The 46,033-nt window shown below is 70.7% G+C and carries 35 protein-coding genes and 3 pseudogenes; 21 read left to right on the plus strand and 17 right to left on the minus strand.

Annotated elements, in window-relative coordinates; translation table 11 throughout:
• A partial coding sequence (locus EST92_RS11855; protein WP_216849092.1) for an ALF repeat-containing protein occupies positions 1 to 2,428 on the minus strand: 2,428 nt, incomplete at its 3' end.
• Positions 2,429 to 2,980: 552 nt separating this feature from the next.
• On the opposite strand from EST92_RS11855, the gene EST92_RS11860 reads away from it, so the two are divergent.
• Both EST92_RS11860 and EST92_RS11865 read left to right on the plus strand, forming a co-directional pair.
• Positions 2,981 to 3,469 (plus strand): hypothetical protein, encoded by a 489-nt coding sequence (locus tag EST92_RS11860; protein WP_174243987.1) that lies wholly within the window; start codon positions 2,981 to 2,983, stop codon positions 3,467 to 3,469.
• Between the two features lie 93 nt (positions 3,470 to 3,562).
• Positions 3,563 to 5,167, plus strand: a complete 1,605-nt coding sequence (locus EST92_RS11865; RefSeq protein ID WP_129280909.1) for a trypsin-like serine protease — start codon at positions 3,563 to 3,565, stop codon at positions 5,165 to 5,167.
• Between the two features lie 740 nt (positions 5,168 to 5,907).
• Here EST92_RS11865 and EST92_RS11870 read toward each other — a convergent pair.
• Complete coding sequence (locus tag EST92_RS11870; RefSeq protein WP_254068778.1) at positions 5,908 to 6,189, minus strand: hypothetical protein; 282 nt, start codon at positions 6,187 to 6,189, stop codon at positions 5,908 to 5,910.
• Between the two features lie 130 nt (positions 6,190 to 6,319).
• On the opposite strand from EST92_RS11870, the gene EST92_RS11875 reads away from it, so the two are divergent.
• Positions 6,320 to 6,697: a nuclear transport factor 2 family protein gene (locus EST92_RS11875; protein ID WP_129280910.1), complete on the plus strand. Its 378-nt coding sequence runs from the start codon at positions 6,320 to 6,322 to the stop codon at positions 6,695 to 6,697.
• A gap of 806 nt (positions 6,698 to 7,503) precedes the next feature.
• On the opposite strand, the gene EST92_RS11890 is transcribed toward EST92_RS11875, so the two are convergent.
• Both EST92_RS11890 and EST92_RS11895 read right to left on the minus strand, forming a co-directional pair.
• Positions 7,504 to 8,145: a TetR/AcrR family transcriptional regulator gene (locus EST92_RS11890; RefSeq protein ID WP_129280911.1), complete on the minus strand. Its 642-nt coding sequence runs from the start codon at positions 8,143 to 8,145 to the stop codon at positions 7,504 to 7,506.
• A 245-nt stretch (positions 8,146 to 8,390) separates the two neighbouring features.
• On the minus strand, positions 8,391 to 8,720 hold the full coding sequence (locus tag EST92_RS11895) for a hypothetical protein (protein WP_129280912.1): 330 nt from the start codon (positions 8,718 to 8,720) through the stop codon (positions 8,391 to 8,393).
• 750 nt (positions 8,721 to 9,470) lie between these two features.
• Here EST92_RS11895 and EST92_RS11900 point away from each other — a divergent pair.
• The 4 genes from EST92_RS11900 (at position 9,471) to EST92_RS11915 (ending at position 13,828) form a co-directional block, all read left to right on the plus strand.
• A complete protein-coding gene (locus EST92_RS11900) occupies positions 9,471 to 9,662 on the plus strand; it encodes a ferredoxin (protein WP_129280913.1) in 192 nt (63 codons plus the stop codon).
• Between the two features lie 16 nt (positions 9,663 to 9,678).
• Positions 9,679 to 10,890 (plus strand): FAD-dependent oxidoreductase, encoded by a 1,212-nt coding sequence (locus tag EST92_RS11905; protein WP_129280914.1) that lies wholly within the window; start codon positions 9,679 to 9,681, stop codon positions 10,888 to 10,890.
• Position 10,891: 1 nt separating this feature from the next.
• Positions 10,892 to 12,127 (plus strand): cytochrome P450, encoded by a 1,236-nt coding sequence (locus tag EST92_RS11910; protein WP_129280915.1) that lies wholly within the window; start codon positions 10,892 to 10,894, stop codon positions 12,125 to 12,127.
• Between the two features lie 225 nt (positions 12,128 to 12,352).
• Complete coding sequence (locus tag EST92_RS11915; protein WP_275540874.1) at positions 12,353 to 13,828, plus strand: MFS transporter; 1,476 nt, start codon at positions 12,353 to 12,355, stop codon at positions 13,826 to 13,828.
• Positions 13,829 to 14,365: 537 nt separating this feature from the next.
• Here the strand turns inward: EST92_RS11915 and EST92_RS11920 are convergent.
• Both EST92_RS11920 and EST92_RS11925 read right to left on the minus strand, forming a co-directional pair.
• Positions 14,366 to 14,929: a dienelactone hydrolase family protein gene (locus EST92_RS11920; RefSeq protein ID WP_129280933.1), complete on the minus strand. Its 564-nt coding sequence runs from the start codon at positions 14,927 to 14,929 to the stop codon at positions 14,366 to 14,368.
• 978 nt (positions 14,930 to 15,907) lie between these two features.
• Positions 15,908 to 17,305: a hydrolase gene (locus tag EST92_RS11925; RefSeq protein ID WP_254068779.1), complete on the minus strand. Its 1,398-nt coding sequence runs from the start codon at positions 17,303 to 17,305 to the stop codon at positions 15,908 to 15,910.
• A gap of 932 nt (positions 17,306 to 18,237) precedes the next feature.
• On the opposite strand from EST92_RS11925, the gene EST92_RS11930 reads away from it, so the two are divergent.
• The 7 genes from EST92_RS11930 to EST92_RS11960 all read left to right on the plus strand — a co-directional run bounded on the left by EST92_RS11930 (position 18,238) and on the right by EST92_RS11960 (position 26,460).
• On the plus strand, positions 18,238 to 20,580 hold the full coding sequence (locus tag EST92_RS11930) for a HAMP domain-containing protein (protein ID WP_129280916.1): 2,343 nt from the start codon (positions 18,238 to 18,240) through the stop codon (positions 20,578 to 20,580).
• Between the two features lie 19 nt (positions 20,581 to 20,599).
• On the plus strand, positions 20,600 to 21,934 hold the full coding sequence (pgsB, locus tag EST92_RS11935; RefSeq protein WP_129280917.1) for a poly-gamma-glutamate synthase PgsB: 1,335 nt from the start codon (positions 20,600 to 20,602) through the stop codon (positions 21,932 to 21,934).
• On the plus strand, positions 21,931 to 22,413 hold the full coding sequence (locus EST92_RS11940; RefSeq protein WP_129248112.1) for a poly-gamma-glutamate biosynthesis protein PgsC/CapC: 483 nt from the start codon (positions 21,931 to 21,933) through the stop codon (positions 22,411 to 22,413). Before pgsB ends, EST92_RS11940 begins: the two co-directional genes overlap by 4 nt.
• Before the next feature lie 49 nt (positions 22,414 to 22,462).
• Entirely contained in the window at positions 22,463 to 23,503 is a 1,041-nt protein-coding gene (locus tag EST92_RS11945; RefSeq protein WP_129280918.1) for an NlpC/P60 family protein, read from the plus strand.
• A gap of 41 nt (positions 23,504 to 23,544) precedes the next feature.
• The gene (locus tag EST92_RS11950; protein ID WP_129280919.1) at positions 23,545 to 25,464 is read left to right on the plus strand and encodes a glycosyltransferase family 39 protein; all 1,920 of its coding nucleotides are present in this window, start codon (positions 23,545 to 23,547) and stop codon (positions 25,462 to 25,464) included.
• 127 nt (positions 25,465 to 25,591) lie between these two features.
• Entirely contained in the window at positions 25,592 to 26,116 is a 525-nt protein-coding gene (locus EST92_RS11955) for a hypothetical protein (RefSeq protein WP_129280920.1), read from the plus strand.
• A complete protein-coding gene (locus EST92_RS11960) occupies positions 26,107 to 26,460 on the plus strand; it encodes a transcriptional regulator (protein WP_129280921.1) in 354 nt (117 codons plus the stop codon). The genes EST92_RS11955 and EST92_RS11960 overlap by 10 nt, the downstream gene beginning before the upstream one ends.
• 29 nt (positions 26,461 to 26,489) lie before the next feature.
• Here EST92_RS11960 and EST92_RS11965 read toward each other — a convergent pair whose 3' ends face one another.
• Together EST92_RS11965 and EST92_RS11970 are read right to left on the minus strand one after the other, a co-directional pair.
• Complete coding sequence (locus EST92_RS11965) at positions 26,490 to 27,290, minus strand: VOC family protein (RefSeq protein ID WP_129280922.1); 801 nt, start codon at positions 27,288 to 27,290, stop codon at positions 26,490 to 26,492.
• Positions 27,291 to 27,387: 97 nt separating this feature from the next.
• A complete protein-coding gene (locus tag EST92_RS11970) occupies positions 27,388 to 28,521 on the minus strand; it encodes an acyl-CoA dehydrogenase family protein (RefSeq protein WP_129248106.1) in 1,134 nt (377 codons plus the stop codon).
• 205 nt (positions 28,522 to 28,726) lie between these two features.
• Here EST92_RS11970 and EST92_RS11975 point away from each other — a divergent pair, with 205 nt between their 5' ends.
• Both EST92_RS11975 and EST92_RS11980 read left to right on the plus strand, forming a co-directional pair.
• On the plus strand, positions 28,727 to 30,334 hold the full coding sequence (locus tag EST92_RS11975) for an AMP-binding protein (protein ID WP_129280923.1): 1,608 nt from the start codon (positions 28,727 to 28,729) through the stop codon (positions 30,332 to 30,334).
• Between the two features lie 4 nt (positions 30,335 to 30,338).
• Complete coding sequence (locus EST92_RS11980; RefSeq protein ID WP_129280924.1) at positions 30,339 to 31,190, plus strand: PaaX family transcriptional regulator C-terminal domain-containing protein; 852 nt, start codon at positions 30,339 to 30,341, stop codon at positions 31,188 to 31,190.
• A 17-nt stretch (positions 31,191 to 31,207) separates the two neighbouring features.
• Here the strand turns inward: EST92_RS11980 and EST92_RS11985 are convergent, their stop codons facing one another.
• The gene (locus EST92_RS11985) at positions 31,208 to 31,972 is read right to left on the minus strand and encodes an HAD family hydrolase (RefSeq protein ID WP_129248103.1); all 765 of its coding nucleotides are present in this window, start codon (positions 31,970 to 31,972) and stop codon (positions 31,208 to 31,210) included.
• 454 nt (positions 31,973 to 32,426) lie between these two features.
• Between EST92_RS11985 and EST92_RS11990 the strand changes: the two genes are divergently transcribed.
• Positions 32,427 to 33,062: a TetR/AcrR family transcriptional regulator gene (locus EST92_RS11990; protein WP_129248102.1), complete on the plus strand. Its 636-nt coding sequence runs from the start codon at positions 32,427 to 32,429 to the stop codon at positions 33,060 to 33,062.
• A gap of 64 nt (positions 33,063 to 33,126) precedes the next feature.
• Here EST92_RS11990 and EST92_RS11995 read toward each other — a convergent pair whose 3' ends face one another.
• Positions 33,127 to 34,155: an NADP-dependent oxidoreductase gene (locus EST92_RS11995; protein ID WP_129280925.1), complete on the minus strand. Its 1,029-nt coding sequence runs from the start codon at positions 34,153 to 34,155 to the stop codon at positions 33,127 to 33,129.
• Between the two features lie 193 nt (positions 34,156 to 34,348).
• Between EST92_RS11995 and EST92_RS12000 the strand changes: the two genes are divergently transcribed.
• Entirely contained in the window at positions 34,349 to 34,966 is a 618-nt protein-coding gene (locus EST92_RS12000) for a ScbR family autoregulator-binding transcription factor (RefSeq protein ID WP_006602525.1), read from the plus strand.
• A 145-nt stretch (positions 34,967 to 35,111) separates the two neighbouring features.
• Positions 35,112 to 36,089, plus strand: coding sequence for a ScbA/BarX family gamma-butyrolactone biosynthesis protein (locus EST92_RS12005; RefSeq protein WP_129280926.1), 978 nt, complete (start codon positions 35,112 to 35,114; stop codon positions 36,087 to 36,089).
• A gap of 107 nt (positions 36,090 to 36,196) precedes the next feature.
• Here the strand turns inward: EST92_RS12005 and EST92_RS12010 are convergent, their stop codons facing one another.
• Together EST92_RS12010 and EST92_RS12015 are read right to left on the minus strand one after the other, a co-directional pair.
• Positions 36,197 to 38,518, minus strand: coding sequence for a bifunctional salicylyl-CoA 5-hydroxylase/oxidoreductase (locus EST92_RS12010; protein WP_129280935.1), 2,322 nt, complete (start codon positions 38,516 to 38,518; stop codon positions 36,197 to 36,199).
• 2 nt (positions 38,519 to 38,520) lie between these two features.
• Complete coding sequence (locus EST92_RS12015) at positions 38,521 to 39,348, minus strand: enoyl-CoA hydratase family protein (protein WP_129280927.1); 828 nt, start codon at positions 39,346 to 39,348, stop codon at positions 38,521 to 38,523.
• A 322-nt stretch (positions 39,349 to 39,670) separates the two neighbouring features.
• On the opposite strand from EST92_RS12015, the pseudogene EST92_RS32120 reads away from it, so the two are divergent.
• Together EST92_RS32120 and EST92_RS12020 are read left to right on the plus strand one after the other, a co-directional pair.
• Positions 39,671 to 39,925 (plus strand): annotated as a pseudogene (locus EST92_RS32120) (ATP-binding protein); the annotation flags it as partial.
• Positions 39,926 to 40,429: 504 nt separating this feature from the next.
• A pseudogene (locus EST92_RS12020) lies at positions 40,430 to 40,549 on the plus strand (ATP-binding protein); the annotation flags it as partial.
• A 58-nt stretch (positions 40,550 to 40,607) separates the two neighbouring features.
• Here EST92_RS12020 and EST92_RS12025 read toward each other — a convergent pair.
• From EST92_RS12025 to EST92_RS12045, 5 genes and pseudogenes are all read right to left on the minus strand, one after another.
• Positions 40,608 to 41,111 (minus strand): annotated as a pseudogene (locus tag EST92_RS12025) (APC family permease); the annotation flags it as partial.
• Between the two features lie 50 nt (positions 41,112 to 41,161).
• On the minus strand, positions 41,162 to 42,166 hold the full coding sequence (gene argF, locus EST92_RS12030; protein WP_129280928.1) for an ornithine carbamoyltransferase: 1,005 nt from the start codon (positions 42,164 to 42,166) through the stop codon (positions 41,162 to 41,164).
• A gap of 180 nt (positions 42,167 to 42,346) precedes the next feature.
• Positions 42,347 to 43,582, minus strand: coding sequence for an arginine deiminase (locus EST92_RS12035; protein ID WP_129248096.1), 1,236 nt, complete (start codon positions 43,580 to 43,582; stop codon positions 42,347 to 42,349).
• Positions 43,583 to 43,795: 213 nt separating this feature from the next.
• Positions 43,796 to 44,761 (minus strand): prolyl aminopeptidase, encoded by a 966-nt coding sequence (pip, locus tag EST92_RS12040; protein ID WP_129280929.1) that lies wholly within the window; start codon positions 44,759 to 44,761, stop codon positions 43,796 to 43,798.
• A 423-nt stretch (positions 44,762 to 45,184) separates the two neighbouring features.
• Positions 45,185 to 45,640, minus strand: a complete 456-nt coding sequence (locus EST92_RS12045) for a DUF6099 family protein (RefSeq protein ID WP_129280930.1) — start codon at positions 45,638 to 45,640, stop codon at positions 45,185 to 45,187.
• Positions 45,641 to 46,033 lie beyond the last annotated feature (393 nt).

The following is a 46,033-nucleotide window of genomic DNA, read 5'->3' on the forward strand; positions in this document are numbered from 1 at the left end:
CCGAGTCCCGTGCCTGCTTGGCGTACTTGTTCGCCTCGTCCGCCGCATGCCGCGCCCTGGCTTCGGCTTCGGCTGCTTGCGCGGCGTTCTTCTTGGCCGTCGCGGCGGAGCGCTGCGCGTTGGCGACCAGGCGGTTGACCTCCGCCACGTGGACCGCGGCGTCGAAATCCTGCTTGGCCGCCTTGAAGTGGGCGACGCCGACGAAGTCCCGCAGCATGGACGGCGGACCGGCCAGCGCGACCTCGGCAGCGGCCTTCACACGAGCACCGCCCTGGTGCATGATCCGTAAGGTTTCGGCACGGTCGTCCACCTCGCGAGCCGCGTACTGGCCTACGTCGAGGAACTCCCGCAGCCGGTCGGCGGTCCCGGCATCGATGGCTGCGCTGCCCCGCTCGTTGACCGAGGGCCCGCCGTCCTTCATCAGCTGCAGGATCTCGACACGGTAGTCGTCAGCCTGTGCCGTGTGCTGACCCGTGGTGAGGAACTCCTTGATGTCGTCGGGCGATCCGGACAGGGCAACCAGTGCCGCCTTCCTCACCTTCGGCCTGTCCGAGTCCGCCAGGTGACCGACCCGGGCACGATCGTCCTGCTCGGCCGCAACCCTGCGGCCGGCGAGCAGCCACTGCTGGACGTCGGCGCCGGCACCGGACAGCGCATCCGCTGCGGCCTGCTGCGTCCAGGGACCTCCGGTGACCATCAGCCGCATGGCGGCCCGGCGGCCCTTGGTGACGGCCGTACCCGCGTCGGTGTCCTTCGCTGTCGCCTCGGCGAGGAGCTGTTCGGTCTCCTTGTCCTGCCGGGCCGATTCGGCCCGCTCCCAGGACAGGTCCTCGTCCTGCTCCTTGTCCTTGTTCTTGAGGTCCTCGGCAGACTGGACGGCCTGTTCCTTGTCGGCGTCCAGCTCGGCGGCTTCGGCCTTGCGTGCGGTCTGCTCGACGGTGCGGGCCTGCTGCGCCGCCTTGCCGGCGTCGTTGGCCGCGCTGATCGCCGCGGTGGCGCACTTCTTGGCCTTGTCCGCCCACCGGTCGGCCTGGCCGGCGTGTTGTGCGGCGTCCTCGGCCGCGTCGGCGGCCGCATCGGCGTGCTTGGCGGCGCTGTCCGCGGCAGTGTGGGCTTCCTTCGCCGCAGCGGCCGCTGTATTGGCCAGCGTTTCGGCCGCATTGGCGGCCCGGGTCGCGGTGGCTGCTGCCCGCCGGGCCCTGACCGCGGCCACCGCCGCGCGGTGTGCCTCCGCACCCGCCGTCGCCGAATAGGTCCCTGCCTCGGCCGCCGCAGTCGCTGCCGCTGCCGCGTGGGTGCCGGCGCTGGCCGCCGACTGCGCGGAGTTGACGGCGTTGAAGACGGCCTTCATCGCGTTGAGCGCGGCATCCGCGGCGGTGCGTGCGCCGGCCGCGGCGGCACGGGCGTCCTGGGCCGCCTTCCGGGCGGTCGACGCCTGGCTCGCGTCCTGGGCCGCGGCGTTCGCCGACTGGTAGGCGCGCGATGCCGCCTGCCCGGCGGCGGCTGCTGCCGAGGCCGCGGCGGAAGCGGCGTTCGCAGCTGTGCGGGCCGCAGAAGTGGCGGTGTTGGCCGCCTGAATGGCAGTGCGTGAGGCATTTGCGGCCGCGTCCGCCGCGTCCGCCGCCCTGCCCGCGGCCCCCGCCGCGCGCTGGGAATCGTCCTTGGCCGCGGCGGTTTCCCTGGCCGCGCGCTGTGCAGCCTCCTTGGCCTGACGCGCGGCGTCCTCAGCGCGGGAGGCGGCCTCCTTGGCGGCGTCGGTTTCCCGCTTGGCCCGCTTGCCGGCTTCCGCGGCCGTGTCCGCGAGCTGAGCCACGGTCAGTGTCTCCTGGTCGCGGGAGCGCGCCACATGCTGACCGTTGTCCAGAAACTCCTTGATGTCCTCGGCCGAGCCGCCCAGTGCCGCCTGGGCGGCCTTCTTCACCTCGGGTCCGCCGTCGTTCAGGATCTTCAGAGTCTCGACCCGGTCGTCCTCACGCTGGGCCTTGTACTGCCCGGATGCCAGGAACCCCGCGAGCGCATCGGCGGAACCGTCGTCGAGAGCCTTCTGCCCGGCCTCCTTCACCGCCTTGGCGCCGTCGTTCATGGCCTGCAGGACGGCGACCCGCTGGTCATCCGCGAAGGGCTTCCGAATGCCCGAGGCCAGAAATTCCCGGGTGGCTTCAGGCGTCTTCAGCGCCTCCTGAGCGGCGTCGCGCACACCCTTGCCGCTGGAGTTCAGCATGCGCAGCACCGTCAGCCGGTCGTCCTCCTCGGCTGCGAGCCGCCGGCCTTCGCCGAGAAACGCCGTGATGTCCGTGTCGGAGCCGGTCAGGGCCCGCTCGGCGGCTTCCCTGGTGGCCCGGCCTCCTGTCCGCCAGGCCTCGACCGCTCTGGCGCGTTCGCTGAGGGGAGGCTGAGCCTCGGCGGCCGCCGCCGAGGGCGCCGCCACGGCCACAGTGGTACCCAGCACCCCTGTACAGAGGGCCAGAACCATCGCGAACGTCACCGCGGATCGTGTACTGCCCTCTCGAAATAACCGAGTTCTCTGTCTTCGCATATCCCCTCGAGACTGTGCAGGGCCCGTCGACGGGCCTGTCTTCCGACGCCAAGCGTCGCGGCCGCGTATGTTTCCACAGCGAATCGGACGCGGAGAACCACACGAGGGTGATCCAGCCAAGTACGACGACTCGTCACGAGTAGGTACCGAAGAGGCAACGGTCGCATCATCGCCAGGAGTCGGACATCACAGCAGATCAGAACAATTCGAAGCTCAAATCACCAACACTGCTGCGATGTGTGGCTCATGCCACATTTGGCAGGCATCGTGGAAAGCGGATCCAGGTGATACCAATAGGCGAATTAGCCTGATTGGTCGAGGAGTTCGCCTGCCGTCACCCGGCCGGCGACGCGGGAGCGTGCCTCCTGAGTTCCCGGCGCCGGGCCCCGCATACGTGTCTCGTATGCGGCATTTCCATGCACTGCGTGACGAGGGCGAGGAACCATGAAGCGATCTTCCCGACTGCTGGCCGCCGGCATTGTGGCCGCTGCCGCGGTGATGCAGGGCGCAGCCGTGGCAGCGGCCACGGACCAGCCGGACGACCCGGGAACCACGACGGAACCGTCGGCGGTCGAAGACTTCGCCTATCCGCAGGCCGACAAGATCTTCAAGGAGAAGGGCATCCTCCTCAAGCGCGGTGACGGGCACATCGTGCTCGCCACCTGCGACAGCCGTCCCGATCTGGTCGAGATGTCCACCCGCGACTTGGGGAAGTTCTGCTTCCGCGTCACCGGGAAGAAGGGCTATCTGAGCATGGAGCTCCCGCGGGTCTACGGCATCAAGGGCAACGACTACAAGCTCCGCGCCAACATGACGGTGAACAACCGCGACGTGTCCTTCGACATCACGAAGAACGCCTGGACCCCGGTGGGCGAGACTGCGGACCCCACCCACCGTGACCACACCCTGCTGGAACTCGTCGCCACCAGGTGAGTGACGCCCCGCAGTACCGGTCCGACGAAAGCAGGCGCGGCTCGCCGCTGCCCGGCTCTCGCTGCATTCCCACAACTCCAGAGGGAGACACAGATGTTCGGCAGGAAGCCACGCCTGGCGTGGTTAACCGGAGTCCTCACCGCCGGCATCGCGGCAGGTCTGCTCACTGCCGCACCGGCCCACGCCGTGGTCGGCCCGGCGGTCAAGGACGGTGATTACGCCTTCACCGCGCAGCTCGACCTCGGTGGCCAGCGCAGCTGCACCGGAGCGCTGGTCGACCCGCGATGGGTGATAACCGCCGCCCGGTGTTTCGCCGATCGGCCCGATCAGAACACCAAAGTCGAGCCCGGCGCCCCGAAGCTGAAGACCGTCGCCACCATCGGCCGTACCGATATGAGTGGCGACAAGGGGCAGATCGCGGACATCGTGGAACTCGTGCCCCACGCGGACCGGGATGTCGTCATGGCGAGACTGGCCAAGCCGGTCTCCGGGATCACACCGGTGACGGTCGCGGCCGATCCCGCCGCGCAGGGCGAGACACTGCGGGTCACTGGTTACGGGCGCACCGAGGACGAATGGGCACCCGAGCGCCTGCACTCCGCCGAGTTCACCGTGAAGGCGGCGGACACCACCTCGTTGAAGATCGGCGGGGCGGACCCCGCCAATGCCGCCATCTGCGCGGGCGACACCGGCGGCCCCGCTTTCCGGACCGTGTCAGGACGACCGCAGCTGGTCGCCCTCAACAGCACATCCTGGCAGGCGGGCTGCTTCGGCGTCGACGCGGCTGAGACGCGCAGGGACGCGACCAGCACCCGCGTGGACAACCTGAACTCCTGGGTGCAGAACGTCCGATACCGTCCGGCCTTCGCCGGCGCACCATGGGCGAAGGCGACCCACATCGCCACGGGGTACTTCACCGGCGGCTCGGCCGGCGGTACCCGGCACATGGACATGATCGTGCGCTGGACCGACGCGGAGGTCACCCTTTACCAGGGCTCCGACGAGAGGGACGGCCGAGGCCCCTTCTCCACCGAGTACCAGCTGGCGGCACCGCCGAAGCCGGGCAAGACGAGCATCTGGCAGTACGCCAAACAGTTCACCGGTGCCGGCTTCGGGGGCGGCACGGACGGGCTGATCGTGCGCTGGGGCGACGGGGAGCTGACGCAGTACGCCCACGTCGACAAGAGCGGCTTCCACGCGGAGAAGCAGCTCGCCAAGCCGAAGAACGACAAATGGCCGCACGCCCGGCAGATCGCCATGGGCCGATACACGGCCAACGCCCAGCGCGACGACATGATCGTGACCTGGGACGACGGCCGGGTCACGCTCAACAGCGATCTCGCCACCAATGGTCTGAATGCCGAGAAGACACTGATGAAGGCGAACACAGCCTGGAAGGAAGCGGATCAGATCACTGCGGGCGAGTTCACCGGTAAGAAGACGGCGGACCTGCTCGTCCGGTGGTCGGACGGTGCCGCCAGCATCTATCCAGGCGTCGATGCCGATGGCTTCCACGGCGACATCAGCGTCCGCCCACGGATGTCCTTCTGGAAGAACGCGACGGTGGTAGCCGCCGGTGCCTTCGCCGCCAACGACCGGGCCAACGACATCATGGTGCGGTGGGCGAGCGGGGCGGTCAGCCTCTATCCGGGCGTAGACGCTGCCGGTACGCACACTGAGATCCAACTCGTCCACTGAACGTGACCCGCTGACGGCCCGGCCCGCCGCCGGATTCGGCGGGCCGGGCCGTCAGCGGCGCCGTCCGGCCAGGCGGCAGAGACCCGCACCCCTCACCGTCGTCCAATGCCTGCGCCAATTGCGGCCACAGACACCATTTCAGGAGGTCGGCACCACTATGAACGCCGTGTCGCCAGCGCCTGCCACGGCTTCGCAGTGAGCGGACCACCTGACCAGCGGCTGAATCACCTGGTGGCTCATAACAGCGAGCGGCAATCCCAGCCCGCAGATACTGCGGTAGCTGGCCGAGCTTGTGCTCGACCAGGTCTTTGCCGACCCCGAGAGCCCGGCTCACGCCTCCCGGAACGTCCTCGTGTGCGGCGCGGCGACTCGAAACAAAACAACCACCACTGACCTGACGCTGGCGGCACCGGCTCCCCACCGTGCGTGGGACCGAAAGACCGACTCCGGGCAGCGGGAGACCCCTGGGACTTTTCTGGGACTTCCGGCTGCGTCAACAGGCATGAGCCTGAAACAGCCGCAAGGTCATTCACGCACGTCAGGAGCGCGTAACCCTCCATCACAACAGGTCACGGCGCCCCCTGGTCTCTTCCGGGACATCTGAGGGGCGGGTGCCGCCACACCCCCGTCTGACCTGCTACTTAGCGGGGCAGGGAGGGGTGCGGCGGCATCTCTGACTTCTCTGGGACTTTGGGCCCGGGGCGGGGCTACGGGCCACGCTTCGCAGGCCCGCCGACCGGCTACGGCTCCGCGAAGATCGCGTCGATGGCGGCACTTCCCCGTGCGCCGGCGCGAGGCAGGAAGTGGGAGTACTTCCGCAGCGTGAACCCGGGGTCGGAGTGCCCCGGCCAGCGTGCCAGGGAGACGATCGATTCGCCGACCTCCAGTTCCTCGGAGGCGAAGACGTGACGCGGGGCGTGGAAGCCGTGCTCTCGGGACGGCTCCCACACGCGAGCACCGTCGACGCTGCCTTCCTCCAGCGGTGCGATCACCCCCGCCGTGGCCAGAGCGGGCTTCCACACCTAGGAGTTGAAGAGTCGGTAGCGGTCGGGCAGTGCCTCCCGTACCGCCTGCTGTGACCGGGATGGTCCACCGTGATCGGAAGGCGGCTCGCGGGACGAGCGCACGCGCAACGGCTGGTATTACTGGGGCATGCAGGAAGAGACGGCACGCTCCGCGATCGACACATTCATCTCCGCGTTCAACGCCTCGGACGACAGCTATGTGACTGCCCTGCTCTCCCAGGCCTTGACCTCAGACGTGGTCTTCTGGGGGCCGTTGGGTCGCAGCGAAGGAATCGCGGCGGTCGAGCGGTTCGTGCTGGACATCCGGCGCCACCCGGCGGGGACCGGCACGATGGTGCGCAGCTCGGCGGTGGACATGCCGCACGAGTGGGCCCGGTACCAGTGGGTCTTCACCACACCGGATGGAGGCCCCCGTCTGGCGGGAACGGACGTCGTCCATCTGCGGCGGAGCCTCATCGACCAGGTCATCGTCTTTGCGGGGGAGATCGAGCCGTCCACCTCCTGAGTCGTCCTTCTGTGAGCTGCCGGGGCGCACGATCTGCTTCAGCTTCTGCCCCTCCTTGTCGGTCAATCTGCGGATACGGACAGGCTCAGCCACCGCGCCTCCAGCGGTCGAATGGACGTCACCGCACGTCCAACCGTCACGACCACCAACCCGGCGAACCTACGCGGCCACTGCCGGGGGTGGGGGGGCCGGAGGACCGACTGTGCTGGACCGACATGGATTGCGTCCGAGGAGACGGTCCTCGACGGCGGCCCAGAGAACTCTGGAGAGCGTCGCCCGGACCAGACGGATCGAGGTCGGACCGAGGTCCTTCTCCAGCCGCTTCTTCCAGTGGCGCAGGACTTCCGTGCCGATGGCGTTGAGCGGCCGAGCCCCAGGTGGGGCACGATGTGCCGGCGTATCCTCTGCTCGATCCGTTCGATCGTGGACGGGTCACCGCTCTGGGTGGGCCACCAGTGGGTCGCGATGTGGTCCTTGAGGGAGATGGCCCGTCGCGGGTATCGACGAACTCGCCTCGGCGTGCGTCGGTCTGGACCTGTGCGAGCCAGGTTTTGGCGTCCTGGAGGGCGTCGAAGGAACGCTCCTTGACGCCGGGGATGCCCTTGACTCGGTAGCTATCGCCATGACGCCGCAGCCTAGTGATCAAGCCAGTTGAGACGATCTCAGTGGTCAGCGCCGGCCATCCGCAGGGCGCGGTGGCCGGCGGTCATAGGGCCGACGCCGTCGCCTCGCATCCACGATCCATAGGGGCGGTGACGGCGGGTGTGAAGACTCGGTCCGATTGAGGCAGGCGCGCGGCGCGAGGGCTACGTGCCTTCGGTGACTGTGCTGGACGGGCGGTAGTGGGCGCCGGCGAGGACAAAGTCCACCAGTTGTGTTGCGTTATCGGCGTAGTCCGCCTCGAAGTCGGCCTGTTCGTCGACGGGCGTGACCAGAAAGCGCTGTATCAGGGTGCTGATCACGGTTTCCAGGATGAGCGGGGTGGTGGAGTCGTCGGCGACTTCGCCGCGCTGGACGGCTCGGCGGAGGATCTCCGCAACTGCCTTGCTGTGCATATGTCTCAGCTCGGCCACGGCCTGTCCGAACAGCTGGGGGTAGATCTTGGCCTCGACTGCCGCGCGGAGTCGCACCAGGCCGGCTGGGCCGAAGAACGACTGGCGCAGAACACCGGTGGTGGCGATGAGGTCACTGCGCAGTGATCCGGTGTCGGGTAGTTCGTCGGTGAAGCGCTGCGAGGCGAGCGCGCTGACAATCAGTTTCTCTTTGCTGTCCCAGCGTCGGTACAGCGCCGCCTTGCCGACGCCGGCCCGTCGTGCCACCAGGTCCAGGGTCAGCCCGGACCAGCCGACCTCTCGGTAGACGTCGAGTGTGGCGGCCAGAATCCGCGGCTCGATGTCCGGATCGGCAGGGCGGCCGGGCCCTTTTCTGCTGGGGGTGTCTTGGGGCACGAGGACGAGTCTGCCATGGCCGGACAGCGTTGGTGCAGGTGGCGGGCGGCGCCTGGACGAGAGGCGAGGTCGGGGCGTCGACGAGCGAAGGTGGCGTGGACGATGACCCAGCGGAGGGAAGCCTGACACCCAGGGGGCGGATTTCCGGCCAGCGCGCAGCGGGCGGTTTCTTCCGCCTCGGCCAGGTTGCCGCAGAGAGCTCCGCGACAGCGCGGTGCACGTGGAGTCGGGCACGGCGTGGATCGTCAGGGGTGGGAGAACTCCATGGTCAGGTCGATCAGACGGAGCGCCATGACGGGTGCCCGGGCTGTGAGCGGTGCAGCGCAGTCCATGAGCCAGGTGATCAGGAACTCGCCGCCGGAGGGTGCTGCGTTGAGCAGGTGCTCCGCGACCCGCTCAGGTGCCGCTCCGGCGGCGGCGAGAGTCGAAGCGGTCCTGCCGTGCAGCATGGCGCGGGTCGAGGCGGGTACGGCGTCGGCAAGGGCGTGCCGTAGGAGATCGTGGCGGAAGACCAGTCGGCCGCAGCAATCGTGGAGAAGTCCAGCGGCGTGGGCTTCCGCGACGATGCTGAGCAATTCGTGGGTCGGTCTGTCAAGGATGGCCGCAAAGAGCCCGCCGCCGCGCCCGTGTCAGTGATCCATGGTCGGTCCGCCCGAAGGCCGAGCTGCCCCTCCCACCCGAGCCGGCGCACTGAGTGCCACGCTACGGTTTCCGGTCGACCGGGCGAAGCCCGACGGGCTGTCCAGGAAGATCGCCGTGACAGCGCCAGAAGGCCGCCACCCTGCGGTTCGGCCAGTTGCCGCCGGCGCTGCGGCGCCTGCGGCAGACCGACAAATCGGCCTGGGTGAGGACCGGCAGCGCGAGCGAGCCAGGCAGTCGTGCCCTCCTCGTCCGCCCGAGAAGTCTCCGTGGGAGAGCGAGCTGGCCGCCAGGGCCGGCCCGACGAAGGCAGCCTGCCGAAGGAGCTTGCGTGGGGTTGCGACACGACGGAACGTCCAACGGCCGGGAGCTCTACGCACGACAGGGACGTGCCACCGGCCTGGCGCGGGTCCGCTGGTCAAGAGCCTGTTCCCTCCTCATTTGACAGCTTGAAGCTCAGAGACATAGCGTCACACCACCAATTACAGACGAAGTCCGTCTGTAATTGGTGGGGCGTGACTCGCCGCCTTGGCGTGCCCCTCAGGGAACCGGGCAAGGCGCGGCGGGAGCACCACCGTCGAGCACCACCTCGCACGGCAGGACACGCCCCACCAACTGTTCGACCGATCCAGTGGAAATCCATCGGCGTCGCGAGACCGCGCGGCGCCGGCCGAAGGAGGCTATTGATGCGAGTACGCCTAGAAGCAGAGCGCTGTGTCGCGTCCGGGCAGTGCGTCCTGGTCGCCCCCACCGTGTTCGACCAGGACGACGACGGTGTCGTGGTGCTGTTGAAGGAACAGCCGGGCGAAACCGAGCGGGAGGCGGTGCAGCAGTCGGTTCAGCTGTGCCCCGCAGCCGCAATCAGGGCCGAGGCGTGAGGTGAACACCCCCGCCATGCCACCACCGAAAAGCTTGGAAGGTCCGGAACACATCGTTGTCGTCGGCGCGGGAGCCGCCGGGCTCACCAGCGTCGAAACCCTACGCCGAGAGGGATTCACCGGGCGGCTGACCCTGATAGGCGGTGAGTCGAGCCCGCCCTACGACCGTCCACCATTGTCCAAACAAGTCCTCGCCGGCACATGGGACTTCCCGCAGTTGCTGCTGCGCCCCATGGACCACTACGCCGGACTCGACGTGGAACTGCGCACCGGATGCCGCGCGAGGGGACTCGACCTGCCAGGGCGCACGGTCCATTTCGACCAGGGCGGGCAACTGCCCTTCGACGGCCTCCTGATTGCCACGGGAGTCGCGCCGCGTCGACTGCCGTTCGCAGAAGGCCTGGACGGCGTCCACGTCCTGCGCGGTGAGCACGATGCCGCCGCACTCCGTGAGCACCTGTGGCAAGAACCTCGCGTGGTCGTGATCGGCGCCGGCTTCCTGGGGCTTGAGGCCGCTGCAGTTGTCCGCGACCTCGGCCTGGACGTCAGCGTCGTAGACCCGCAACCAGTCCCCATGGAACGTCAACTCGGTACACAGGCAGGCGCGTTGGTTGCCGGACTGCATCGCGAACGTGGCGTGCGGCTGTACACCGGGCGAGGCGTCACGGACCTGGTCGGCGGCGCGCGGGTGACGGGCGTACGGCTCGGCGACGGCACACTGTTGGACGCCGACTGCGTGCTGGTCGCCATCGGCGCCACACCACAGGTGGAGTGGCTGCGCTCCTCCACTGTCCCCCTCGCGGACGGGGTGACGTGCGACGCCTACTGCCAGGCCGCGCCCGGCGTCTACGCCGCCGGAGACGTCGCCTCATGGCTCAGTGCCCGCTATGGGCGGCGGATGCGTCTGGAACACCGGATGAACGCCACCGAGCAGGGCATCGTGGCGGCCCGCAATCTGCTCCACGGCAACGTGGAGACGTACGACCCGCTTCCGTACTTCTGGACGGACCAGTACGAGGTCAAGATCCAGGTGTACGGCGTGATCCCGGCCGGAGCCGAGATGACCGTCGTCGAGGGCGACCCCGCCGAAGGGGCGTTCGTGGCCCTCTTCCACGCGGCCGGCCGTCCCGCCGCAGTACTCGGCTGGAACAGCCCCAAACACCTCCGCCGGTACCGGCAGCAACTGCTGGAAACCACTTCGTTCGAAGTCTGTGAGACAGGTGCCTGACATGAATCCGGAAACCGCGCAAGCCACCCTCGCCAAGCCCTTCCCCTGGCCCCGCCTCCCCTTCGACCCGCCGGAGATCTACGCCTGGCTACGAGAGGAGCGCCCGGTCACCAAGGTGACCACCAGGGCCGGCGAAACGGCCTGGCTGGTCACCCGCTACGACGACGTCCGCGCCGTACTGGGCGACCCGAGGGTCAGCGCCGACATCCGCCACCCGGGATTCCCCCTGATCTTCTCCAAGCACGAGGAATCGGAGCAGGGCAGCACCCGCTCCTTCCTGCGGATGGACCCGCCGGAGCACACCCTCTACCGGCGCCTGCTGTCGAAGAACTTTCAGGTCAAGCGAGTGGAGGCGATGCGACCCGCGGTTCAGACGCTGGTCGACGAGGCCATCGACACGATGCTCACCGGCCCGCACCGCCCCATCGACCTGGTCCAGGCGCTGGCGCTGCCGGTGCCCTCCACCGTACTGAGCTGGATCCTGGGCGTACCGGTGGAGGACCAAGCGTTCTTCAACAAGATCGCCGAGCAGCTGGGACACCGGGGCGACGGCTCCGACCCCACCGTCATGGACCAGGCCCGGGACGCGCACGCGGAACTCCATGCATACGTGTCCCGGCTGGGCGCTGCGCGGGAAGCTGCCGAGGACCCCGGCGACGACATCCTGGGGCAGCTGGTCAAGGCGGCCCGGGAAGGCGTCATCCCGCCCGAGCAGGTGGCCAACATTGCCCTGGTGCTGACCATCGCGGGCCACGACACCACCGCCAGCATGACCGCGCTGGGAACCCTGACCTTGCTGCAACACCCCGACCAGCTCGCTGAACTCCGACAGAACCCCGCACTCATTCCCCACGCCATCGAAGAACTGCTGCGTTATCTCACCATCGTCCACCTGGTGGTCACGCGCGTGGCGACCGAGGACATCGACGTCGGTGGCGTGGTCATCCCCGCAGGGGAAGGCATCATCCCCCTCAACTTCGCCGCCAACCGAGACGACGCCCACTACCCCGATGCGGACCGATTCGACATCCACCGCCGGGCCCGCGACCACATGGCCTTCGGCTACGGAGTGCACCAGTGCATGGGCCAACCGCTCGCCCGCATGGAACTGCACGTGATCTTCGAGACGCTGCTGCGCCGCATCCCCACGCTGCGACTGGCCGTCCCTGTCGAAGACGTCCCGTTCAAGACGTGGGCAAACATCAACGGCGTGTTCGAACTGCCGGTGACCTGGTGACCTGAGACCGGCACCGTCTCGGCCGGGCGGCCGAGACGGTGCCGTCGCTGCCGGCGCGGCTGACCGGGCCGAGCATCGGTGCGCCGTCAGCCGCGCCTGTCATCTGCATCCGTGGATGCAGATGAGCCATCGGCGCGCCCCCTGATACATCTCCCCGGCCCTTCATGTCGCCCGCCACCTTTCCCCGTTCGTCTGCCGTTCGGCGCATCGTAGGAAGTCCGCCTCGTGAGCAAGCACCATTCGACCGCATCAACCACCCGCAGCAGCAGCGCAGTCATCGGCGTACTCGCCGCGGCGGGGATCACGGTCTCGCTGATGCAGACCCTGGTCGTGCCACTCCTCCCCGACCTCCCACGCCTTCTGCACACCAATGCCGCCGACGCCTCCTGGACCATCACGGCGACCCTGCTCGCGGGCGCGGTGGCCACACCGGTCATCGGCCGCCTCGGCGACCTCTACGGCAAGCGGCGCCTGCTGCTCATCAGCATCGCCCTGCTGGTGCTCGGCTCCCTGGTCTGCGCACTGACGGACTCACTCGCCCCCATGGTGGCGGGCCGGGCCCTACAGGGCATGGGCATGAGCGTGGTTCCGCTGGGCATCAGCCTGATGCGCGACGTCCTTCCGCCCGAACGGTTGGGTGGCGCACTGGGGTTGATGAGCTCCTCCCTCGGTGTCGGCGCCGCACTCGGCCTGCCCGCCTCGGCACTCATCGCACAGCACGCCGACTGGCACGTGCTGTTCTGGGGCGCGGCCGGGCTGGCCGTGGTCATGGCCCTCCTCGTCCTTTTCCTCGTCCCCGCCACACCGGCCACCGCAGCCGGAGATTTCGACCTGGTAGGGGCACTGGGAGTCGGCGCGGGCCTGGTCTGCCTGCTGTTGCCGGTGTCCAAGGGGGCCGACTGGGGATGGGGAAGCCCCACCACGCTCGGTCTGTTCGCGGCTGCGATCGTGGTGCTCCTTGCCTGGGGCTGGTGGGAACTTCGTACGCCGGCCCCGCTGATCGACCTGCGGGCCACCGCGCAGCGGCAGGTGCTGATGACCAACCTGGCCTCGGTCGCCGTTGGTTTCGCCATGTACGCCATGTCGTTGATCGCGCCCCAACTGCTCGCCCTCCCTGAGGAGACCGGTTACGGGCTCGGCCGGTCCATGATGGCCGCGGGTCTGTGGATGGCGCCCTCCGGTCTGGTCATGATGGCGGTTTCGCCCTACGCGGCCAGGCTTTCGGTCGCGCGCGGGCCGAAGACGTCGCTGCTGGTGGGGGCCCTGGTCATCGCGGCGGGCTACGCCCTTGCGCTACCGCTGATGGGTCAACTGTGGGGTGTACTGGTCGTCTCCAGCGTCGTCAGCGCGGGCATCGGCCTGGCTTATGCTGCCGTGCCCACGCTGATCATGGACGCGGTCCCGGTGGACGAGACGGCGGCGGCCAATGGGCTCAACAGCCTGATGCGCTCCATCGGCACCTCGGCCTCCAGCGCCGTGGTGGGTGTCGTACTGTCCCACATGACCATCCCTGCGGGAGCGGTCACCGTGCCCAGCCAGGCAGGCTTCCGCATGGGATTCGCCCTGGGAGGAGCCGGGGCCGTGGTGGCCGCCCTGGTGACCCTGTGCATACCCGGCCGACGGGTGGCCGCGACACAGCCGAGCACGGAACCTGAACCGGCCCAGTTGGTGCGGTGGCAGACCGGCCGCGAGCTGAGCTGACCGATCCTGAGGAACGGGCAGAGCGCTGGAGGCGCATCGCCTGCTCCGGCTGTGCCCGCCCGTGCTTTCACGGGTTCGGCACAGGGGACGCGGGAAGGTCGCCACGGCTGCCCGTCCCCGTACCCCTCGTGCCGACACACGGACGGCGGCTATGGAGCGGCATCATCAGCTGGCGGCCTCATGCTCCGGCAGTCCTGAGCTGCTTCTTCATTCCGGCGATTCGTCCGCAGTACTCGCTGGCGGCCATTCACGGCTGCCGGCTGCCTCGGTGCGCAAGGGCAGCACCCGGAGTGACCGGCGACGGAGCACAGACGAATGACCAACTGTCCGTCATCGTCCCTGAGTGCAGCCACAGCCGGGTGGAGGGAACTCAGTCGCGTGGGGATCGCAACCACCGGCGCGCCGACCTTCGACCGATGGCTCCGTGAGCGACCTCCTCGGCATCGGGGTCGGCAAGACGCACCCGTCCCTCGGCGACCAGTCGATCGACCAACTCCTTGGCCTTCGCCCGTCGAGCAGTATCAGAAGCCGATCGGATCAATCCGTGACGGGCAGGCACTCGGCGAGCAGGGCGACGATGTCACGCCAGGCTCGCTGTGCGTGCCGTGGGTGGTAGCCGACGCCGGGAGGCACGGTGTGGTCGACCGGTGGGTGGTGGAGGGCGTGAAGGGCTCCTCCGTAGACCACGAGGCGCCAGTCGACGCCCGCGGCCTGTATCTCTGCGGTGAACGCCTCCCGTTGCGCGGGCGGCCTGATCGGGTCTTCCGACCCGACCCCGGCCCATACCGGGCAGCGAATGCGTGCCGCCTCGCCCGGTCGGCCCGTGGTCAGTGCGTTGACTGTCCCAATCGCGACGCCCGCGGTCCGGTCGGGGTCGGCCCGTGGTTCGGCACGCAACACGTCGAGCGCGGCGTGACCGATTCCTCGCATGCGGTCGGGATGGGCGAGCAGCGGCATGCAACGGGCCAACATTTCCTCTGGGTCTTCCACATAGCGTCCGCCGTGGAGGTCGAAGGCCAGCGCCACGTACCCCAGCTCGGCCAGAGCCTCGGCCCGCCGGCGCTCGACCTCGCTGAGCCCCATCCCCTCGGGTCCGATCAGGACTGGGGCGGCGCGCGTCCAATGAACCCAGTGATTCCGGGGTCTTCGCGGATCACATTTTCCGCGGCAAGACGGCCGGACGTCGGCAGCGACTGGCCGCCCTGCCCGCGGACGCGGCAGCCTGCTTGGCCTGGCGGGCGGCGTCGGCGGCGCTCTCGTCGGACACGTGGCGTCGTGCGCCGACTTCTTCACGTCGTCGGCATACCTCTGGGCCTCGGTGGCCGAGTTCCGTGCCTGCTTGGCGTACTTGCTCGCCTCGCTCGCCTCGTCCGCCGCACGCCGGGCCCTGGCTTCGGCTTCGGCTTCGGCTTCGGCAGCCTGCGCGGCGTTCTTCTTGCCGTGGCGGCGAGCGCGGCGCGTTGGCGACCAAGCGGTTGACCTCCGCCATCGTCCACTGGACATGACCGCTGACGGCCCGGCCGCCGCCGGATTCGCCGGGCCGGGCCGTCAGCGGCGCCGTCCCGACCCGGCGGCATGCACCCGCGCCCCTTCACGGCCCCACGTCTCTGCCAACTGCGGTCTCAGACACCATTTCAGGAGGCCGGCACCACTATGTCACCGTGCCGCCAACAGACGAGGAATCTACTTGGCATGCCATACAGCTCGCCGAGCAAGATCGCTTGGCATCACGAATTCTCCAGCATCTGCCACGGCTTCGCAGTCGGCGGACCACCTGGCCAGCAACGTTGAACCACATGATGGCCCATCAGGGCGAGCGGCGACCCCCAGCCCGCAGATCCTGCGGCAGCCGGCCGAGCTCGTGCTCGACCAGGTCTTCCCGCAACAGGCAGGAACCTGAAACAGTCGCAAGGTCATTCACCCAGGTCAGGAGCCCGTAACCATCCAACACAGCAGCTCACGGCGCCCCCTGGTCTCTTCCAGGACATCTGACGAGCGAGCCCACCAGCCCCCTCCTGACCTGTTCCGATACGGGTCCGAAAGGGGGCTGACGGGTGCCGGCGGTGGCCTTCGGACGGTTCAGCGGATGAAGTCGATCTCGGGGTACTGGCGCGAGGGGCCGTCGAGCAGGTGGCTGGACCGGTGGTTCAGGTGCTTGTCGAAGAAGGCGGCGACGTAAGTGCGTTGGACCTCGATGGAGCGGTTGGGGTCGATCGTGCCGAGTGCCTGCTGCATTACTTCCGGGGTCACCCCGAATGCGCCCGGCGCCTGGGGGAACAGGACCTGGTTGTCGACGAAAGAGTTGTGCCCGGAGCCGCGCAGCTTCAGGTCGAGCCGCTCTCCGTGCAGGTTTTCCCAGAGCCGCGCCCAGCTCCCGTCGGTGTTGCGGTTGTGGTGCTCGGAACTGAACAGCATGTAGGGGCGGTCGAGCCGCTGGTGCTCCGACGAGCCGAAGAGCTGGCCGTCCAGGTTCGCGCCGGCGTCGATCCTGGAGTCCGCGTGCATGGCAGCAGCCACCGATCCTCCGCCGAGGGAAGCGCCGAACATCCCGATGCGTTTCGTACTCACGGCCTGGGTCAGGCCCTGAGGGAGCGGCTTGTGTTCCACATCCGGGTTGTGACCGCGGGCGAGCTCGGCCAGCTGGTCGATGACGAAGTGGGCGTCCGCCGCCCGGACGTCGATCAAGTCGCGCGATTTGGTGCCTGGCGGCAGCATGCTCGCCTCATGTCGCCCGCCGGGGAACACCACATCGCCGGTGTCGTGGGTGTGGTCGATGGTGACGACCAAGTAGCCGCGGCTGGCCAGGTCCTGAACCAGTGCCGTACCCGTCGCACGGTTCCCACGACCGCCCGGCGAGTACAGCAGCACCGGCAGCTTGCCGGCTTTGCTGTCAACCGGAGCACCGGTGTGCCCGGCAGTGGTGGGCAGGGTGACCCCGCCGGGCAGCACCTGCTGGCTGTTGGGGAGAAGTGCGGCGGGGTAACGGGAGGTGTGTGTGGCCGGGTACCACAGCGAGACCATCAACTCGCGCTGCTGTCCGGGCACCCACGGATCCATGCGTTTCGAATCGCGCAGGTGAAGGTCGACCGTTCCGACGCCATGACGCCCGGTCGGGGCGGGGAGAGTCAGCTGGCCCGGGGCGGGCGCCACCTTCAAGGACGCCGCCCGGCGCGGGTGTTGCGCCGCATGGCCCAGGCCCACCGCCTGGCCGGGGGCTTGCGCCGCGTCGTCCAAGGCCACCATCTGGCCCGGGGCCTGTCCCGCGTCGTCCAAGGAAGTCGCACTGGACATGGGCGCACTGGTGGCCTTCTCCGCGGCGGTGGCCGGCGCGATCCCGGCGCCCAGGGCGAGGGTCAGTAGTCCCGTGGTGCCAGCGACCCGGGTGCGCAACCGGCTCTGGCGCCTTCGTGCGTGCTTCATCGGCAGCCCCCTCCATGGTGGCGTTCGCCACGTGATCAGCTTTCGGCTGGCGGTCATCGTATATGCAGTTTTGCCGGGGCCGGGCCAACCGACCTGATAGTGCCGGGAGTTATCCCTACGGCGGTGGGCGAGGTGAGCCCATGACGCGTCCAGAATTGTGTGGTGTCGAGTTCGTGCCACTGCCCGTCGCCCTACCCCTGCGGCCGGCTATTTCGGTGGACACCTATGCGCTGAAAACTGTCCGTCGGGGCTCGTGGAGCGTGCCGCCGAGTTGCGCAACGCCGCGTGTCCATACGGGATACGCGCGGGAGAAATGCCTGGTGCGACCGGGGGCAGTTGTCGGCGCACGGCCACTCGACATCGTCACGGAACCAGTTGCAGTAGCAAGGCTCCCGGGCGGAAGAGGGCCGGCGTGAGCGACCGTTCCGCTGTCTCGGTGCGATGGCTGCCGGAGCACCTGCCCCGGTCAGAAGGCCTCTATGGAAGATGGCTGGTTCACGCCACCGTCGGATGGCGGGCATCGGATCCAGGAGTTCGTTGCCTTTGCTCACCGTTTTCACTGAGTGCTTTCATTACGCGGCAGTTCGTAACTACTGACCTCACCAACCCACCCCTGGGGGATTTGCGGATTCCCTCAGGAAGGGAGGCTTCGGGGGCAGCCTTCAGCGCAACCGCAACTGTGCGTGAGGTGCCGAACGCGGAACGGAATGAGCGGTCAACCGGGCTCGGTCGGCGGCCGCGTGGGAAATTCTGCCGGGGCCAGGGGATGCCGACGACGCATAAGCGACCTCCGGCAAGGGTGAGTTGAGCCCCGTTTCCACAATGGGCCGGCAAACAACCACAATGTGAACGGCCTTGTGATTATCCTGTGTTCCCAGTATTCATACTGGTTGAGTTGCCGCACGGCCATCCCCACACGCCGAGAGGACGCTGTCCTGCACGCCGTTGCCCGCGCGCCCCGTCCGCACCGCACCCGACGCCGCGCCGACATGCCCATGCTCGGAGGCGTCCGCCCGCCGATCGCCGCACTGCTCTGCGCCCTGCTGGCAGTTGCCGGGTTGACCGCACTCGGTCTCGGTACCGTTCACGAGCAGGGTGTCCCCCAGGCCCTACGTGACGCGGAACGCCAGATCGCCGAGGATGCCGCCGACTCGGTCGGTACCTCCATCAACGCAAGTGCCAGGGCAGTGCGCCGTTCCGCGGCGTCGGACCCGCCCGCCGGCAGCAGTGATCCGGCGGCAGCGCTGCGGTCCCTTCTCCCGGCCGGGCATCCGGTGGGGGGCGGCGTGCTGCTCGACCCGCGCACCGGCCACCCGCTGGCGGCCAGTGGTGAGAAGGTGCCGCTGGCCGGGGTGGACGCGGCGGCTCTGGTGCGACCCGATACCGGCAACATCGCGCCGCGGATGGCCGTTTCAGGCAGTGGCGCACCGCGGGTGTTGCTCTTCGCCCGGGTGACCGTCCCCGCTGCGGGCCGCAAGCAGGACGAGAACCACGATCAGGCAGGTGACCTGACAGGGGACCAGGAGGACAAGGAACGCGCACTTCTGCTGGTCGTCTCGGAAAAGGTCGCCGCTCCGGCGGTGTACGGCGAGGGGCGCACCGGTCAACTGGTGGACCGGAACGGAAAGGTGTGCGCCACCGCCGCCACCGTCGCCACCACCGGCGCGGCCCTGGCACCCCCTGCCGGTCACCGCGCGCTGCCCGCCGCCGCGGCGAACGCCGCGCACGCCGGTCTCCCCACCGGCGACGTCTCGGGCAGCGTGCTCGGTGCCGGGCACGACGGGCTGCGCAAGGTCACGGGGTGGGCGTCGGTCGCCGCGGGGGACGGCAAGGGCGACGCCTCCGGCCTGGGACTGACCGTCCTGACGGGCCGGGAGGTGCCTCCGGTGAAGGACGGAGCCGACCATACGTGGTTCGCCCTGGTGGCCGCGGGTGCGCTGGTGGTGATCGCCGTACTGGTCACCCTGGTGCTGTGGGCCACGATGCAGCGTCCGCTGCTGCGGCTGCACCTGTCCGCTGCCCGGCTGGCCCGGGGCGTCGGCGAAGAGCCGGAGGAGCGGGAGGAGTGGGTACGGCCGGTGCCGCCGGTGCTGGGGTTCGGTGAGCCCGGCAGGATCGGCCGGGCGCTGGAGTCGATACGCCGCCAACTGCTGGGGGAGACGGGTCCGGAGCCGGAGCCGGAACCAACGGGGCGGCGCCGCCCCGGTGTCCGGGCCCTGGTGCTCGTCTGCGCACTCGTGATCGCCGCGTGGGGAGTACCGCTGCTGTTCCTGTTCAACCGGGTACCGGCAGCCAAGGCCGTACCGGCAGCCGCCGTCGCCGACCAGCGGGCACGCACCGAGTCCGCCGCCGACCGGGTGCAGCGGTCCCTCGTCCGGAGCCGAACCGACCTCGCGGCGGCGGCGTCGGCCCTCTCCGGTGCGCCACCCGAGCGGGCGGCGGAGGTGCTGCGGCGCGAACAGGCCGACCACCCCACGTTCCGGTCGCTGTATGTGCTGGACCGCACCGGTGCCGTCGTACGGCAGGTGGGCAAGCAGCCGGTGCGCACTCTCGTCCACCCCGCCGGCGGCGGAATCACCCAGGTCAACACGTCGGGCAAGATCCCTGCCATCGCCACCTACGCCCGGATCCCCCCGGCCGGGAAGGCCAAGGGTGCCAAGAAGGCCGAGGACACCGCCCCGGCTGTGGTCGTCGCGGAGATCGGCGTCGACGCGCTGGACGACCTGGTGTCCCGGCCCGGGCTCGGCAGCGTGTGGCTGACCGACGCGCACCACCGGGTGCTCGCGGCGAGCGTCGGCTTCCAGGCCTTCCAGCCCCTTCCCAGCCAGCGCCTCACCCGCCTGGTGGCCAGGACCGACGCGGCACCCGGCAGCGCGGGCACCCCGGCATCGGCCGTACTGCACGCGGGGACGGCCCCCGGCGAGGGTCTGTCGGTCGCGGCCGCCGCGCCCCTGGCGCAGACGGGTCCCGCCGCCGGACTCGGCTGGCGGGTGGTGTCCGCCGAGCCGGCCGCGGCGCTCAAACTGGCGGCATATCAGGTCCAGGCACGCACCATGCTGGCCGGGCTGCTCGCCCTGTCCGCGGGGGGCGCCTGCCTGGGCTGGCTGCACATCGTGGTGGTCAGACCGCTGCGCACGCTCACCGCATGCGCGGAGCGGCTGGCCGGCGGCGACCGCCGCACCGTGCTGTTCCCGGTCCACCACGACGAGTGCGGTTCGGTCACCCGCAGTCTGGAACTGCTCCGGCAGGCGCTGGTGGCGCGGGACCGTGGCGCGGGAGCCGACCTGGCCGCTGTCCCTGCCCCCTCGTTCGAGTGCGGCAGCGCACCGTAGCAATGAAGGATCGACCGACGTGCTTTTCCTCTATGTTGTCCTGCTGCTGAGCTGTGCCGGGCTGCTGGTCGCCGGCGTGCTGGAGCAGCGGCGCCACTACGCCGCGCTGGCGCAGATCCCCACCCGGGTGCTGGTCAACGGCATTCGCGGCAAGAGCTCGATCACCCGGCTGTGCGCGGGGGCGCTGCGCGGCGGTGGCCTGGTCACCGTGGCCAAGACCACCGGCACCGCGGCCCGGTTCATCCACCCGGACGCCACCGAGGAGCCGGTGTACCGGAAGTTCGGCATCGCGAACGTCGTCGAGCAGATCGGCATCGTCCGGCGCGCGGCGGCATACCGGCCGGACGCCCTGGTGATCGAGTGCATGGCGGTGATGCCCGCACTCCAGGAGGTCAACCAGGACAAGCTGATCCGCTCCACCATCGGCGTGCTGTGCAACGTCCGCGAGGACCACCTCGCCGAAATGGGGCCGACGCTGGACGACGTGGCCCGCTCGCTGTCCCGGTCGATGCCGGTCGGCGGGGTCTGTGTCACCGCCGAGCAGGAGCGGCTGCACCTCCTCAAGGAGGAGGCGGACAAGCGCAATTGCCGCCTGATCGCCGTCGATCCGGAGTCGGTCACCGACGAGGAGCTGCGCGCGTTCAGCTGGTTCACCTTCAAGGAGAACGTCGCCATCGCGCTGGCCGTGGCCGAGCTGCTCGGTGTGGACCGGGCCACCGCACTGCGCGGGATGCGGGACGCGCCGCCGGACCCCGGCGTGCTCTCCGTGGAGCGCTACCGCACACCGGACGGCAAGCGGCTGCGCTTCGCCAATGTCTTCGCCGCCAACGACCCCGAGTCGACCTTGATGAACGTCCGTCAGCTGGAGGAGCTCGGCGCGATCCGCCGCCCGCTGAACCTGGTCATCAACTGTCGCCCGGACCGGGTGGAACGCAACGGCCAGATGGGCGCGATCGTCCCCGACCTGGCCCCCGAGACGGTCTTCCTCATCGGGCATCCCACCAAGAGCGCCCGCGACGGCATCCCGCCGGGCTCGCCGGGCCGGGTGGTGGACCTGGGCGGCGACCGGCGCGACGGGCAGGAGCTGACCCGTGCCCTCCTCGCCGAACTCGCCCCGGATTCCTCGCTGGTGGCCGTCGGCAACATTCACGGCCAGGGCGAACTCCTCCTGGACCATCTCGGCAGGCTGCCCGCGGACGACGCCGACGAGCCGCTTCCGGTCGCGCACCCGCCCGAGACGGAGCCGTACAGCTGGGTGGCGCCGCTGAACGGCCCGACGTCCGGCGCACCTGTCCCAAGCCCCTCCTCCGCCCCTGCCGACGCCCGGTACGAAACCGCAAGGAAGCCGCTGTGATCCCCGTCATCGTCACCCCGCAGACCGCCGCACTGGGGATCGCCCTCGGACTGCTCTTCTCGCTGATCTGCTATCTGACCACCAACCTCTCCCCCGGCGGCATGATCACCCCCGGCTGGCTGGCGCTGACCCTCGTCACCGATGTGGTCCGGGCCGCGATGATGATCGGCGTCACGGCCCTCACCCTCGCCGCGACCAAGGTCCTCCAGCGCCATGTGATCCTCTACGGGAAGCGGCTGTTCGCCGCCGTCGTGCTGGCCGCGGTGCTGCTCCAGACCACGGTGATGCTCGCCCTCCAGCACGAGTTCCCGCTCCTGTACACCGCGCAGACCCTGGGCTTCATCGTGCCCGGCCTGATCGCCTATCAGCTGGTCCGCCAGCCCTTGGCACCCACCGTGATATCCACCACCGCGGTGACCCTCAGTACGTATGTGGTGCTCGTCGCCGGGCTGCTGCTGGGGGCACTGCCCGTCGGCTGAACCAGCCGCACCCGCCCGCCGTATCCGTCCGCCCGTAGAGGAGGTCACCATGGGCCACCACCCCACCCCGACCGGCAGGCCCAGTCGCCGTCAGATCCTGGCCTGCGCCGCCGGGCTGGCCTCCGCCGGAGCCCTCAGCGGATATGCCTGGCACCACTTCCGCGGCGGCGTACCGGGCAGTGACTTCTCGGTACCGGCCGGCGGCTACCGCTTCGAGCGCCGCGCCGCGCCCGCCCGTACGGTGGTGCGCGCCGCCGACGACCGCGTGCTGGCCACCTTCACCGACGGCGCCCGCACCGCGGTGCTGACCGGCCCGACCCGTACCTGGAGCGAGCCGCGCACCACCGGCGCGGTGGTGCGCGGTGACGCCTGGGTACGGCTGATGGGCGGCGCCTGGAGCCAGGGCAAGGAGCGCACCCACTGGTTCCGGGAGTGGTTCCCCAAGGCCCTGGCCGACCGCAGTCCGGACGCCCTCGCCGTGGCCTTCCAGTACGGCGACGGGGCGCACGAGCTGCGCAACGCGTCGGGGCTGCGCTACGCCGGCAAGGCGCACTTCGGGCCGCTCGTTCCCGGGCAGTCGCCGACGTCGTTCCACTACCGCGACGAGAAGTCCGACTTCTACGACTACCTCGGCACCGACTGGACGTTCCCCGACGGGACCCGCAAGTCCCCGGAGAAGGACCGCTACGGGGACGTGGACTGCTCCGGCTTCGTGCGCCTGGTCTGGGGCTACCGGATGGGCTACCCCATGCACGCCACCAACGGCCCGGGGATCGGCCTGCCCCGCCGGGCCTATGCCCTGGCCGCCCGGGCCCCCGGCGTGCTGCTGATCCCGAACACCGGCCGGCCACCTGCCGACTTCAGCCAACTGCTCCCCGGTGACCTCGTCTTCTTCGCCATCGACATCGGCAGACCGCACGGCATCGACCACTGCGGCATCTACCTGGGGCCGGACACCGACGGGCGCCCGCGCTTCTACTCCAGCCGCTCGCGGGCCAACGGGCCCACCATGGGCGACTGGGCCGGCCGCGCGACGCTCGACGGCGAGGGCTTCTACGCCCAGGGATTCCGCATGGCCCGCCGCCTGTGAAGCCGACGCCCCCAGCCCGCCGCCCCAGGAGAGACCCCGTCATGGCCACCGCCCCCCTCACCCGGGACCCCGCCGACAGCCGCCCCCGCACGCACGACATCCGACGCGCCGTCCAGGCCACGCTGCGCCGACCCACCGCCGTCAGCCGGGAGTCCTACGCCCTGCTGCTGATCCTGGCGGTCGCTGCGGTGCTCTACACCTGGGCCATCGGGCGGGCCGCGGTGCACCCGTACTACACCGCGGCGTTGCGGTCGATGGCGGCGAACTGGCACGCCTTCGTCTTCGGCGGGCTCGACCCGAGCGGCTCGATCTCCCTGGACAAGATCCCCGGCGCGCTGTGGCCGCAGGCCCTTTCCGTCCGGCTCCTCGGACCGCACACCTGGGCGGCGGTACTGCCGCAGGTATTGGAGGGCCTCCTCGCCGTCTGGGCGCTGCACCGGATCGTCCGTGCCTGGGCCGGCGCCCGGGCAGGGCTGCTCGCCGCGCTGGTCCTCACCCTCACCCCGGTCACCGTCGCGCTCAACCGGCACAACATCCCCGACACCCTGCTCGTTCTGCTGCTGGTCCTCGCGGCGGGATCGCTGCAGAAGGCCGTCCGCACCGGGAGACTGCTGCCGCTGCTCGTCTGCGGGACGTGGGTGGGGCTGGCCTTCCAGGCCAAGATGCTGCAAGCCTGGCTCGTCCTGCCGGTGTTCGCCGCGGTGTACCTGGGGGCGGCGCCCGGCTCCTGGTGGGACCGGACCCGGCGGCTGCTGCTCGCCGGGATCACCGCCCTCGTCGTCTCCTGCTCCTGGGTGCTGCTGGTCTGGGCGTCCCCCGCCGCGGACCGCCCCTACCTCGACGGAACCACCAACAACAACCCGTTCACGCTGGTCTTCGGCTACAACGGGCTGAGCCGCTTCGGCCACGACCCGCACGCGCTGGGCGCCGTCGCGGGCACGGCCGCCAGCCGCACCAGCGGCAATACGGGGTGGACCATGGTGGTCAACCAGAGCGTGGGCCCGCAGATCGCCTGGCTCCTGCCGCTCGCCGTACTGGCCTTGGCGCTGGGCGTGTGGTGGCGCGCCGGACGCCCGCGCACCGACGGGCCGCGGACCGGGTTCCTGCTCTGGGGCGGCTGGCTGGTGGTGCACCTCGTGGTCTTCAGCAACTCCAACGGCAACCACGGTTACTACATGACCGTGCTGGCCCCGGCCCTCGCCGCGCTGACCGGTGGCGGAGTCGCCCTCTTCTGGGCCGAGTACCGCGCCGGTGGCCGACGTCGCGCGGCGCTGCCCGTCGCCGTCGGGCTCACGACGCTGTGGGCCGCGGCCATCGAGGGCCCGCACAGCGACTTCGCGCCCTGGCTGCTGCCGGTGGTGCTGATGCTCGGCCTGTGCGGGACCGTCGGCCTGTGGACCAGCGGGCCCCGGACCACACGGCCGGCGGTGCACAGCGCGCTGGCGGCGTCCCTGGCGGCCGTCCTCCTCGCCCCGGCCGTCTGGGCCGTCTCCTGCCTGAACCCGCGCTACCCCGGCTCACCGATCGAACCACTGGCCGGACCGGTCGGCCCCGGCTACCACGATGCGCACCACCACCGGGCCACGGTCCGACGCAACCCCTTGAACACCCCGTCCGCGCGGGACACCGCTCTGCTGAACTACCTCTCCGCGCACCGTTCCGGGGAGAAGTACCTGCTCGCCACCCAGGCCGCGTACGGCGCCGAGCCCCTGCTGCGCGCCACCCCGCAACCCATATTGGTCATGGGCGGCTTCACCGGCCTGACCCCCTATCCGTCCGCGCCACGGCTCGGGGACCTGGTCTCCACCCACCAACTGCGCTACGCCCTGCTCACCACGCGCCGCCCGGCCACACCGGCTTCGGCCTGGGTGAAGAAGAGCTGCACCCCCGTCTCCCCACGCGCCTACGGCCGGACCTCGGACGGAAGTTTCACGCTCTACGACTGCGCTGGGGGCACCTGACTCCCACCGGCCGCCGGCCGGTGCCCTTCCACCACAGGCAAGCACTTGCCTGAGCGGAAAGTGGCTAGTAACTTTCTCCTCAGGCAAGTGCTTTCGCTTGCCCTCCGCGACGGCCAGGAGGTGGCCCATGCCCCTTGAACCGGACGCCGAACAGGCGGCCCGCGCGCTGGAAGACGTACGACACCGGCGCCAGCAGGCCATTGCGGCGCAGCGCGAGCCCCGGTGGTTCTTCCTCGCCTGGGGGGCCGTGCTCTTCCTGACCTTCGCCACGCCCGACCTCCTGCCCCTGCTGCACCTGGAACGGTGGAGCGTGTGGTGGATGGGGGTGCTCGGGCCCCTGACCGTGGTCTTTCTCCTCGGCCAGTACACCCGGCGGGGGCGCAGCCTGTTCGGCCTGCCGCCCGAGCTGGAGCCGCGGGCGTTCCTGCCGCCGGGGGCGCCGGGATCGGCCGGGTGGCGCTACCCCTGGGCCGGATTCCTCGTCGTGGTGGGCGTGGTGGGAGTCCTGTCCGTGGGGAGTGCCTGGCTGCTGTCGTACGTCCCCGGCTGGCGCCTGATACTGGGGCTCCTCCTGGGGCTGACGGTGGCGTTCCCGTCCTCCCGGCGGTTCGAGCGGCTCCAGCGGCTGAGCCGGAGCGGCGCGTGTCCGTGACCACTCCCGAGTTCGACCCCTTGCTGCTCGATCCCACCCGCCTGTCGATCACGGCATTGCTGGCGGCGACCCGGTGGGCCGAGTTCAAGTTCGTCCGGGACTCGTTGAACCTGTCGGACTCCGCCCTGTCCAAGCAGATCAGCACGCTGAGCAAACGCGAGTACGTCGAGGTCAAAAAGGGACACGTGGGCAAGGTCCCGCGCACCTGGCTGAACCTGAGCCGCGCCGGCCACCTCGCCCTGCAGGCCCATCTCGCGGCCCTGCAGGACATCGCCGACCGGTCGGCCCGACACGTTGCCGACGACGAGCATGCCGGCAGCGGGCCACCCGGATCATCCGGCTGAGGAGTTCCCGGCGCCCGGCTTCCCCTGCCTCACAGCGTCCCCTCCGGCGTCAGCACCACGAACTCCGCGCCCGCGGGGTCCGTGCAGACGGCGAGGCGGCCGACGCCCTCGGCGGTGTCCGGGCCCATCGACAGGATGCCGCCGTTGCCCGTCACCAGGCCGACGGTGGCATCGCAGTCCTGGGAGCTGAACACCGGGTGCCAGTACGGAGTTCGGCGGGGGCCCAGGAGATCGGCCGGAACGTCCATGAGGCCGCCGTGCATCCGGTCCTCGCCGCAGTCCGCGGGGGTGAGCAGGGTGTAGGTGCCGCCACCGCCCGGGAGCGGCATGTCCTGGGTGGTCCAGCCGAAGACGGTGGTGTAGAAGGTCTGCGCGGCGGCCGCATCGGTGGTGTAGAGCTCGGTCCAGCACAGCGTGCCCGGTGTGTCCGCGGCCTCGATGCCCGGATACCTCAGGGGCTGCCAGACGGCGAACTCCGCCCCCTGCGGGTCCGTGAGCTGAGCGAACCGGCCGTCCCCCGCGCCCACTTCGGCGGGGGCCGTGCGGACCGCGCCGCCTGCCTGCTCCACCGCCTTGGTCGTGGCGTCCGCGTCGGGGGTGTGGAAGTAGAGCGTCCAGGCGGAGCGGGCGCCGACTTCGGTGAGCGGGCCCACCGCGCCGACGGCCTTGCCGTCCAGCCGGAAGAGGGTGTAGCCGCCCGCCTCCTGGCCATCGTGCGGCTCGGACTGCCAGCCGAACACGGCGCGGTAGAACGCCGCGGCGACCTCGACGTCGGGGGCGCCGAGATCGAGCCAGCACGGGGAGCCGGGGACGAAGTCAGTAGTGATCATGGCGATTCCCTTCGCGGATCCTCTCTGTTGTCAGCCTGACATCCGGCACTGACACTCGCCCGTCGGCCGGGGGCCGGTGCCCGTGCCGGCGAGGAGTTCAGGCCCTCTCCCGGTAGAGCTCCTTGGCGATGATCGAGCGCTGCACCTCCGTGGCGCCCTCGTAGATGCGCGGCGCACGCACCTCCCGGTAGAGGTGTTCCAGCAGATGTCCGCGGCGCAGCGCACGGGCGCCGTGGATCTGCACGGCGGCGTCGACGACCTCCTGAGCGGTCTCGGTCGCCAGCAGCTTGGCCATGGCCGCACGGCGGGCGATGTCCGGGGCCCCGGTGTCGTACGCGGCCGCCGCCGCGTACACCAGGAGCCGGGCCGACTCGACCCGGGTGGCCATCTCGGCGAGCCGGTGGCCGACGGACTGCAGGTCCTTGAGGGGGCCGCCGAACGCGGTGCGCGCGCCGGCGTGCGTCAGTGCCGCATCCAGCGCGGCCTGCGCCATGCCGACCGCGAAGGCGCCCACGCTGGGCCGGAAGAGGTTCAGCGTGGCCATCGCCACGGCGAACCCGCCGTCCACCTCACCCAGCACATCCGCCCTGGTCACAGGCGTACCGTCGAAGACGAGGGTGCCGATGGGGTGCGGGCTGAGCATGTCCAGGCGCTCGCCGGTCAGTCCGGGACGGCCGGCGGGGACGAGGAAGGCGGTCACCCCGCGCGCGCCCGCCCCGCCGCCGGTCCGGGCGAAGACGGTGGCGAAGTCGGCCTCGGGGGCGTTGGAGATCCAGCACTTCTCGCCGGTGAGCCGCCAGCCGTCCGGGCCGTCCGGCTCGGCGGCCAGCGACAGGGCCGCGGCGTCCGAGCCCGCGCCCGGCTCGCTGAGCGCGAAGGACGCGACCGCCCGGCCGGCGGTCACCTCCGGCAGCCAGCGGGCGCGCTGCGCCTCGGTCCCGGACTGCACGACCGGATAGGCACCCAGCCCCTGGAGCGCCAGTGCCGTCTCCGCCTCCGTGCACTCCTGGGCGAGGGATTCCCGCAGCAGACACAGGTCCAGGGCGCGCAGGGCGCCGTCGGCGGGGAACAGACGGCGCAGCAGGCCCAGTTCGCCGAGGGCGGCGACGAGCGGACGGTTGACCCGGCCCTCGGTGCCCTGCTCCGCCAGCGGGCGCAGCCGTTCGGCCGTGAGCGCGCGCAGTTCGGCACACCATTTCCGCTCATCCGGTCCCAACGCGAATACGGTCACGAGGCGGCTCCCTGGTAGCGGTCCTCTATCGCGGTCTGTTGACTGCCGTCACGAACACGTTACGCTGACGACGGATCCGAACGGCAGTACTCGCCCCGCAGAACGAGCGCCACCCGAGCCTTCCCGACCGGTTCCCGCACCGGCCTCCACAGTCCCCCATCCCTCCCCCGGCCGCGCGTCGGCCAGACCCTAGGGGGCACCCGCCATGGAGCTACGGTCCTCGGCCCACGCCGACACCTTCGCGCGCGACCGGCTGCCGCCGCACGACCAGTGGCCGCAGCTCACCGAACTGGGCTATCCCGACCGCCTGAACTGCGGCGCCGAGCTGCTGGACGGCACCATCGCGCGGCTCGGCCCCGACCGGCCCGCGATCCGCGACGCCAGCGGGCCGGTCTGGACGTACGGACAGCTGCGGGCGCAGGTCGACGCGATCGCCCATGCGCTCACCGGCCCGCTGGGCGTACTGCCGGGCAACCGCGTCCTGCTGCGCGGTCCCACCACACCGTGGCTGGCCGCCTGCTGGCTCGCCGTGATGAAGGCGGGGGCGGTCGCGGTGACCGTACTGGCCTCGCAGCGCCCCGAGGAGCTCGCCACGATCTGTGAGATCGCGCAGGTGCGGCACGCGCTGTGCGATGTCCGCTCGCTCGACGATCTCGTCAGGGCCGGGGCCCCGGGGCTGCGGATCACCCCCTTCGGCGGGGACGGTCCGGGCGATCTGCGGCAGCTCGCCCGGCCGGGCGGCGCGCCGTATCCGGCGGTGGCGACCGCGGCCGACGACGTCGCGCTGATCGCCTTCACCTCGGGCACCACCGGGCGTCCCAAAGGCTGTATGCACTTCCACCGCGATGTGCTCGCCGTCGCGGACACGTTCTCGGCGCAGGTGCTGCGCCCGGAGCCGGACGACGTGTTCGCCGGCAGCCCGCCGCTCGGCTTCACCTTCGGCCTCGGCGGGCTGGTCATCTTCCCGCTGCGGGCCGGCGCCTCGGCCTTCCTCGCCGACTGGGGCGGGCCGGAGCGGCTGCTCGGCGACATCGCGACGCACCGGATCTCGGTGCTGTTCACCGCGCCGACCGCCTATCGCGCGATGCTCCCCCGGCTCGCCGGGCACGAGGTCTCCTCCCTGCGCCGCTGCGTCTCGGCCGGGGAGAATCTGCCCGCCGCGACCTGGCAGGCCTGGTACGAGGCGACCGGTCTGCGGATCATCAACGGCATCGGCGCCACGGAGCTGCTGCACATCTTCATCGCCGCCGCCGACGAGGCGATCCGGCCCGGTACGACAGGGCTGCCGGTCCCGGGCTTCCAGGCGCGGGTGGTGGGCGCGGACGGCGCCCCGGTGCCGGACGGCGAACCGGGACTGCTGGCCGTCCGCGGGCCCACCGGCTGCCGCTACCTCGCCGACGCCCGGCAGACCGCGTACGTCCAGGGCGGCTGGAACATCACCGGTGACACCTATGTCCGCGAGCCCGACGGCTACTTCCGCTATGTGGCCCGCGCGGACGACATGATCATCTCGGCCGGCTACAACATCGCGGGTCCGGAGGTGGAGGACGCCCTGCTGCGGCACCCCGACGTGACCGAGGCGGCGGTGGTCGGGCGGGCGGACGAGGACCGCGGGCAGGTGGTCGTCGCCCATGTCGTGCTGCGGGCGGGCGTCCCCCGGGGAGCGGAGACCGTCGCGGCCCTGCGTGCCTTCACCAAGAACCGGATCGCGCCCTACAAATGCCCGCGCGAGATCGTCTTCCACACCTCCCTGCCGCGCACCCCGACCGGCAAGCTCCAGCGCTTCCGGCTGCGCGAGTCCCCTCTAGAGTGACCCGGTGAACGACCAGCAAACGCAGCGCACCCCACGGTCCCTGATCGTCACGTTCTACGGCGCCTACGGACGCGGCGAGCCCGGCAGCGCGGGCGGCCCGGCCGCGCCGGTGCCGGTCGCCGCCCTGATCCGGCTGCTCGGCGCGCTCGACGTGGATCCGCCGTCGGTGCGCTCGGCGGTCTCCCGGCTCAAGCGGCGCGGTCTGCTGGTCCCCGCGCGCACGGCCACCGGGGCGGCGGCGTACGGGCTGTCCGACGACGCCCGCCAGCTCCTGGAGGACGGCGACCGGCGGATCTTCGGCCGGCCCGCCGCCCAGCTGTCCGACGGCTGGGTCCTGGCCGTCTTCTCCGTCCCCGAGGAGGAGCGGCACAAACGGCATCTGCTGCGCTCCCGGCTGGCACGGCTCGGTTTCGGCACCGCCGCACCAGGGGTGTGGATCGCCCCCGCACAGCTGTACGAGGAGACCCGGCACACCCTGCAACGGCTGCAACTCGACCCGTACGTCGACCTGTTCACCGGCGCACACGCCGGATTCGCCCCCACGGCGGACGCGGTGGCGCGGTGGTGGGACCTCGATGCCGTGGCCGCGGCGCACCGTGCCTTCCTCGCCGCCCAGGAACCCGTCCTGCGCCGCTGGTCACCGCGCCGCTCGGTGCCCCCCGAGGCGGCCTACCGTGACTACCTGCTGGCGCTGGACGCCTGGCGTCAGCTGCCCTATGCGGATCCCGGACTGCCCTCTCCCCTCCTGCCTGAGGACTGGCCGGGCGGCCGCGCGGCGGAGGTGTTCGGCCTGCTGCACGCCAAACTGCACACCGCCGGGGCCCGATACGCACACGAGCTGACGACCGGAGCGTAGCGCCCCCTCCCCCGGCCTCAGCGTCGGCGCTGCTGGGCCCCCACCGTGACGCCCGACCGCGGCCTGGATGCGGCGATCACGGAGACCACGTCCTTGAAGGAGCTGCACATCCGGGTGCCGGCGACCCCGGCGAGCTCGCCGAACTTGCCGACGCCGTAGGTCACCGCGACCGGCTCCATGCGCGCGGTGACCGCCATCCTCATGTCCCCCACGGTGTCCCCCACGTACGCGCTCTGCCAGGCCGCGACGCCGAGCCGGCCGGCGGCCCGCAGCACCATCTCCGGGTGCGGTTTGCCCCGCCGGACCATGTCCTGGCCGATGACCGGGCCGACCAGATCACGGATGCCCATGACATCGAGGAGTGACTCGGCGCTGCGGGTGGTCTTGGACGTGGCGACCGCGAGTTCGACACCGTGGGCGCGCAACGCGGACAGCCCCGCGGTCACCCCCGGGAACAGCAGCTGCGGCCCCTGGCACAGGACCTCGTAGGAGAACAGCTCGCGGTAGCGGGAGATGGCGGCCTGCACCCGGCCGTCCTCCTCGGGCTTGCCCAGCAGCCGGCCGAAGGCGGGGCCGGGCGGCTTGCCGATGGCGGCGGCCGCCTGCCGCGGGGTCACCGAACAGCCCTGCTCCGAGGCAACCTTGACGAGAAGTTTGCTGATCGCCGGGAGAGTGTTGGCGAGGGTGCCGTCCAGATCGAAGACGGCGGCCCTGATGGTTTCACCGCCGGCACCCCGCGCGCCTCTCGCGGGACGTTCGCCGACTTCCGTTGCTACGCGCATGGCTGAGACCTTTCCGGATTCCTATGGGGTGCAGGGCGCTCGGGTGACGTTGCTGGCTCGGCTGGTCGGGCGGCCTGCGGTCGACGACTGGTGAAAGGCAGAGGCGGTCTCGCCGTGGCGCACCACTGTCCAAGGGCGGTACGCGACCGTCGCAACGACTGCCAACGGAAGGGATCGCCCCGTTTACCGCCTTCGGAGATTTAAAAACCGCCTGCGCTGTTTGTCAATGCATCCTTGCTGCCTCTGACGGGTCGACAACACTCCGCTTCCCGGCCAGACTGGGAACGCACCGCATCCCCCGAGCCCCACAAGATCCGAACGACCGACCGAACGTCAGCTTCACGTCAGGGAGCGCCAGTTCCGGCCAATCCTGGGGAGCATACCGAACCGCATGGTTGGTTTTCTATGTAGACTGCAGTGAGCTCGCAGCCGTACTAGAGACGGGACGGACACCGTGCCCACCCAGCATCGCGCCATCCAGAGCCGCCAGGCACTCATCCGCTCGGCCGCAGAGACCTTCCTGGAGAAGGGGGTTCCCGCAGCGGGCATGGTCGAGATCAGCCGACGGGCCCGCCTGAGCAAAGGTGCCCTCTACTTCCACTTCACGTCCAAGGACGACCTCACGCTCGCGGTGCGGGACGCCGCACTCGCCACCCTGCAAGAGGTCGAAGAAGCCTTCACCCGGTCCCCGCAGCCCCTGACCACCGCCGTACAGGACTTCACCGTCGAGCTGTTCGGCCGGGTGCGGACGGACCCCGTGCTGCGCGCCGGACTGCGGCTGCGGCCGGAGACCGCGCCGGGGCTCGGCATCTACGCCCTGGAGCAGCGCTGGTACGCGCTCTTCCTCGACAAGGCGGTGACCTGCGGGCCGTGCGGGCCGGCCGGCTCGCACGCGCCGGACGCCGAACCGCGCCGGACGGCCCAGCTGTTGACCTCGCTCGTGGTGGGCCTGCTGCATCTGGGCGGCGAGGACGGGACGTGGTGGGACGACGAGTCGATCGTGGGCATGTGGGGGCTGCTGCCGGCCGCGCCGAGCCGGATCGCGGCCGCCGGCATCCCGGCACCGGCCCAGCTCCCGGCTGCCGGCTGAGCGGCGCGACCGCCACCCGGGCCGGCACCCCGTCCGGCGTCGCCCCGCTCCCCGCGCCCGGGCCTCACAACTCGACCAGCACGGCCCCGATATGACGCCCCTGCGTAAGTTCGCACAGCGCCCGTGGCGCCTGCTCGATCCCCTGGAGAAGGGCGTGCGGGAAGACCAGCGAGCCCTCCCGCAAGCCCTGCCCGAACTCCTTCGTCCACTCCTGCGGCAGATCCGGGTGCGCGTACAGTCCGAAGCCGCGCAGCGTCACCCGGCGCGTGATGATCAGCCCGGTGTCCAGCTCCACCGGGGTGAGGGCGCCGCCGCTCCCGCCCAACTGGCCGGAGAGCGCGCCGACGAGCGCGAACCGCGCGTCGGGGCGGGCCACCGCCAGCGCCGCCGGGAGCTGTTCACCGCCGACGGTGTCCAGCAGCACATCGATCCCGCCCGGCGCGGCCCGGCGCAGCTGGCGCTCGATCGACCCGGCGCCGCGCACGATCGTGTCGTCGTAGCCCAACTCGGCGCGCAGCCGGGCGGCCTTGCGCTCCGAGCCGGTGCTGCCCACCACCCGGCCGGCCCCCAGCCGGCGTGCGAGCTGCCCGGCCAGGCTGCCCACGCCGCCCGCCGCACCGGTGACGAAGACGGTGTCCCCCGGCCGCACCTCGGCGGCCCGGCGCAGCGCCCCCCAGGCGGTCGCCCCCTGCGACAGATGCGCGGCGGGCGTCGGCAGGGCGTCCGGGTCGAGCCGCCGTACCCGCGACTCCTCGACGGCCGCGAACTCCCGCCAGCCGTAGGGGTGGTGGACCAGCTCCCCGGGGGCGAAGCCGCCGCCGGGCGCTGCCACGACCTCGCCGATCGCGGCGCCCCACAGCGCCTGCCCCGGCACGAATGAGGGCATCGGCAGCGGCACTTTGGTCATCTGCGTCCGCATCGCGGCGGTCACCGCCATCACACGGGTACGCACCAGTACCTGCCCTGGCTCCGGGACCGGCACCGGGACCTCGGCCACCGTGAAATGACCTGTCGTCAAAGCGCCTTCGGCCTGGTCGGCGAGCCGGACCTCGCGGTGTACGGCCGGTATGGCGGGGACGACGGTGGGGGGCATCGGACAGCTCCTCGCGCTCGGATCACTCGACGGCGTCGTACCGGACCGCAACGCGGGATTCGCGCCACCGTCGCGAGCGCGAATCAATACCGCATGGTTGGCTTCTTTATGATGCGGAAATAGACTGCGCGGCCACGGGCGGCGGGTCGCACTCAGGCACAACAACTCCAAGAGAGCATACGGAGGATGATCGGTGGTCAAGCAGGAACGCGCAGTGCGCACCCGACGGGCCGTCCTCGAAGCGGCGGCTCATGTCATCGGCACCCGCGGGTACCAGGCCGCCACGATGGCAGAGATCATCCAGCGCGCCGGGGTCACCAAAGGGGCGGTGTACTTCCATTTCACGTCCAAGGACGCACTGGCCCGCGCGGTGATCACGGAGCAGACCGATCCGTTTCTGCCGCAAGTCAGCGAATCCCGGCTGCAGGACGCCATCGACTTCACCCACCAGGTGGCGCTGGCGCTGCGCAGCGATCCGTTGCTGCAGGCCGGCACCCGTATCGCGGTCGAGACGACCTTCAGCGAGAACCCGCTCGTGCCCTACCAGGCCTGGACCGACATCATCACCACGATGTTCACCGAGGCGCGCGACAACGGGGAATTACTGCCCGGCGTGGCGCCGGACCGGGCGGCCGAGTTCTTCGTCGCGGCCTATATGGGCGTGCAGTTGTTCTCGCGGGCCGCGACCAACCGCGCCGATCTCCCGGAGCGCGTCACGGCCCTGTGGAAGCACACCCTCCCGGGTCTGGCGTCGCCCGGCGCGCTGAGCCACCTGGATCCGCACGGCCGGTGTGTGAAGGTCCCGGTCTGACACCACCGTTCGCCGCCCCGACGAAGCCGGGGCCCGTCCGGAACTGGAAAACAAACCACATGGTCCGTATCTTAGTGCCGCACGGACGGTCACCACGGCTCAGCCCGGCAGGGCGCGAAGAGCCGTATCTCTGAAAGGAACACCTATGGCCAGCGCCACGCTCACGCCGTACTTGCGCGATGAGCGCCATGACAACGGAGGCGAGGACGTCAGCGGAATCCGACCGTCCGCACTGACCAGGACGGTGCCGCGGGAGTACGTGCACCGCACCGCCGTCTCCGAGGTGTTCCTGACCAACTGGCGTCAGGGCGACGCCCACAGCTGGGTGGTCAGCGCGCAGTGGCCGCGCGCCCACACCTTCTACGGTCCGGTCCACGGGCTGCACGACCCGCTTCTGCTGATAGAGACCATGCGGCAGGCCGGGATATTACTCAGCCATGTCGCCCACGGGGTGCCCCTGGACCACCCGATCATCTGGCAGCGGGTCCGCTACGACCTCTTACCGGAGGCACTGCGCACCACCGACCGGCCCGCCGAGATCGAACTGCACATCACCGACCACGACATGGTCCACCGCGGCAAGCGGCTGGCCAGCGCCCGCCAGGAGTTCCGGATCGTGTGCGACGGCGCCGAACTGGCCACGGCGGCGCTCGACTACTCCTGTCACAGCCCGGCGGTCTACCGCCGGCTCCGCGGCGAGTACTGCGATCTCGACCTCGCCAACTCCCGGAAGCTGCCGGTTCCCGAGGCCGTTCCTCCGCAGCTGGTCGCCCGGGACCACGACCGCGACGTGGCGCTCGCCCCCACCGACCGCCCCGACCGCTGGCAACTGCGGGTGGACACCTCGCACCCGGTGCTCTTCGACCACCCCGTCGACCACGCGCCCGGCATGCTGATGATCGAGGCCGCCCGGCAGGCCGCACAGGCGTCCGCCCCCGGCTTCACCCTTCCGGTCTCCATGGAGTGCTCGTTCGCGCGCTACGCCGAACTCGACGCACCGTCCTGGGTACAGGCGCGGACCACCGACCGGGCCGATGACGGCAGCCGCCAGCTCACGGTCACCGTCGAACAGCACGACAAGCCCGTCGTCTCCGCCCAGATCACCAGCGTGCCGATGTCCTGACCGGCCGCTTCGCCGGCCCGCCGGCCGCCACACGCCTTCGTTCCGCCCGCCCGGCGCCTGCCGGGCCCCCCGTACGGCCCCGCCTCACACTGCCCGTGCCTCCCCCGTCAGCGCAGTGTGAGGCGGGGCTTCGGTGCGTCGGTGCGTCCGGTGGGCGGGGGGCGGTTGCCCGCCTGGTACGGCAGCGGCCAGGGGGCTCCCGGCCCGGCGTACCCCTGCTCCGCGGCGGCGTGCAGCGTCCAGTGCGGGTCGTACAGATGCGGTCTGCCCAGCGCGCACAGGTCCGCGCGGCCGGCCAGCACCAGGGAGTTCACGTCGTCCCAGGAGGAGATCGCGCCGACCGCGATGACCGGCACACCGAGGGTGTTGCGGATGCGGTCGGCGAACGGGGTCTGATAGGAGCGGCCGAAGTCGGGGCGCTCGTCGGGGACCACCTGTCCGGTGGACACATCGATGGCGTCCGCGCCGTGCCGTGCGAAGGCCTCGGCGATGGTCACCGCGTCCCGGGCCGTGGTGCCGCCGTCCGCCCAGTCGGTCGCGGAGATCCGGACGGTCATCGGGCGCCCGGCCGGCCAGACGGCGCGGACCGCGTCGAAGACCTCCAGCGGGAAGCGCAGCCGGGCGTGGACGTCGCCGCCGTAGGCGTCGGTGCGCCGGTTGGTGAGCGGGGAGAGGAAGCCGGAGAGCAGATAGCCGTGGGCGCAGTGGAGTTCGAGCAGATCGAAGCCGGCGCGGGCGGCGGACTCGGCGGAGCGGACGAACTGCTCGCGTACGGTGGCGAGTTCGGGCCCGGTCAGGGCGTGCGGGAGCTGGTTGACGCCGGGTCGGTAGGGCAACGGGGAGGCCGCCACGAGAGGCCAGTTGCCCTCCGGGAGCGGCTGGTCGATGCCGTCCCACATCAGCCGGGTCGAGCCCTTGCGGCCGGAGTGCCCGAGCTGGACGCCGATGGCGGTGCCGGGCGCGGAGGCGTGGACGAAGTCGGTGACCCGGCGCCAGGCGGTCTCATGGCCGGGTGCGTACAGCCCCGTACAGCCGGGGGTGATCCTCCCCTCGGGGCTGACGCAGACCATCTCCGTCATCACCAGCCCGGCGCCGCCCAGCGCGCGGGCGCCGAGGTGGACGAGGTGGAAGTCGCCGGGGGTGCCCGCGCCGTCCACCGCGGAGTACATGTCCATCGGGGAGACCACGACCCGGTTGCGCAGGGTCAGCCCGCCCAGCCGGAACGGGGTGAACATGGGCGGCGTGGCGGACTCGATGCCCGCCTCGCGCTCGACGGCCGTGACGAATCCGGGGTCACGCAGCCGCAGGTTGTCGTGGGTGACCCGGCGGCTGCGGGTGAGGAGGTTGAAGGCGAACTGGTGGGGCGGCTGGTCGAGGTAGGTGGCCAGCTCCTCGAACCAGGCGAGGCTGGCGCGCGCGGCACGCTGGGTGGACGCGACGACGGGGCGGCGCTCCTCCTCGTAGGCGGCCAGCGCGGAGGCGGTGTCGGGCTGCTCCTGGAGGCAGGCGGCGAGCGCCAGGGCGTCCTCGACGGCGAGCTTGGTGCCGGAGCCGATGGAGAAGTGCGCGGTGTGCGCGGCGTCGCCGAGCAGCACCGTATTGCCGTGGGACCAGCGCGCGTTGACGACGGTGCGAAAGGCGATCCAGCTGGAGTTGTTGGCACGCAGTGACCGGCCGCCCAGCGCGTCCGCGAAGATTTTGGCGCACCACTGCGCCGACTCGCGCTCGTCGCAGCGGTCGAGCCCGGCCGCCCGCCAGACCTCCTCGCGCATCTCGACGATGACGGTGCTGGCGCCCTCGGGGTGCTCGCCGGAGGGGTTCGTCGCGGGGTCGTCGGTCGACGGGCGGGCGTAGGGATAGGCGTGGAGCTGCGCGACGCCGTGCTCGGTCGGGGCGATCTCGAAGCGGAAGGCGTCGAAGGCGAAGTCGGCGGCGAGCCAGATGTAGCGGCAGCGGTGGGTGGTCAGCTGCGGGCCGAAGACCTCGGCGTGCGCGGTGCGGGTCGCGCTGTGCACCCCGTCGGCGGCGATCACCAGGTCGTGGTCGCGGGCCAGTTCGGCGGCCGGCGGGGCCTCCGTACGGAAGCGCAGCTCGATGCCGAGGTCGCGGCAGCGCTGGTGGAGTACGGCCAGCAGCCGGCGCCGGCCGAGCGCCGCGAAGCCGTGCCCGCCGGAGGTCAGGGTGCGGCCGCGGTGCACGATGTCGATGTCGTCCCAGCGGACGAACTCCGCCTGGAGCGCGCGGTAGACCTCCGGGTCGGCGTGCTCGATGCCGCCGAGGGTCTCATCGGAGAGCACCACGCCGAATCCGAAGGTGTCGTCGGGGGCGTTGCGCTCCCATACGGTGATCTCGCGGGTGGGGTCGAGGCGCTTGAGCAGGGCCGCGGCGTAGAGCCCGCCCGGCCCCCCGCCGATGACGGCGACCCGCATGGCTACTTCCCCTGCCATTTGGGGGCCCGCTTCTCCGTGAAGGCGGCGTGGAATTCCGCGTAGTCGTCGCTGTTCATCAACAGCGCCTGGGTGGCGGCGTCCATCTCGACGGCGGCGGCCAGCGGCATGTCGAGCTCCGCGGTGAGCAGCGCCTTGGTCTGGGCGTGGGCCAGCGCGGGCCCCTCGGCGAGCCGCTTGGCGAGCGCCGCGGCGGCCTCGTCGGCCCGCCCCTCCTCGGCCAGCTCACTGAGCAGCCCGAGGCGTTCGGCCTCCGGGGCACGGACGGTGTCGCCGAGCATCAGCAGCCGGGTGGCATGGCCGAGGCCGATCACGCGCGGCAGGAGATAGGCCGCGCCCATGTCGCCCCCGGACAGGCCGACCCGGGTGAAGAGGAAGGCGAAGCGGGCGGAGGGGTCGGCGACGCGGAAGTCCGCGGCCAGCGCCAGCACCGCACCGGCCCCGGCCGCAACCCCGTGCACGGCCGCGACCACCGGGAACGGACACTCCCGCAGCGCCCTGACGACCTGCCCGGTCATCCGGTTGAAGTCCAGCAGCTGCGCGGTGTCCATGCCGAGGGTGGCGCCGATGATCTCCTCGACATCGCCGCCGGAGCAGAAACCGCGCCCCTCCCCGGCGAGCACGAGGGCGCGCACCGAGCGCTCCCGGGAGAGTTCCGCGAGCAGATCGCGGAGGTCGGCGTAGGCCTCGAAGGTGAGGGCGTTGAGCTTGTCCGGGCGCGCGAGAGTGACGGTGGCGATCCCGTCCTTCCTGGTCACGCGGATGTGCTGCCAGGGCTCTGTGCTGCGGGCGGATCCTGCGAACGGGCTCATCGGGCTGCCTGCCCCCTTTGGCCGGTCGGCCGGTGGATGCTGTTCCGGATGCTCCTCGAAGTTATCACTCATCCATGACTGTCGTCATGAGAACGCGATACGCCGCGCCGCCGGTGGCGGGGCGCCGCCCTCGGGACCGTGCGGCGGGGGTGAGAGGGAAGGGCCGTGCGGGCGAGGGTGCCGAAGGTCCCGGCTCCCCCCATGACCTAGGTCATGTGCGCCCCGGCCACACGCCCCTGATCCCGGCGCCCCGCGCTTCCTACGCTGGATCCGACCGAACCGGCCTCGGACGGCCTGGCCCACGCGAACGGATCGACGGCACATGCTGGCACCCCCACCCCCCGCGACCTGGCACATCGCGCTGCCACGCGGCGCGACGGCCGTCCCCATCGCCCGCGCGATGGTCCGGACCGCCCTCCAGGACCTGGGGGTGGCGGCCGACCGGACCACGGCGCAGCTGCTGACCGCCGAGCTGGTGACCAACGCCCTCAAGCACGCCCGCGGTACGGAGCCCATCGAGCTGGTGGTGAAGTTGCATCCGACGGGCTGCCTGATCGAGGTGCACGACGACGATCCACTCCTCATCGACGTGCTGCTCGACGATCCGTTCCCGCTGTCGGAGCTGGGCGACGCGGTACTGGTGGCCGCACCGGATGCCGCCGGGCCGGCGTGGGCGGCGGCGGGGAGCGCGATCCCGGAGGGGGCACCTTCGGGAGAGGGGGCACCCCCGGTGGGCAAGGCCGCTGCGGCGGATACGGCAGACAGGGGCCCTGCGGCGGACGGGGCACGTACGGCCGATGGGGCACGTACGGCTGACGGGACGTCTACGGCCGAGGGCACGCGTACGGCCGTCGGGCGCCGGACGGACGGTCCCGGGGCGGCCGATGACCGGCTTCCGGCGCAGCGTACGGAGGGCGCCGGGCTGGCGGATGACGCCGACGAGAGCACGGAGACGGGCGGCACCGTGGCGAGCACGAGCACCCGGCCCACGGCCTCCCGGCCCCCCGGCACCCCGATCATCCACGCCACCGACGCTGCCGAAGCCGCCGAAGCCACCGGCCAGGACCCGCACGGCCACGACGATCACCACCGTGGCCTGCTGCTGCTCCGTTCGCTGAGCGCCGACGCGGGCTGCCGCCCGACGCCGCGCGGCAAGGCCGTCTGGTTCACCCTTCCCGAGGTACCACGCCGGCGCCGGTGAGGCCGGTGCCGGAGAGGCCGACGCCGGTCCCGTCCGCGGGTTCCCGAGCCACCGGTTCCTACGCCACCGGTTCCTGGGCCACCGACTCCTGGGCCGCCGTTTCCTGCTCCACCGTTTCCTGCGCTGCCGGCGCCTGCCCGAGACGCGAGCGGCGACGCCCGTAGCATGCGTAGACCAGCGCCCCGGCCACCAGGAAGCCGGCGAACTGGAGCCAGGTCGCCGGACCGGTTCCGTAGCTCAGATACAGACAGAAGGCGACGCCCAACAGCGGGCCGGCGGGGAAGAGCGGCACGCGGAAGCTGCGCGGCAGATCGGGGCGGGTGCGGCGCAGCACCAGCACACTCAGGTTGACGGCCACCATGACCGCCAGCGTCCCGATGGTCGACAGATTCATCACTGCGTCCAGCGGCACGACCGCGGCCGGCACGGCGAAGACCGCCGTGACGATCCAAGTGTTGGCGACGGGGGTGGACGTCCGGGGCGAGACCCGCTCGAAGATCCGCGGGACCAGCCCGTCCCGCGACATCGACATCAGGATGCGGGTCTGGCCGTACAGGACCGCGCACCGGGCAGCGCCCGAGGTGCCGTGGGGCCGCTGCCCGCCCTGCCGTCCTAGCCGGCGAGCGTCGCCACCAGCACCGCCTTGATCGTGTGCATCCGGTTCTCCGCCTCGTCGAAGACCACGGAGTGCGCGGACTCGAAGACCTCGTCGGTGACCTCCAGCGACGACAGTCCGTGCCGGGCGTGGATCTCCCGGCCGAGCGCCGTGCCCAGGTCGTGGTACGCGGGCAGACAGTGCAGGAACTTCACGTCCGGCTTGCCGGTGGCGCGCAGCACGTCCATCGTGACCGCGTACGGCGCGAGCAGCGCGATCCGCTCGTCCCACACCTCCTTGGGCTCGCCCATGGAGACCCAGACATCGGTCGTCACGAAGTCCGCACCGCGCACGCCCTCGGTGACGTCGTCGGTGAGCGTGAGGCGGGCGCCGCTGGTCGCGGCGAGCGCGCGCGCCTTTGCGACGACCGACTCCTCGGGCCACAGCTGCTTCGGCGCCACGATCCGGACGTCCATGCCGAGCAGGGCACCGGTGACGAGGTAGGAGTTGCCCATGTTGTTCCGGGCGTCGCCGAGATAGGCGAAGGCGGTCTCCTCCAGGGGGCGGCCCGGTCCGTGCTCGATCATGGTCAGCACGTCGGCGAGCATCTGCGTGGGATGCCATTCGTCGGTCAGCCCGTTGAAGACGGGCACGCCGGCGTGGGCCGCCAGCTCCTCGACGTCGGACTGCCGGCTGCCGCGGAACTCGATGCCGTCAAACATCCGGCCGAGCACCCGGGCCGTGTCCTTCACCGACTCCTTGTGCCCGATCTGCGATCCGGACGGGTCGAGGTAGGTGGTCGAGGCGCCCTGGTCCGCCGCCGCGACCTCGAAGGAACAACGGGTCCGGGTCGAGGTCTTCTCGAAGATCAGGGCGATGTTCCTGCCCCGGAGGCGGGGGACCTCGGTGCCGGCGCGCTTGGCCGCTTTCAGCTCGGCCGCCAGCTCGGTCAGTCGGCGGAATTCCTCGGCGCTGAAGTCCAGCTCCTTGAGGAAATGACGGCCCCTGAGGTCTATCGCCATGGGTGGGCTCCTGATTCGCGGCGGTCGGGACGGACTCGAATAGTGGAAGTGTATACGAACATACGTATCTCTATACGGAGCCCCCGGCGGGAGCACGGAGAGCACGGCGCCCCCGGCCGGAAGCACGGAGCCGCTGGCTCGGTGCGGGATCCGGCCCGCCCCAAAGGGTGCGGGGCATCCTCAGGCTGCCCCCGGCACCGCGTCCCTCGCCACCGGACAGCTCATACAGCGCGGCCCGCCGCGCCCGCGGCCCAGCTCGCTCCCCGGGATCGTGATCACCTCGATACCGCGCTTGCGGAGGAAGGTGTTGGTGGTGACGTTCCGCTCGTACGCCACCACCACACCCGGCTCCACCGCCAGCACATTGCAGCCGTCGTCCCACTGCTCACGCTCGGCCGAGTGCACATCCTGGGTCGCGGTCAGCACCCGGATGTCGGAGAGACCCAGCGACGCCGCTATGGCGCGGTGCATGTGCTCCGGCGGATGGTCGGTGACCTTGAGGTCCTGGTCGCCCGACCCCGGCTCGATGGTGTACGAGCGGAGCATGCCCAGCCCCTCGTACTGGGTGAACGTATCCCCGTCGATCATGGTCATGACGGTGTCCAGATGCATGAACGCCCGGCGCTTGGGCATGTCCAGCGCCACGATCGTGCGGGCGGAACCCGCTGCGAACAGCCCCCGCGCAAGCAGCTCCACGGCCTGCGGCGTGGTGCGTTCGCTCATCCCGATGAGCACGGCGCCGCTGCCCAGCACCAGGACGTCCCCGCCCTCGATCGTCGAGGGAAAGTCCGCCTGGCCCTCCGACCAGACATGGAAGTCCTCGCCGCGGAAGAGCGGGTGGTGCCGGTAGATCGCCTCGTAATGCATGGTCTCGCGCTGCCTGGCAGGCCAGCGCATGGAGTTGATCGACACCCCGTCATAGATCCAGGCGGAGGTGTCGCGGGTGAAGAGGTGGTTGGGCAGCGGCCCCAGCAGGAAGTCGTCCAGATCCATCACATGGAAGCGCACCGAGGTGGGCTCGGGATGGCGCTCCAGGAACTCGCGCTTGGTCATGCCGCCGACCAGCGCCTCGACCAGCTCCGGGACCGGAAGCTCGTCGAAGGCCGCCCGCAGGTGGTCGGTGGCCAGCGGCCCGTATTCCTTCTCGTCGAAGACCCGGTCGAGGACCAGCCTCCGCGCCTCGGGAATCTGCATGCTCTCGGCCAGCAGATCCCCGAAGAGGTGGACCTCCACCCCACGGTCCCGGAGCACGTCGGCGAAGCCGTCGTGCTCGGCCCGCGCCCGGCGCACCCACAACACGTCGTCGAAGAGCAAGGCGTCCTTGTTGGAGGGCGTGAGCCGCTTCAGCTCCAGATCGGGGCGATGCAGGATGACCCGGCGCAGCCGCCCGGCCTCGGAGTCGACTTGGAATCCCATCCACCCATCTTGGCCGCTCCGACGACTTTGCGGAGGGAGTCGGGGGATGTCGGACCGGTTGGGTCGGCCCGCGGGACGGCGGCAGGGCCGGCCTCCAGGGCTCGGCGAGTGGCGGAGCCGGGAACGCTGTGGGGCGGTGTTCCGATGGCGCACCCTGCCCGTTCCCTGGCTCTGTTCTGAGGTGAGGAACCCCGCACCGTGGCGCGGAGCCGGTCACCGCCCGCTCCTTCCAAACCGCGCGATCGCCTCCAGGATCGCGTCCCGCATCAGGGGACTGCCCGTGTGCCCCGAGTCGTCGATCACCTTCAGCTCTGCCTCTTGCCATGCTCGGGACAGCTCCCACGCGGTCTTCAGCGGGCTGCCCAGGTCGAGTCGGCCGTGGATCAGCACCGCCGGGATACCCGCCAGCTGGTGCGCGTTACGGATCAGTTGTCCGTCCGCGAGCCAGGCGTCGTGGGCGAAGTAGTGCGTGCAGATCCGGACGAAGGCCATCAGGGCGTCGTCAGGCTTGTCGCTGTAGTGGCCGGGACGGCCGAGTACCTCGTGGGCGATGACGGCATCCTCCCAAGCGCACCAGTCCCGCGCCGCCTTGACCCGGACGGCCTCATCCGGGCTGTTCACCAGCCGGTTGTAGGCGGCCACGAGACTGCCGCCGCGGTCCGGCTCCGGCAGTGCCGCACGGAACGCCTCCCAGGGGCCGGGCAGCAGGCGTCCGACACCGCGGTAGAGCCAGTCGGTCTCTTCCGGCCGGGTCATGGTGACGCCGACGATGACGATCTCGGAGACCCGCTCGGGATACCGCTCAGCGTAGGCGAGGATCAACGTCGAGCCCCAGGAGCCGCCGTAGAGGAGCCAGCGCTCGATGCCCAAGTGCGCGCGTAGCCGCTCCATATCGGCGATGAGGTGGTCGGTGGTGTTGTGCTGGAGGCTGACGGCCGGGTCGGAGGCATGGGGCCGGCTCTCACCGCAGCCACGCTGATCGAACAGGACGGTCCGGTAGACCTCGGGGTCGAACATGGTGCGGCTGCCGCGGCGTCCCCCACCGCCCGGGCCGCCGTGCACGCACAGGGCCGCCTTCCCCTTGGGGTTTCCGCTGCTCTCCCAGTAGATCTGGTTTCCGTCGCCGACGTCGAGGAGGCCGTGCGCGTACGGTTCGACGGATGGAAACGACTGAGCCATGACAGTCTCCTCCTGAAGGCACGACGAACAACCTCGCGAGGCTAATCGACAGCGGGACCGACGTCTCCCGCTTTGTCCGCAGCCCGGGCGGTGCCGTCCTCGGCCCAGACGCCTCCGGCGTAGCCGACCGACCCAGCTGGCCAACGGGGATCCGTACTGGTGGGGACAGGGAGGCACCAGGAACACGGCACACCGGATACCCCCGAAGCACATACGCCCCCTGCGAGGGCACGAAAGGGCGACGGGTAGGGCGAGGAAACGACGAGTAGGGGCGAGGAGACGGGCAGGGGCCGGCGGAGAAGCAGTGACGACGGTGGGCGGGCCGCGGGCGTGTCGGGCGTGAGCGCTCCCGGCCCCGGGGCGGTGGCGTACCGCTCGGGGTGTTCGTTCCGCGTGGACGCGGTCGCGGTGGGGCGTCCCACCTCAGGCAGGGTTGCGGTCGCGTACCTCCAGCTTCTCCAGTATTCCGGCGACGCGGTCTCTTGATTCGTCGACGGTGTCCATCGCCTCGACGCAGGTCCAGTACATTCCGTCCTCGTCCGCCAGCAGCACCACGGCCACCAGCGCTTCACACACCTCCCGCAGCAATCGGCACAGGCACGTCAACGCCTCCTTGACGTCGCGGACTTCGGTCAACTGACCCGCCCGCAGCGCACCGGTGGACGATGTCGGGCACAGCAGTCCCCCGCTGAACCGCCCGCCCGCATCGCCTAACCCCCGGGCCCTGGACCGCACTTCGTACGGACCGAATATCGCCAGATGGCTGCCTATCGCCTCTGCCAGGGCTTGCGCCTGCCATGCCTCGACGATCACTCCCTGAATCGTGTGCGCCTCCGCCACACCGCGCCGACTCGCCGCGATGATCCGCACTGCGTCCATCCGCTCCCTCCTCTCCTCATCAATCGCATGCACCCTGCACTCTTTTCACTACCCAGAGTGAGGGTGAACACCCAAAAAAGCCAGGGGAATTCGCAAATCTGTGGACAACCAAGGCGATGTGGAAAGATCCATGACTCCATAGAGTGATGAAGGGGCGCCTCGTGCACGCGCCTTCCCCTCGCGCCACGACCGCCCCGCCCCTCACACCACCGGCACACGTCACACAAGATGCCCGGAGTCAACGCCCAAGTGAACACCGGGAGTCGGCGCAGAAGCCCAGGAGCCGGACACCGAGAGTGCGCGGTGCGAGTCCGCCAGCACGCGGCGGGGCGGGGGCCGACGCCCCCGCCCCGCCGCGTGCTGGCGGACTCGCACCGCGCACTCTCGGTGTCC

The sequence above is a fragment of the Streptomyces sp. TM32 genome (genome assembly GCF_004122755.1).
Classification (GTDB): domain Bacteria; phylum Actinomycetota; class Actinomycetes; order Streptomycetales; family Streptomycetaceae; genus Streptomyces; species Streptomyces sioyaensis.

Excerpts from the sequence above, each read along its gene's own strand:
- EST92_RS11860 (WP_174243987.1), top strand. The coding sequence starts at position 2,981 with ATGAAGCGATCTTCCCGACTGCTGGCCGCCGGCATTGTGGCCGCTGCC.
- EST92_RS11865 (WP_129280909.1), top strand. The coding sequence starts at position 3,563 with ATGTTCGGCAGGAAGCCACGCCTGGCGTGGTTAACCGGAGTCCTCACC.
- EST92_RS11875 (WP_129280910.1), top strand. The coding sequence starts at position 6,320 with ATGCAGGAAGAGACGGCACGCTCCGCGATCGACACATTCATCTCCGCG.
- EST92_RS11900 (WP_129280913.1), top strand. The coding sequence starts at position 9,471 with ATGCGAGTACGCCTAGAAGCAGAGCGCTGTGTCGCGTCCGGGCAGTGC.
- EST92_RS11905 (WP_129280914.1), top strand. The coding sequence starts at position 9,679 with ATGCCACCACCGAAAAGCTTGGAAGGTCCGGAACACATCGTTGTCGTC.
- EST92_RS11910 (WP_129280915.1), top strand. The coding sequence starts at position 10,892 with ATGAATCCGGAAACCGCGCAAGCCACCCTCGCCAAGCCCTTCCCCTGG.
- EST92_RS11925 (WP_254068779.1), bottom strand. The coding sequence starts at position 17,305 with ATGACCGCCAGCCGAAAGCTGATCACGTGGCGAACGCCACCATGGAGG.
- EST92_RS11930 (WP_129280916.1), top strand. The coding sequence starts at position 18,238 with ATGCCCATGCTCGGAGGCGTCCGCCCGCCGATCGCCGCACTGCTCTGC.
- EST92_RS11945 (WP_129280918.1), top strand. The coding sequence starts at position 22,463 with ATGGGCCACCACCCCACCCCGACCGGCAGGCCCAGTCGCCGTCAGATC.
- EST92_RS11950 (WP_129280919.1), top strand. The coding sequence starts at position 23,545 with ATGGCCACCGCCCCCCTCACCCGGGACCCCGCCGACAGCCGCCCCCGC.
- EST92_RS11955 (WP_129280920.1), top strand. The coding sequence starts at position 25,592 with ATGCCCCTTGAACCGGACGCCGAACAGGCGGCCCGCGCGCTGGAAGAC.
- EST92_RS11965 (WP_129280922.1), bottom strand. The coding sequence starts at position 27,290 with ATGATCACTACTGACTTCGTCCCCGGCTCCCCGTGCTGGCTCGATCTC.
- EST92_RS11975 (WP_129280923.1), top strand. The coding sequence starts at position 28,727 with ATGGAGCTACGGTCCTCGGCCCACGCCGACACCTTCGCGCGCGACCGG.
- EST92_RS11985 (WP_129248103.1), bottom strand. The coding sequence starts at position 31,972 with ATGCGCGTAGCAACGGAAGTCGGCGAACGTCCCGCGAGAGGCGCGCGG.
- EST92_RS11995 (WP_129280925.1), bottom strand. The coding sequence starts at position 34,155 with ATGCCCCCCACCGTCGTCCCCGCCATACCGGCCGTACACCGCGAGGTC.
- EST92_RS12005 (WP_129280926.1), top strand. The coding sequence starts at position 35,112 with ATGGCCAGCGCCACGCTCACGCCGTACTTGCGCGATGAGCGCCATGAC.
- EST92_RS12010 (WP_129280935.1), bottom strand. The coding sequence starts at position 38,518 with ATGCGGGTCGCCGTCATCGGCGGGGGGCCGGGCGGGCTCTACGCCGCG.
- EST92_RS12015 (WP_129280927.1), bottom strand. The coding sequence starts at position 39,348 with ATGAGCCCGTTCGCAGGATCCGCCCGCAGCACAGAGCCCTGGCAGCAC.
- argF (WP_129280928.1), bottom strand. The coding sequence starts at position 42,166 with ATGGCGATAGACCTCAGGGGCCGTCATTTCCTCAAGGAGCTGGACTTC.
- EST92_RS12035 (WP_129248096.1), bottom strand. The coding sequence starts at position 43,582 with ATGGGATTCCAAGTCGACTCCGAGGCCGGGCGGCTGCGCCGGGTCATC.
- pip (WP_129280929.1), bottom strand. The coding sequence starts at position 44,761 with ATGGCTCAGTCGTTTCCATCCGTCGAACCGTACGCGCACGGCCTCCTC.
- EST92_RS12045 (WP_129280930.1), bottom strand. The coding sequence starts at position 45,640 with ATGGACGCAGTGCGGATCATCGCGGCGAGTCGGCGCGGTGTGGCGGAG.